Consider the following 57,500-nt stretch of genomic DNA (forward strand, 5'->3'; position numbering starts at 1 on the left):
ATGGTCTGCACGAGCTGGAGCAGCACGAGCAGCGTGATGGGTCGCTGGTACGGGCGCAGGTGGGTGCGCAGAATTCGGATCAGCACACGGAATCTCTCAGAGTCGGCTTGATCGGCGAGCGATCCTATCTTCCGACATCCTGGGTCCGCATTCGTTTAAACCTCGGCAAAGGCCCCGGGGTGGGTCTGCTCCCGAACAGCTGTGTACTGCTGGCGTATCGCCTGCCCCACCGGCAGGTCGTCGCCCGGCTCCAGCAGTCGGTGCCCGCCGGTCCGCCAGGCCGGCGGCTCCTGCGCCGTCGCCGAGCCGAGCACCACACCCAGGGACCACGCCGCCTGCCGGGCCGCGCCCAGCGCCGCGTGGTCCCCCGGCTGCGGGACCACCACCTGCGCCTCGAAGAGCGCCGGGGCGATCGCCCGCACGGCGGGCAGCTCGGCGGCCGCCCCCAGCAGGAAGATCCGCCGCACCGCGACCCCGCGCCCGCGCAGCACCTCCAGCGCGTCCGCGAGCCCGCACAGCATGCCCTCGAACGCGGCCCGCGCCAGGTGCTCGGGCTTCATGCTCTCGCGCCGCAGCCCGGCCAGCGTGCCGGCGGTGTGCGGCAGGTCCGGGGTGCGCTCGCCCTCCAGATACGGCAGCAGCACCAGGCCGTAGGCGCCCGGGGTGGAGCGCAGCGCCAGGTCCGACAGGCCCGCGAGGTCGGTGCCGAGCAGTTCGGCGGTCGCGCGCAGCACGCGCACCGCGTTACGGGTCTGGAGCAGTGGCAGATGACGCCCGGTGGCGTCCGCGAAGGAGGTGATCGTCCCGGAGGGGTCCGTCAGGGCTTCGTCGTGCACCGCGAAGACGGTGCTGGAGGCGCCCAGCGAGACCACCGCGTCACCGGGGCCGACGCCCAGGCCGAGCGCGGCCGCCATCGTGTCGCCGCTCCCCGCCGATATCAGCAGCCCCTCGGGGGTCTGCCCGGCCGGCTCGGCGGGACCGAGTACCTGCGGCAGCGCCACCTGGTGTCCGAGCGCCAGCTCCACCAGATCGGAGCGGTACTCCCCGGTGGCCGCCGACCAGTAACCCGTGCCGGACGCGTCGCCGCGGTCGGTCGTACGCCGCTGCGGCCGGCCCAGCAGCTGCCAGACCAGCCAGTCGTGCGGCAGCAGCACCTCGGCGGTGCGCTGCGCCGCCGCCGGCTCGTGCTCGGCCAGCCAGCGCAGCTTCGCCACCGGGTATCCGGCGTGCGGCACGGACTGGACGGCCTGCGCCCACTTCGCCGGGCCGCCGAGCGCCGCGGTCAGATCCAGCGCCTGCGGCTGGGCCCGCTTGTCACCGCGCAGCAGTGCCGGGCGGACCAGCACGCCACCGGCGTCGAGCGCCAGCAGGCCCTGCTGCTGCCCGGATATGCCGATCGCCAGGACGCCCTCGAGCAGGCCGTCCTTGGCCGCCTCGCCGAGCGACAGCAGCCACGACTGCGGATCGCTCTCGGTCGGCTTGCCCGCCGGGGCGGCCTCGCCCTCCACGGGATGGGGCGCGTACCCCTGCCGGAGCACCTCGCCGGTATCCGTGTCGCACACGACGACGGTGGTCCCTGCGGCCGAACTGTCGATGCCCGCGACTTTCCCCATAGGGGGAGATGATGCCGCACGGCACCGTCAGGTGTTCGAGGTACCCCAGTCGTCCTCGGTGCGGCCCCGGTCGCGCAGCGCCCTGACCTTCGCGGTGACCGATTCCGGCATCTTGTCGCCGACCTTGGACCCGACGGCGTCCGCGGCCTTCACCGCGACCCCGCGCCCGGTCTGCGCCGCGCTCTCGGCGGCGTTGCGCACCGCCGGGTTCTGCGCGATCCGCTGGGCGCTCTTGCGCAGCTGCTCGTACCGCTCCCGCCCGGCCCGCGCCCCGAGCACGTACCCGACGACGGCTCCGGTGATGAACGTCAGCCGGTAGCGCATGGGCTCCACCCTTCCTCGTACTCGTACCGGGTCCGGCCCTCGGGGCCGTCCTGTGGACTGTGCTTCGCGCCTACCCGCTGTAGCCGGACGACAACCCCGGCGATAGGGGTTGGCGGAGCACCCCCCCACTTGCGCTAATGTATGTCTCGCAGCGAGCGCGCGCCGTCCGGTTGGTCCGGACGTGGCGTTCCTCGATGCGCACAGCGCAATCCCCTGTAGCTCAATTGGCAGAGCAGCCGGCTGTTAACCGGCAGGTTACTGGTTCGAGTCCAGTCGGGGGAGCGCGGTCCCCTGTAGCTCAATTGGCAGAGCATTCGGCTGTTAACCGGAGGGTTACTGGTTCGAGTCCAGTCGGGGGAGCCAACGACAAGAGGACCCCGTTGGGGTCCTTTTTCGTTTCCCGGGAACCGCCCGCCCCCTGATCGAAGTCCACTCAGTGATGCGTCTGTGACCCGCGAGGGCGACAGATCGTATGAGCAGCTATGCTGCGGCAGACGGCGCGTGAGGCGTGTCGTACGGGGCGGTAGCTCAGCCGGTTAGAGCAGCGGACTCATAATCCGTCGGTCGTGGGTTCGAGTCCCACCCGCCCCACCCGTGCAAGCCTCTGACCTGCGGAAACGTCGCGTCTGGGACCTCAAAACATGAACTTGGGCCCAACGGACTCAATCCGCTGCTCAGTTGGATGGAGCATTGCGTAGCTTCCTTCCGCCTTGGATGGCGTCCAACGCGCTGACCTGCTGTTTTGTGGCTGATCAACTTGGTCACCAGCCGGAGTGTGGCTGTCCTTGAGGGTCGCAGCACAAGTTGTGGGGACGTGGTGGGGACGCGGGGATCGGGTCAGGGCGGGTAGCAGCGTTGCCTGAGTGCGCCGGGTCGGTTTCAGACAACGGCCCGTACTGGAAACGGCCCAGCTGGAACACCCGATGTGACCCTGACCATTCAGTCGGCCGGGCGGATGTGCGCGCCGAGGCCCTACAGCTTCCTGCCCATCCGATGCTCGGATGGGCAGTCCCTGGCGTCATCGGTGGACAGAAGCGGGGGGATGCTCGGACCCGGCTTGGGGCATGGCCGTGCAGCACATTCCGCGGGCAGTCGGGGTGAGAGCCAGCCAAGGCGGCGTCGGCGCCTCGACAGCCGTTGCGGACGGACCGTTGGCCGGCCAGGGAGCGGTCGGGCGAAAACCCGTGCCCCTTAATGACCTCGCTACCCCTGACTGACCCCGCCGCCGAACGTCCCATCGGCAGGTGGTCGCGCCATGAATCACTGGGACACCATCGCCATCGACGACGCGGGATGCGTTGCTTCTGCCGCCGTCAATGTTGGCGATGTATCGTAGATGCATACATCAACATCAGGGAGATGGTGGTTGTGTCGGTCACCCAGATTGATCTCGACGACGAGGCGCTGGCAGAGGCCATGCGGTTGATGGGCGTCACGACAAAGAAGGAGACGGTCAACGCGGCCCTGCGCGACTACGTGGACCGGGTCAAGCGGCTGGAGGCCGCCGAGAAGCTGGCTGCCCGCGGGGCCCAAGGTGAGTTCGATCAGGCCGCCGCCGCCCATGACGCTGTTAAGCAGGCCCGGCGGGCGGCCTTCGAGTGATTTCGTATCTCCTCGACACTTCGGCGCTGTGGCATCTGTTCCGCACCCCAGGGGCGCTCCGGCCCTGGGAGGGGCACATTGCCGCCGGGGTGTTCCGCGTCTGCGAACCCACCCGGACCGAGTTCCTGTACTCGGCCACCAGTCCGTCCCACCGGGACGAATTGGCTGAGGAACTGGACGCGTTGTGCCCGCTCTCGGCGGTGCCGAAGAACGCTTGGCGCTGGGTGGACACCGCCCAGTACAAACTCACCCAGCGCAGCCAGCACCGCTCCGCCGGCGCGATCGACCTACTCGTCTGCGCAACCGCAGTCCACCACGGCCACACCGTGCTCCACGTAGACAACGACTTCGCCACTGTGGCCAGCATCCTCAAGGACGTACAACAGCGCGACATCCGCACCTAATGCCGACCGAGTTCGTCGTCGCTGACCTGATGGCGGCCCGCATGCCGCCGTGCTGGGGGGTGCAGAATCGAAGTCACGGTCCCACCATCGTGAACCTGGACGGCTCTCTGAGCGCAGCCGCCGCACCCTCCAGATCCGCGAGCCGTGCGGCAAGGGTGGCCTCCGCGAGCCGGGTTGGCAGTGCTGCGCTGAACTTGAGGCCGTTCAGCGCACGCGCATCCACTGCGGGAAGACACAGCTGGTCGACGGCCTCTGCAGTGGCCTTCCTCCATTCCGCGGGCGTCACGTCCTCGCGAAGTCGGATGCAGGTGTCCGTTGGCCTCTGGAGAGGATCGGCGATCGTGGTGAGTGTGGCGGCCAGGGTGGCGTTGGCCCGGTAACCGGCCCAGGTCCACCAGCGCACGTTGGTGTCACGCCCGCCCCTGACGATGACGGTCCCGTCCGGGTGGACCAGTTCCGAACTGCCCTCGCGCGCCTGGGCCAGCGCAGCCGTGGCACGCACGGTGAGGGGCACCGGCGGGTCGGAGCCGAGCAGTACTTCTCTTGCCGCGCGGGTCAGTTCATACGATGTGGTCCGGCCGGAACCTACTCCTCCCCAGCGCGCTTTGCCGCCGCCATCGACCGGTTCGACGAAGCATCGCCGCCGGGACCAGTCGATATACGTCACCTGCCAGTTCCGTCCTGCAAGGAGCAGACGCCGAGGACCGAGCACCTCTTCTGTCAGTAGCGCGGGATTGGTCGTGCCGATCTCGGAGTGACCCGACAGCACCGCGAATTCCGGAGCCGCCGTGAACACTGCGGTGAGATCCATGAAGTGTCGGTATCCGAAGCGGCGTTCGGCTTCGGGACCCATGAAGAGCATCCCTCCGTCCCGGTCCAGGAATCCCTCGTCAATCAGGTGTCGCACGATAGGTTCGGCCGAATTTCCGAAGGGGCCAAGCTCTCCCCACCATTCCTGCCACAGTCGGTCACCGACGCGATGCTCCTGCAAGCAGAGGGCCAGCACTTGTTGCGCGACGATGTGCCGTGGGTCCGGCGGAGCGACCACCGGCTCCACCCAGCCGCGCGACTTCAGGCCACCACGCGCCGCAGCCAGCCTGCATGAGCTCGTTAGAGATCAACGCCAGGTCGCAACTCATCGAAAATTGCAAGCCAGGGCTCCAATCCGTGAAGGGCGCGGGCAGCCTTCTCTACAACGGCAGGAGAATATGACTTCTGCATCCTGAGGCGCTTCACTTCTTGCGGAGATGCGGGCCTGCCTACGGTTCCATAAATGTCCTGAATATGGAACTCTTCCCCAATCCCAACTGGAACTTTGAAGATTGGATTCAGCAGGCGTTCCGCAGGCGTGCGGCGGCCGACAATCCTCCACGACCCGTCACGCACGCGCAAATCCATCGTCTCAACCACAAGCCGTGGATCATCGACATTGAGCGACTCAAGATCCGGCGACTCCAGAGAGCTGACAGCTCCGAAGAATACCGCAATGAAGATATTTCTACGCATCTTCATCAAAATCTGAGCAAAAGCAACCGAAGTCTCTGCAATGGTAATTGCAACAATATCCCCTTGCTGATATTTCACTAGCATACCGTACCTCCAGCGGCCTTGTATTTCTTGTCAACCATCTGGACTCGCTTGTTGGTCAATACACTTCCAGGAACCGAAGATTTCCCGCCCCCTGCGCGTATCCAGCTCTCCTCGAGAACATCGAGATCTTTCCCGGCGTTTGCGCGCCCAAGCACCTCGAACGTGAACGCAGCACCTGGATAGTCCCTCGCATGGGGCCGCCCGGGGCGGCGTCGGCGTCCTTGCAGCTGCTGAGGACGGGCGGTTGGCCGGCCAGGGAGCGGTCGGGGGAAGACCTGTGTCTGATTGTCACTGAGCACGCGAGGATAGCTGATCACCGTTGCAATCGGCATGGGCCAGTCGTCTACCGCTACGACCCGGCAGTCTCCCCCGACGGGCTGAGGGGCTCCGAGGGAACCTCCAACCTGTACACCTTCCTCTATGTCCAGGCCCTCGCCAAGGCCGGCCGCATCCACCAAGCTCGGTACACGTTCGACAATATGCTCGCCTACGCCAACCATGTCGGTCTGTTCGCCGAGGAGATCGGACCGTCTGGCGAGTAGCTCGGCAGTTTCCCCCAGGCATTCACCCACCTGGCGCTCATCGACGCCGCCGTGACGCTCGGCGAGGAGCTCGACCGGGCCGCGGGACGGGCGGGCTGACAGCATCGGCCAGAGTTTCGGCAATCAGAGCATGGCTTCCGAAAATTTCAGTCTCGCTCAAGATCTCGAACCTGTGGGAGCTCATATACGAGGACAGGCGTCCGGTTCCGGAGCGGGGTTTGGAGTGCCGTGAGAAACGGCCGCACTGTCCTGCATGGATGTTCCTGCGCTTCCGCAACGGACTGCGTGGAGCCGTCCACTTCAATCCCTCACAACCAGCGCGCACCTGGCCAATGCGGAGAGCGATGAGCACACGGCCTTGAAGGAGGGCATCGCCACGACCGGTGGGCCGCGAAGGCTTCCAAGTCGTGGTGGGGGACCGCTCCGAGCCCGGCGATCGACGTGACCGTTGTCGGAACCGTTGCGATTGCCTGGGAGATTCAAGTGTCGGCCATTTCGAGACGCCTGGCGGGACGCAGAGCCCGGTCGCCCGACGGGACGGGCTTGTGCCGTCATGGACGACGACGGCGAGGAAACTATCCGAGGTGCTTCACGGCGCCTCGTGGTCGCTGATCGTGCCCCGGCCGGCCGTGGCAGGAGATCCACGACGGCCAGGAGATCCACGTCGCAGGTGGAGTACGGCCATTTGACATGATCCGCTGCTCCCGAATCCCCGGTCCGTGTCCGGTGAAGAAGACCGGCAGGCGCAGCGACTTCCACGGTGTCTGGGAGGTGTACAGCCCCACGCTGGACGATCTGGTCCGCGCCCCCGACGCAGCCCGTCGCAACCGTATTAAGCTTCAGCGAATAGTCAGCTGGCGCATTATGTCGTTCCGTTCGCAAGTTCTCATCACCGAGGAAAAGAGGCCGCCGTGGGTGACGCCATTGGGCAGATGCTGGTCCCCGCGGTCGGTATTGCCGTCAGTCCGATTCCGCTGATCGCCATTGTGCTGATGTTGGCCACACCGCGTGGGCGCGTCAACGGGACTGCGTTCGCCGCGGCGTGGATGGTCACCCTGGCTGTGGTCAGCGTCATCGTGGTGCTGGCCGGGAGTGGGGCCGACGCACGCGTCAGCAGCGACCCGGCGAGCTGGACCTCGTGGGTCAAGCTGGCGCTGGGGATCCTATTGCTCCTGCTCGCGGGGATGCAGTGGCGCGGCCGGCCGCAGGATGGCCAGGAGGCACAGTTGCCCAGGTGGATGGAGTCCATCGAAGCCTTCTCGCCGGCCAAGTCTGCTCTGCTGGCTGCCGCACTGGTCGGGGTGAGTCCGAAGAACTTGATTCTGGCGGTCGGCGGCGCATTGTCGATCGCGTCGAGTTCGGCCGGAAGTGGCGGTAAAACGGTGGCCATCGGGCTGTTCGTGCTGATCGGCTCACTGTGTGCCTTGGTACCGCTGGGTGTCTTCCTGCTCGGTGGCGATCGTGCGGTCACGATTTTGCAGTCCTGGAAGACATGGATGGCAGCCCACAACGCCGCGATCACGGCGGTGCTACTCATCGTATTGGGCACCAAGTTCGCCGGCGATGCCATCAGCGCGCTGACCTAGCCCAGCCGGCCGTCGCTGAAGGCCCGCATCTCGATGTCGGCGAGTTGCCTGTCTCCGGGCGCTGTACGACTGTGGCTGGAGGGGTGCCCCACGACGCCGCGGAGGCCGACGTGATCGTCCCAGCAGGAGCCCTGGCACGGATTCTGCGGCAGTACCTCATCTGGGGGTCGTGAACACGATGGAAAGACTGCCGGTCGGAGAGCACAACATGGCCGTGCGCGTCGTGCGTCCTCGGCGCCGGTTGCGCGCTGGGCTCACCCAGTTGATCTGCTCGGGCGCGGGGCTGCTCCTCGGTCTGCTCGTCCCGAGAGTGGACGGCGGACTGCGGGTCGACGCCACCCGCACGGTCGAGGTCCTGGTCACCGTGGCTCTTGCCGTCGTGGGCGTGGCCAGTCTGATCTTCTCGCTGCTCTTCTTGGTGGTGCAGTGGGCCGCAGGGAGCTTCACTCCGCGCCTGGCGCTCTTCCGTACCGATCCGACGGTGTGGCGGACCTTCGGCTTCGTCATGGGACTGCTCGTCTACAGCACCAGTGCGACCCTGGCCATCGGCGCGAAGCCCGACACCTCCGTTCTGGTTCCGGTCCTGGCACTGGTGCTGACCCTTGTCGCCCTCGGCCTCGTACGGAACCTTCAAGTGCGCGCCTTCGAGTCGATCCAGCTCGCCCACGTCCTGGCGATTACGACGCAGCGTGCGCACGAGATCGTGGACGCCTTCTACCCCGATGGCGGCATCGGGCGTTCCAAGGGCGAGAGCGATCAGCCGCGCTTGCCGCCATTGCTTTCCACGGTGAAATGGCCCGGCACCACCACCATCGTGGAGCAACTCGACATCCTTAACCTGATGACGGCCGCGACCAGAGCCGGATCCGTAGTGGTGATGCGGGTGGCGGTCGGCGCGACCATTCAGCACGGCACCACCCTGGCGGAAATCCGCGGGGGAGACCTGGTCGACGGCGAGGTGGTGCAAGCGGTCATCGCAGGGCGGGAGCGGACCTTCCGCCAGGACCCGACCTTCGCATTCCGTCTGCTGTCCGACATCGGTCTGCGAGCACTTTCGCCGGCTGTCAACGATCCCGCGACCGCGGTGCAGGTACTGGACGCCATGGAAGGCCTGCTCGGCCGCCTCGTCAGAACCGCCCCGGGCGCGTTCACGGACAGCGACGACAATGTCCTCGTGATTCTGAAACTGCCGGTTTGGAAGGACTTCGTCAGGGTCGGCTTGGACGACCTGCTCGCCGCGGGAACCACGTCACCCATGGTCCTGCTGCGTGCCCGCGCGTTGCTGCTGGCGCTGTTGGCGGCCCCGGCACCACCGCACCGTCTGGCGCCCCTGTCCTCTCGGCTCGCCTGGATCGAGAAGGAGCTCTCCGACCGCTACCCGCTCATCTGGCAGGAAGCGGCTGACGAGGCCGCCGAAGGCTGAGGCCGCTTCATACATGCGGCGTAGTGCTGAATTCCTCAACTTATGGGTATACACGGTGTGTTGAGGAGTGCGCTGGGGGTGGATGGTGCCGACATTGCTGCGGGCTCGGCCTGCTTCGGGTCCGGATGAGGCGTTGATGATCGACCGGCTGACGAGGGCTCGGAAGGCACCGGCTGACCTGGTGCTCAGAGCACAGATCATTGTTCTGAGCTGGGACGGTCTGCGGGTGGCGGCGATCGCCGTGGAGCTGGGGTGTCATGCGAAGACGGTGCGGTGGTGGCTGCACCGTTTCAATGAGCTGGGGGTGGAAGGGCTGGAGGACCGGCCGGTCGCGGGCCGGCCGCGCCGGATCACCGAGGCCGAGAGGTCCCGGATCATCGCGCTGGTCAGACAGGAGCCACCGGGACGTCTGACCAGGCACGAGGACGGCGAACTGGCGGCGCAGGACGAGTCAGGGGCACCGCAGTGGACACTCGACGCCCTGGCTGAGGCTGCCCGCCGCGGCGGCATCGAAGTGGGCCGGTCCCAAGTCCGCAGAATCCTGGTGGCCGAAGGCGTCCGATGGCGCCGCACCCGTTCCTGGATCCGCTCAAAGGACCGGGATTTCGAGGGAAAAGGACGCGGGTCGTCGGCCTCTACACCTGCCCGCCCGAAGACGCGACGGTCATCTGCGTCGACGAGCTCGGACCGGTAATCCCGCGCACCTTCCCGCCGGCGCCGGGCTGGTCGCCGGACGGACATCGCATCAAAGCAGAACTCGACTACGGCCGCGGCCCGGAGAAAACCTGGGTCTACGGCGGCCTCCGCATCCGCGACGGACAGCAGGTCACCATGACCGCTCCGTCTCGCAATAGTGCCTTCTACCAGCAGTTCCTCCAACGCATCGAGGAAGCCAACCCTGCAGGCGACATCTATGTGGTGACCGACAACCTGTCCTCGCACAACAGCCTCTCGACCCGAACCTGGCTCGAGGACCACCCCCGCATTCACCACGTCTTCATACCCGTCAGCGCTTGCTGGCTCAACCTCCAAGAAGGCTGGTGGCGCATCTTCCGCAAAGTCGCACTCGCCGGCCACAGCTTCGCCGGACCCGACGAAATCACCCACGCCACCGAACTCGCGACAACCCAACTCAACGCCCGCGCCAAACCCTGGATCTGGGGCAGACCCGCCCCACCCACCCGACACCTACGCCGACGCTACGTCTACTGCCTTTGAGGAATTCAGCAGTAGTGAGTCAACGACCCGAGAGCATCGCTTGCTGCAGGCTCCCACGGCGCCGCCTTGGCGTCGGAATTCCTCCGGAGTTACGCCGTCCGGGCCTTCGCGCGCCGGCTGATCAAGCGCGTGTCGCGGTGGGAGGTTATGTTGAGTCAGCGGACTGGTGGGAATGATTCATGCCTCGTAAGGAGACCTCATGGCCACGCCTGCATCAGGATCAGTGCGACCGGGAATCATGCTGGGTTCAACGAGTGAGTTCAGTCTGTTCTTCGCGATCAGGCCTGGGCATGTCGATGAGCTGCGGGAGGCACTCACGCGCCTTGCTGAAGCTCCCGGATATAGGCCTGGCGACCATAATCTGCCCATCGCGACGATCCACGAGGCCAGATTCGTCATTTTCGACGACGGCACGCGTCTGCTGTTCGCGACGAGTTTCGACGGCCCCTGGGATGCGTACATCGAGGACTTCGCGTCCAAACCGCTGGCTCTTTTCGACAGTATCTTCAAGCATCTGGAGGGCTATAGGGGGGCCTCGGATGCCGCGGCACTGAAGGAGTTCATCGAAGGGCATCAGGTCACGGCCGTCGCGTACGCACGCAATTACGGCGGGACGGTGAAGGAGATCCGAAGGGCTGGACGTGTCAACGCCGCGTTCCAGCGGGTGCTCGACGACCCCGCGGCGGAGCAGGCGTTGCAGGACCCCGCGCTCAATCCCCTGCTCGGCGAGGCCGCCCAGTAGGCCCCGCTGTCCGTGGCTGTGCAGGTATCAGCAACTCGACCGGCTCGTCTCGGGTGACGTGCTGGGACGCTCTGGAGGTCTAGATGTCGGATCACGTATCCGGTCCGCGCGCGCTGGAGCACCCCATCGCGGACATCACCGATTTCTACGCCTTTCCCAGTCCGGAGCGCGCCGGCCATCTCGTTCTGGTGATGAACACCCTGCCCTTCGCCCCTCCCGACGGCCGGTTCTCCGAGGGATTGGTCTACCGGTTCCGCCTGCGGTCGGCCGATCTGGGCGGACCCGCCAAGCCGGTGTCTCTGACCGCCGGAGTTCCGGAGTTCACTTTCGACTGTGTCTTCTCCGTCGCCGAGCAGGACGGCGAGGCACCGGCCCGGCAGGACGGCACGTGCACCACCCCGAACGGGGAGATCGTGCCATTTCGCGTGGACGAGGAGAACCCGGTCGCCGTTCACGGCGTGCGGATTTTCGCCGGGCCCCGATGGGATCCCTTCTTTCTGGACGCGCCGGCGGCCCTGAAGACGCTCGCCACCGGGAAATTGGCTTTCACCGAACCGGGATCGATCTTTCTCGACGGCAAGAACGTGCTCAGCCTGGTCCTGGAGATCGACTGTGCCCTGCTGCTCGGCGGCGTCGAGGTGCTCGCCGTGGTCGCTGAGACCCTGACCCGCGGACCGGTCGGCATCCGTGTGGAACGGGTCGGTCGGCCGGAGGTCAAGAACCTGATCCTGGCCCCCCAACAGTTCGATCAGGTCAACCGCAGCCTGGAGATCCGCGACCTCTACAACATGGAGGACGCCTTCAACCTGTCGGAGAACTACGAGGAGGCCTATCGCGCCCGGCTCGACGCGAACCTGGCCTACTGGGACACCTTCGATGACGACGTCAGCTGGGCCGCGCTCGAGACCGGGGCGCATCCGCTGACCGAGTTCGTCCTGGCCGACTACCTCGTGGTGGACATCGGACAGCCCTACGCGGAGCACGGGTCATTCCTGGAGATCGAGTCCGCCGTGCTGGCCGGGCGCATCCATCAGACGTGCGGCGGGCGGGCACTGAACGATGACGCGATGGACACCTTGTTCACCCTCCTGGTCAACGGCGGCAAGGGGGAACGGATCCGGGACGGCGTCGACCACGCCAGCCATCCCGCAACGACGACTTTTCCCTATCTCGCCGCTCCCAACCCACGACCCCCCGAACCGCCGGGCCACCACCACCTACCCCTGAAGGACCAATGAGCACGCCTTCAGCCGATGAGAGCGTCGAACTGGAGTGGGACGACATCCAGAGCGGGGCGTTGCACGAGCGCCCGTCCCCGTATGTCGGCCGCTACGTGCTCATCCGCATCGACGACCGCGAAGCCGGTCGTGAACTGGTCCGGCGGCTCCTTCCCGCGATCGAGGCAGGCCATCCGACCGCCGATCCCGCCCGCGACGCCTGGATCACGGTCGCCTTCACCTACCAGGGCTTGCGCGCCCTGGGTGTCCCGTCCGACTCGCTCGACAGCTTCGCGCCCGAGTTCCGGGCGGGTATGGCCGCGCGAGCAGCCGAGCTGGGGGACGTCGGCGACAGCGATCCCGGCAACTGGGAGCAGCCGCTCGGCACCCCGGCCGTGCACATCGCGCTGGCCGCGCTGTCGCCCGACAGCGTGAGACTGGCCAAGGTCATGGAACGGGCGCAGCAGGCCTACGGGCAGCTGCCGGGGGTCGAGGTGATCTGGCGGCAGGACTGCTACCAGCTGGAGACGGGGCGGACCTCGTTCGGTTTCCGTGACGGGATCGGCCAACCCGCCGTGGAGGGGACCGGGAGGAACACCAACCCGCACGAGGCGCCCATCAAGGCCGGCGAGTTCCTCCTCGGCTATCCCGACGAGACGGGTGCGCTGCCGCCGATGCCCTCCCCTGATGTCCTTGGCCGGAACGGCACCTACCTGGTCTTCCGGAAGTTGCACACGCGGGTCGCCGCCTACCGTCAGTACCTGTACGACCAGGCGTCCAGCCGTGCGGAAGAGCGCCTCCTGGCCGCGAAGACGGTCGGCCGCTGGCCCAGCGGCGCGCCGCTGAGCTTGAGCTCGGACCAGGACGATCCCGAGCTCGGCGCGGATCCGGACCGCAACAACCGCTTCAGTTACCACGACGACCTGGACGGTTTCAAATGCCCGGCAGGTGCCCACGCGCGGCGCGCCAACCCGAGGGGCGCGCTGGACCATGAGAACAGCGTCAACGTCCGGCTGCACCGCATGATCCGTCGCAGCACCAGCTACGGACCCTCGCTCCCGGAAGGAGTGCGCGAGGACGACGGCGCCGACCGGGGCATCGTCTTCGTCTGCGTCGGCGCCCATCTCAAAAGGCAGTTCGAGTTCGTGAAGACGCAGTGGTTGAACGACGGAGTCTTCATCGGCGCGCCGCAGGAGGCGGATCCGCTGGTCGGACGCTCCGACACCCCGGGCGTGTTCACCATCCCGCGGCGGCCGGTGCGAAGGAGGCTGCGGAACCTGCCGCCGTTCGTCGTCACGCGCGGTGGAGAGTACTTCTTCGTCCCCGGCCTGCGGGCCCTTCGCTGGCTCTCGGAACTCGACAGTTGACCTGCGGTCGAACCGCACGAAGGAGCGACAGTGACCACGCAACCGAACCGTTCCGACCGGTGGGCCGCCATGGGTTTCACCCCGGCAGGAGCAGACGTCGACGAACCGGACCAGCCCGTCCTGGTCGAGTACCTCTCGGACGGAAAGATCGCCCTGATCACCCTGAACCGGCCTGAGGCCGACAACGCGATCACGACCGCGATGGGTACCCGGCTGACCGAGATCCTGGAGACCGTCGCCGTCCGCGCTCAGGTCCGCGTCGCCGTCGTCACGGGCGCCGGCGACCGCGCGTTCTCCATCGGCAGCGACCTCAGTCAGCGCAAGCAGATGACCAAGGAGGACTGGCTGCGCCAACGTCAGGACTTCGACCGGGTCCTCTACACGCTGAGGCAACTGCGCAAACCGATCTTCGCCGCGGTCAACGGGCTGGCCTTCGGCGGCGGTTCCGAACTCGCGCAGAGCACGGACTTCATCATCGCCGCCGACAACGCCGTGTTCGGCCAGCCGGAAGCGATGATCGGATTGTCCGCCGGCGGCGGGTCGCCGGTGCTGCTGCCCCGCGTCCTGCCCCGCGGCAAGGCCCTGCAAATGCTCATGACGGGCGAATCGGTCTCCGCGCAGGAGGCCTACCGGCTGGGGATGGCCAACGAGGTGCACCCGCAAGCCGATCTCATGGAGGCCGCCCTCAAGATCGCCGAGAGGATCGCCAACAACTCACCCACCGCGGTGCAGGCGGTCAAACGGGCCGTCCGTATGAGTGACGGCGAACCGCTCGAGCAGGCGATCTCGATCATGATGGAGGCGCACTGGCGATCCGCGGTCCACCCCGACCGCGTCGAAGGGATCGCAGCGTTCATCGAAGACCGCGAGCCCCATTTCCAGGACCCGGACTACTGACATGCCCCCTCCCGCGCGGGTGTGTTCCGACAGGTACCCCGAAGGAAGTGACCAACATGGCCGCACCGCGAAGCCGTGAGCAAGCACGCTCGGACCTCGTCATGATCCAGCCCGAGCCGTTCAACGCCGAGGCCCCACGGCAGGGGCTGTCCTCGGACATCACCCCGGTCGGCCAGCACTACGTGCGCAGCAACTTCGCACTGCCCGCCCACGACGGCGTGCTGAGGATCGATGGCGCGGTCCGACACACGAGCGAACTCACGCTCGACGACCTGCGCGCGATGCCCAGCATCCAACGAACCGTCACCCTGGAATGCGCCGGAAACGGACGCCTGGCGCAAAGTCCGCTACCGGTGGGCGAGCCCTGGGGCGGCTGGGCGGTGTCGACCGCCCGATGGACCGGCACCCTGCTCCACGAGGTACTGCGCCAGGCAGGTCCGGCCGACGACGCGGTCGAGGTCATCTTCCACGGCGCGGACCACGGTCCGTACTACCAGTTCGAGGACCTCAAGTACGCCCGTTCGCTTCCCTTCGCGCACACCATGGACCCGGACGCCGAGATCCTCATCGCCTACGACATGAACGACGAACCGCTCAACGCCGACCACGGCGCACCGTTCCGGCTGATCGTCCCCAACTGGTACGGAGTCGCGTCGGTGAAGTGGCTCGACCGGATCGAGGTCGTGACCCGGCCTTACGAAGGCGAGTTCCAGACCGGCCACTACATGTACGAGTGGGCGGACCAACCGCACGAACCAGTCACCTTGATGCGCGTACGGGCCCGCATCACCGACCCGGAACCAGGGCAGAACCTCCCTCTTGGCCCGTGCCGCGTCAAAGGCAAGGCATGGAGCGGCACCGGGCCGATCACCCGCGTCGAGGTCAGCCTGACCGGCGAGGGAGAGTGGTATCCCGCCCACGTCGAACCCGCAGACTCCCCCTACCAGTGGCAGGACTGGCACTTCGACTGGGTCCCCACCACAGTCGGGCGGCACACGCTGCGCGCCCGCGCGACCGACGCCGCCGGCAACGTCCAACCCGAAGTCCCGCCATGGAACCGCCTGGGCTACGGCAACAACGGCGTCGAGGTTCAGTTCGTCCAGGTCGTGTGAGACACGCCCCGTGACCCCGGTTTCATCGTTGGTGTGTGACGGGTGCAGCGCGTCGCGGGTCCTTTGCGGGTGGTCGGCCGGGGCGGCGACGTTGTGCGGGAGTCATGCGGCCTGGGCGAAGGTGTCGGGGGCAGGTTGACGGTGCTGGAGGTGTGGGAGGAGCCGTTTTCCATGACCCGGTGGATCCGCAGGGCCGGGTCGGTGCACTGGTCCAGTTGCCGGAGGAACGCGGTGAACGTTGGCGAGTTGTTGCGCTCGATGCGCTGGGTGAGCCCTGTCCGGTGGCCACGTCCATGGCCGCGACCATGGAGACCGTGCCGTGGCGGCGGCACTCGACCTCGCGGCGCTCCTGGCGTCCAGGGCGGGCGCGCACGGTCGGGGGCGGCGGGACTTGGCCTCCCGACCGTGCGAACCCTGCGTGCGCCACACCGCGCGATGGTCGAGCACGACGGACAGGACGAGCACATCCCGCTGTGCCGCATCGAGGCCCTCGGCGACGATCAGGAGGTGGGGCTTCGGCCTCTACTCGGCCGCCGCCGACTCCAGCACCGATGTCCTCTTGCACACCGGCACCGTTACCCGCCACCCCAACGAGGCCTTCGACACCGCGGCCGTCGTTTCAGCTCGCCAATTACGAGTCGTGACCGCAATGGTCCCACTCAACCAGCAAAGAATTTGCGACGCACATCGCACTGGGAGCGTGGGCCAGTATCCGGCAGCCTACCTCCGGTTCGTAATCATTCGTGCGGAACAATGACGGTATGTAGGTGAAGACAAGCCGTTCGAAAGCCTGCGGACAAGAGGTAGTGGCAGGGCCGTGCGGCGCTGGTCGTAGGCGGCGTCCTTGTCCACTTGGGCCCGGCCCGCCGCGCGGTGGGCAGAACGGCGGATTACGTTGACGGCACTGGGCACCCCCGGCGCGCGGCAGGCTCACGAGGTGAACTGATATGCACAGACTCTTTCCATGGCAGCGTGCATCGCATGAGGATCGTCGTGCCCTGCGTACGGATTACGCCGGGGCCGTCTACGGATCGCTCCTGGCCGCCTCCGTGATCGCCGCAGCAAGTAGCGTCGGCGAGTTTCCCCGCCTCGAGACTGTTGTGCTTCTGCTCGTCACCGGGCTGGTGTTCTGGGCTGTCCACGTCTACGCGCGCCTCACCGGTGAGCGGACGGTCGGCCGGAGCATCACCTGGTCCGAGACCTGGCGGATCGGACGCAGTGAGTGGTCCATGGTGGAGGCAGCCGTCCTGCCGAGCGCCGTCGTAGCTCTGAGCCCTGTGCTTGGACTGAGCCTGACGGCCACAGGGTGGACCGCACTCCTCGTCGCTGTGGCGCAGCAGGTGACGTGGAGCTATTTCGGCGCCCTGCACGCCAGTGGGTCTCGTCGCCGAGGGGCAACGGAGGCCGCTGTGAACTTGGTGTTCGGTTTGATCATCGTCGCTGCGAAATCCCTTCTTGGTCACTGACCTCGATCGAGCTCTTCGGCGCTGGCCGACATCCGACCGCCCAGCGGTGGGCCAGCCGCTACCGCGAGCTAGGGTCCGTTGCGAAAGTGGATCTTGATCGGTGATGATCATGGTGTGGCACGTGGAGATCTGACGGATGCACGATGGGCAAGGCTGGAGCCGTTGCTGCCGGTAGGTGGCAAACCGGGGCGCGGTGCGGTGGAGTCCCGGCCGATCAGATCAGCGGCGGACAGCGCCCGCCTGGCCTGACGGGTCAGGCCGCATCGCCGCCGTCGGGTGATCGCGGTGATCGCGGTGATCCGAAGGACACGCATCAGCCGCTCGACCCGATTCCCGTTGACGATCCGGCCGGCCCGCCGCAGGGCCGCGTGAATCCGCGGAGCCCCGTATGCGCCGCGCGAACCCGCATGCAGCACCCGGATCTCACCCACCAGCAGCTCCTCGACCCCCTCCGGCACTGCCCGAGCTGACCGCGACGCCAGGTGCGCGTAGCAGGTGGAGCGGAGCACCCCCCAGCACTCGGCACAGAAACGCACCACTGCGACCTGCAAAATTGCCCTCACACGCCTTCTCCGCGTCAATGAAACGACACCGCGCGGCGATGTCTACCTCATCTTGTCCCGCGCGAAGAAGGGGGTCGCTTTTCCCAGGACCTCGATCGTGGCCCCCTGCTCGCGGACCTTCCGCCAAAGCCGGACCAGCTCCTCACGCCCTGCACTGGTCAGAGCCCCCGTCGGTCCTGCACCGCGGTCGGCCTTCGCCTGCTTCACCCACCCGCGCAACCCCTCCGGACTCACGCCCAGATCCCTGGCGACCTCGGTGACCGTCTTGTCCGACGACAACGCCAGAGCCACCGCGTCCCGCTTGAACTCGGCCGTATACCGCTTACTCATATTGCTCTTCGTTGTCACTACCTGTGACTGCATCCTCCGGGACCATCCGTCCCAGTATCAAGCTGTCCAGCTCACAGGGAGAACTCCAAACGCAACCCCTTCCTGTCGCCCATCAAGATCGGCACCGGCTGGGCCAGTTACACGATCGTCCACTGACCCGCCCTCACGCCTCCAGTGGCATCAGCGACGACTTGAGATGACTGCCATGAGGCTCCGCCCCGGTTTCGGGGCGGAGCCTCTACGCGTTGGAAGGGATATCCGCTGCGGGGAGGTTCAACCACCCGCTCCGAGCTGTCGCGACCCTCCCCGGGCTGCCCCGCTTCGTCCCCGTGGGGACTCGTTGGGGACACATTGGGGACGCAAGGACAGGAACAGACTGACAAAGGGACCAGAGCACGAGCACACGACACACAATCTGAGCTGGGAAAACATCCAGAATCTGCGCAGAAGAGCAAGGGCCGCCAAGATCCCTAAAGGACTCATAATCCGTCGGTCGTGGGTTCGAGTCCCACCCGCCCCACCCTGAGGTCTTGCCGGAGAACTGGCCAGCCGTACTCACGATGGAAACCAAGGCCCAGGGGACGCTCAGGGGACATGCGGGGCCCGTTCCGGGTCGTCGTCAGCTGCTCGCCGACGCCGACCGGGACGATGAGCCGCGGGAGCCGGCCGTCTGCCGTGAGGCTCTGACGCACCACGTGGTCGTTCCGGGGCGGCGCGGGCCCGGTCGGGCGCCCGGCTGCCGTCCGGCGTGGGTTCCGCGCCGGACGGTGACGCTGCCAGGGATGAGCGGGCTCGGGCCTGGCGGTGTCCGCATCCGCGGATCAGGCGGTGTGCGTCACCCAGATTGCGGCGTGGAACGGGCCGTTGGCGGTGAATGGGCCGGGGGGCGGCAGGGCCGCTTTTCCGACAACGATCCCCGAACAGCTGGACTGCGACGCCGTGGAGTTGAGTCCGCCCAGGGCGGGCAGATTCGTGAATGCGCCGGTCTTCATGTCGAAGGAGAAAGCGAAGGAGTTGGAGGCGAATACGTTGCCGACAATGAGGTCGCCTTTGATCGCGCTGACCTCGGTGACGCCGTTTCCGGGGCCGATGCTGATGACTGCGTGGGTGGCCAGGTTGAAAGTGGACGACAGGAGGCTGTCTCCGCCCACAGCGGTGTTCCCGCTGACCAGTTGGGAGATCATCAGGCTGCGCCCGAGGTCGGTGCGGGCGTGGGTGAGCAGGTTGTAGGCGTACCCGTGGAGGGCGGCGTTGCCGGCTGTTCGGGATTGGCCCACGACGGTGTGCCCGCTGACCGCACTGGCTGTGCTGAAGGTGCCGCCGAGGGTACCGAGGTCGGTCATGGTGCGGGCGTGCCGGTTGTAGGCGAACGCGTGGGTAGCGGCGTTGCCGGTGGTCTGGGACGTCCCGACGACCGTGTCGTCGTCGGCCGCGGCCGCGGAGCTGTTGGTGCCGCCCAGTGTGCCGAGGTCAGCGACGGTGTACTGGACAGCCGGCGTTCCTGGGTCCGCCGGCGCGGGGCCGGCCGCGAGGGCCTGTCCGGCACCGGCGGTGATCAGTGCGAATGTGCTCACCGACGCGAGCAGGCACGCACGTAATCGAGTCACTTTCATGTTGCCCCCCTGTAAGAAGGATTGAGAACGCGAAAATGCACGGAATTCGCTATTCCAGCCCCCAAGCGGTATCCAAAACATCGTGCATTGCGGCTCCGGCGCTAATTCTGCGCTGACTGAGCCCGTTTCCCCATCACTTTATACAGCTTTCTCTGCGGGCCACCGGACGGCCGTCGCCGTGGCTCGTACTTCCCTTGAGGTGGGCCGGCACCGGTGGCGCTCAGGTCATTGCGACGAGGCCGTCGGTGAGAGCCGGGAGGCCGATCCCGGCAAGCAGGCAATCAACTGCGACCCGGAAGGGACAAACCCTCCAGGGTGCAACCGCGCGGCCGCCCGCGAGGCTACGGAGCAGGTTCAGTCCAGGTAGCCGCGGAGCTGGTCCGCGAAGGCGTGGTCGCGGAGTTTGTTGAGGGTCTTGGACTCGATCTGGCGGATGCGTTCGCGGGTGACGCCGAAGATGCGGCCGATCTCCTCCAGCGTGCGGGGGCGGCCGTCGGCGAGGCCGTAGCGGAGCTGGACGACCTTGCGTTCGCGTTCGCCGAGGGTGGAGAGCACCGCTTCGAGGTGTTCGCGCAGCAGCAGGAAGGCGGCGGATTCGACGGGGGACGTGGCGTCGCCGTCCTCGATGAGGTCGCCGAGGGCGACGTCGTCCTCCTCGCCGACCGGGGCGTGCAGGGAGACCGGTTCCTGGGCCAGCCGCAGGACTTCGGTGACGCGCTCCTCGGAGAGTTCGAGGTGGGCGGCGACCTCCTCGGTGCTCGGCTCGTAGCCGTGTTCCTGCAGCAGGCGGCGCTGGACGCGCACGACGCGGTTGATGAGCTCGACGACGTGCACCGGGACCCGGATGGTGCGGGCCTGGTCGGCCAGGGCCCGGCTCATGGCCTGCCGGATCCACCAGGTCGCGTACGTCGAGAACTTGTAGCCCCGGGCGTAGTCGAACTTCTCGACGGCGCGGATCAGGCCGAGATTGCCCTCCTGGACGAGGTCGAGCATGGTCAGACCGCGTCCGACGTAGCGCTTGGCGACGGAGACGACGAGCCGTAGGTTGGCCTCGATCAGCCGCCGTTTCGCCATCCTGCCGTTGACCACCAGCCGGTCGAGGTCGACGGCGAGCTGGGAGTCCAGGTCAGGGAAGTTGTTCAGCTTCTCCTCGGCGAACAGGCCGGCCTCGACCCGGCGGGCCAGTTCGACCTCCTCGACGGCGGTGAGCAGCGGTATGCGGCCTATCTCGCGCAGGTACTGCCGGAAGAGGTCCGCGGACGGGCCCGCCGCCTCCTCGCGGGACCGGCGCTCCCGGTCGTCGGCCTCGTCGTCGGGGTCCCGGGCCTCGGGTTCCCTGGCTATGGAGCCGCGGGATTCCCGGGGCTCGCGGGGCTCCGGGGGCTCGGGGGGCGCGGCGGGCTCGGACGCGAGGACCTTCAGGAGCTCCGGCGGCTCGGGTGGCTCCGGGTCCGGGTCCGAGTCCGGGCCGTCCTGCACTTCCCGGCCGTCCTCGGTTTCCAGGACGTCCTCCGTTTCCAGGACGTCCTCCGCTTCCGGGTGGGTGGCGGCGTGGTTCTGCTCCGGTACCCGCTCCCGTTCCCTCGGCTCGGCCTCGGGTTCCGACAAGACCACCTCGGCCACGGTCGTCAGGGGGTGGGTCTGCACGGGAGCGACCTCCATGGTGAGCACAGTCACGGGCTCGGAGACGCGCGGCATTGGGACGGTCGCGGCCTGGCCGCTGTCCGTCCGGGAGTTCGCCGTATGCGGATCACCGGTCGCATCTCTGTTTGCAGAATCCGGTATTCCGCGCTCCGAGGACTCAGGCACCGCCCCCCAGTGTGGCGTACGGCACACCCCCGCCACGAGGGGCGTGCGTCGGGTTTTTCGGGCCAATGTCACGGGGTGCGTTCGATCGGTCACCGCACCGGACAGCGACCTGGGGCACCTCCCAGCAATAGCTGGAGGACGGCCCTACAGAGCCGCGGTGCCCTGTTCGCGCAGCCGCTGGCCGTACTGCTGCAGCGCCCACAACTCGCTCTGGACGGCGCTGAGATCATCCGCACCGGCGCGCGGGCCGAGCCGGGTCAGATTGGCGCGGACCTCGCTGATGCGGCGCTCGACGGCCTGCAGCCGGACGGCGACGAGCTGCATGCCCGCGTAGACCTCGTCGGGGGCCCGCCGGGTGTGGGTGGCCTCGACGGCCAGCTCGGTGACGAGGATCCGGACGGTGTCGTCCGGGGCGACGTCCCGGACCCGGGCGAGGTAGCCGTCGTCCGCGTGCTCGGTGCCGCCGGCTTCGGAGATGGCGTGCCGGACGGCGGCGTACGGCGGGGCGGTGAACTCGTCCTCGCCGTAGGCGTCGAAGGCCGGGGAGACCAGGTGCGGATGCTGGAGGGCGAGCTTGAGCAGCTCGCGCTCCACCCGGTGGGAGGGGCTGCGCAGATCCAGCCGCGGGCCGCGCGGCGGCTGGGGGCGGGTGACGCCCTGGCCCGAACCACTGGAGCTCTGGCCCTGGCCCTGCTGACGGTCGCGGCGCGGCTCCGGGCCGCGCTGGCCGCGGTCGCGGGCCCAGCGGGCGAGCTGGGAGACCCGGCGGACGACGAACTGCTCGTCCAGGATGCCGAGCTTGGAGGCGAGCGACACCGCGTACTCGTGCTGGATGGAGCTGTCCTTGATCCCGGCGACGATCGGTGCGGCTTCCTCCAGGGCGGCGGCGCGGCCCTCGGCGGTGTCGGTGTTGTGCCGGGCGACGGCGCTGTGGATGGCGAACTCGAAGAGCGGGGAGGAGTGCTCGACAAGGTTGCGCACGGCCGCGTCACCGTCGGCGAGCCGCAGCTCGCAGGGGTCCATACCGCCGGGGCTGATCGCGATGGAGGTGCGGGCGGCGAACTTCTGGTCGTCCTCGAAGGCGCGCAGCGCGGCCCGCTGGCCGGCCGCGTCCCCGTCGAAGGTGAAGACGACGTGCGAGCTGGAGTTGTCCATCAGCAGCCGGCGGAGGATCTTGATGTGGTCCTCGGCGAAGGCGGTGCCACACGTGGCGATGGCGGTGGTGACGCCGGCGAGATGGCAGGCCATGACGTCGGTGTACCCCTCGACGACGACGGCCTTGCCGGTCTTGGCGATCTCCTTCTTGGCGAGGTCGATGCCGTACAGCACATGCGACTTCTTGTAGAGCGGCGTCTCGGGGGTGTTCAGGTACTTGGGCCCGTTGTCGTCCTCGCGGAGCTTGCGGGCGCCGAAGCCGATCACGTCACCGGTGATGTCGCGGATCGGCCAGATCAGCCGGCCGCGGAAGCGGTCGATCGCCCCGCGGCGGCCCTCGCTGGCCAGCCCGGACGTGAGCAGTTCCTTGTCGGTGAAGCCCTTGCCGCGCAGGAAGCGGATGAGGTGGTCCCAGCCGGCGGGCGCGTATCCGACGCCGAAGTGCTCCGCGGCGGCCTGGTCGAAGCCGCGCTCGGTGAGGAACTTGCGGCCGATCTCGGCCTCGGCGCTGCCGAGCTGCTCGACGAAGAACTGCGCGGCGATCTTGTGCGCCTCGATGAGCCGGATCTTCTCGCCCTGCTGGCGGCCGGGGTTGTACCCGCCCTCGTCGTACCGCAGCACGATGCCGGTCTTGGCGGCCAGCCGCTCGACGGCCTCGGAGAAGGAGAGGTGGTCGAGCTTCATGACGAAGTCGAGCGTGTCGCCGCCTTCTTGGCAGCCGAAGCAGTAGAAGAGCCCCTTCGAGGGACTTACCTGGAACGACGGGGACTTTTCATCATGAAAGGGGCAGAGCCCTTTCAGGTTCCCACCACCCGCGTTCTTGAGCTGCAGGTACTCCGAGATGACGGCGTCGATCGGGACCGCGTCCCGGACCGCCTTGACGTCCTCATCCTTGATCCTGCCTGCCACCCGTGAAGTCTAAGGCCCAGGTGTGACAGACCCTTGACCTCCGCCGCGGCCACCCACTAGCTTCCCCAATTGTTAAGAATGTTTACTAATGGCGCGCGGTACCGACGGAGAGGCGGGCGCATGCCCCACAAGCACAGTCGACGACGCGGACTCGGCCTGGCGGCAGGTGCGGCCACGGCCACTGCCGCTGTCGTCGCGGCCCTGCTGAGCGGCGGCGCGGGTTCCGCCGAGGCCGCCACCACCGGACAGGTCCGGGTCAACCAGGTCGGATACGACGGCAGCGGCGCCAAGGAGGCGTTCCTGCTGGCGAAGGGCGCCGTCTCGGGCGCCACCTGGAAGCTGCTCGACAGCACCGGCGCGACCGCCGCCACCGGCACGACCGGCACGAGCCAGGGCAGCTGGAACACCGCCTACCCGGCCGTCTACCTGATCGACTTCAGCTCGGTGCAGGCTGCCGGCACCTACCACCTGGAGGTCAGCGGCGCGGCCACCGGCGCCTCGCCCACCTTCACCATCGGCAGCGCGAAGGCCGTCTACGGCAAGCCCGCCGCCGATGCCACCACCTTCTTCCAGGCCCAGCGCGACGGCCGCGACGTCATACCCGGGTCGCTGAAGCGCCAGCCGTCCCATCTCAACGACGCGCACGCCGCCGTCTACGACTGGCCCAAGTTCACCAGCGGCGACGGCGACACGATCTCCAAGGCGCCGGCCAAGCTCGGCGGCACCGTCGACGCCGAGGGCGGCTGGTTCGACGCGGGCGACTACCTGAAGTTCACCGAGACCACGACGTACGCCGCCGCCACGCTGCAGATCGCCGCCCGCGAGACCGGCGCCTCCCCCACCTCCGCGCTCGGCGCCGAGGCGCAGCACGGCCTGGACTGGCTCGACAAGATGTGGGACGGCGACACCAAGACCCTCTACATCCAGGTCGGCCTCGGCTCCGGAACCGACAGCGGCAGCGTCGTCGGCGACCACGACGTCTGGCGGCTGCCGCAGAAGGACGACTCCGACACCGCCAACGCGTTCCTGCGCAACCGCCCGGTGTTCCGGGCCGGCGCCCCCGGCTCGAAGCTCAGCCCCAACCAGGCCGGCCGGCTCGCCGCCGACTTCGCGCTCGGCGCGCAGCGCTACGCCGCCTCGGACCCCGCGAAGGCCAAGAGCTATCTGGCGGCCGCCGCGCAGGTCTACGCGCTGGCGGACACCAAGCCCGGCAAGCTCGTCACGACCGTCCCGTACGCGTACTACCCGGAGACCAGCTGGCAGGACGACCTGGCCTTCGGCGGCGCCGAGCTGGCGCTGGCCGCGCAGCAGCTGGGCGACTCCCGCGCCGCCGGCTGGCTCCAGCAGTCGGCCACCTGGGCGAAGGCGTACGGCACGACCGGCGACACGCTCAACATGTACGACACCAGCGCGCTCGCCTACACGGACCTGGCGCGCGCCATCAAGGCCGCCGGGAACCCGGCCGGGCTGCCGGTCTCGTACGACACCCTGGTCGCGAACCTCAAGGCGCAGATCGCCTCGGGGCAGGCCCGCGCCGCCAAGGACCCGTTCCACGCCGGCGCGGTCTACAACGACTTCGACGCCGACTCGCACACCCTGGGCCTCGCGGCCACCACCCGGCTCTACCGGGGGCTGACCGGCGACACCTCCGTCAACCGGTTCGCCGTCCAGCAGCTCGACTGGCTGCTCGGCGCCAACGCCTGGGGCACGTCCTTCATGGTCGGCTCGGGCACCACCTACCCCAAGTGCACCGCTGGGCAGCTCGGCAATCTCGCCGGGAGCCTGGACGGCAAGGCGCCGGTGGACACCGGTGCGATCGTCAACGGGCCCAACGGGACCGCGCAGTTCGCCGACGGGCTGGGCGACTACCTGGACGACATGCGCAAGTGCCAGCCCGGCGGCGCGGACCCGTTCGGGACCTTCACCGGGCGCGGAAGTCGCTATGTCGACGACGTCCGGTCCTGGCAGAGCTCCGAGCCCGCGCTCGACATGGACGCCTCCGGACTGCTGGCGTTCTACCTGTCGAGCTGATCCGGCCGGGCCGGCCGGCTGATCACGAGGACGTCCTCGTGATCAGCCGGCCCTCGTGATCAGCCGGCCGTCTTGATCATGAATATGAAGTGCGGTCCGCTCGGTTCGACGATGAACTCCTCGCCGGTCGCGGTGAACCCGAGGTGCTCGTAGAAGCCCTGGGCGGACGTACGGCCGTTGCACCACACCAGCTCGGCGCCGCGCACCGTGGCCTCGGCGAGGCCGGCCTGCAGCACGGCCGCGCCGTAGCCCTGGCCGCGCACCTCGGGGGCGCTGCCCATACCCCGGAAGCGGTAGGCGGCGGCGCCCTCGCCGGGCAGCGTGTCGGGGAAGAACGTGACGCACGCCTGGACCGCGCCCTCGTCGTCGTAGGCCGCGACGTGGAAGGTGGACTCGCGGGAGTCCTCCGGGTAGATCGCGGTCTCCCGGGGCAGGCCGGTGCGGAGCACCGCCCAGCGCAGCTCGAAGATCTCCTCGACGGGTACGACGGCCGTGCGCATGACGTGGTCCTCCGCTGGTCAGTCCGGTCCTTCGGTCATTCCAGGAAGGAGGCTAGCGGCACGGTGGGGTCGGACAGCCGGTCGGGGTCGACGGTGCGGCCCGAGCGGATCAGCTGCTGGATCGGGTCGGTGACGTCCCAGACGTTGACGTTCATCCCGGCCAGCACGCGTCCCCCGCTGAGCCAGAAGGCGATGAACTCCCGCTTGCCGACGTCTCCCCGGCACACCACCTGGTCGTAGCTGCCCGGCGCGGCATGGCCGGAGAACTCCATGCCCAGGTCGTACTGGTCGGAGAAGAAGTACGGCACCCGGTCGTAGCTGACGTCCCGGCCGAGCATGGCGCGGGCGGCGGCCGGGCCGCTGTTGAGGGCGTTGGCCCAGTGCTCGACACGCAGCCGGCCGCCGGAGAGCGGGTGCTCGATGTTGGCGACGTCGCCGGCCGCGTAGATGTCCGGGTCCGAGGTGCGCAGGGACGCGTCCACGGCGATACCGCCGCCCGCCGAGCGTTCGGCGAGGGTCAGCCCGGCGGCCTCGGCGAGCGCGGTGCGGGGGGCGGCACCGATCGCGGCCAGCACGTCGTGGGCGGGGTGCTCCTCGCCGTCGTCGGTGACGGCGGCCAGCACCATGCCGTCCTGGCCGGAGATCTCGGCGAGCTTCGCGCCGAAGTGGAAACGGACGCCGTGCTCGCGGTGCAGATCGGCGAAGACCCCGCCGAGCTCGGGGCCGAGCACCGAGTACAGCGGCGTGGGCTCGGGCTCCACGATGGTGACCTCGGCGCCGTAGCCACGCGCGGCGGCGGCGACCTCCAGGCCGATCCAGCCCGCGCCGGCGATGACGATATGGCCGTTCTCGCGGCCGAGCGAGGTCAGTACGTGCTTGAGGCGCTCCGCGTGCGAGAGCCGCCGCAGGTGGTGGACGCCGGCCAGTTCGGTACCGGGGATGTCCAGCCGGCGCGGCTCGGCGCCGGTGGCGAGCAGCAGCTTGTCGTACGGGAGGACGGTGCCGTCCCCGAGCCGTACGGTTTTGGCCGCGGGGTCGAGGTGCACGACCGGCTGGCCGAGGTGCAGCTCGATGTCGTGCTCCGCGTACCAGGCCGTCTGCTGGACGAAGACCGAGTCGCGTTCCGCGCTGCCGATCAGAAACCCCTTGGACAGGGGTGGCCGCTCGTACGGGTGCTCGCGCTCGTCGCCGATCAGGATCACCCGCCCGGTGAAGCCCTCCGACCGGAGGGTTTCCGCCGCCTTGGCGCCGGCGAGTCCCGCTCCGACGATGACGATGGTCTGGTCTGCGTCCACCACTGTGCGCCTCCCCAACAGATGCCGTACCTGCGAGCGTCCCTTACGTCACGCCTGGCGGGAAGAGCGCCGCGCCGAGTCGACAAAGCGCCCCTCGTATGCCTCGCGCGCCCGCACTACTTCGGACAGATGCGCGCGGGCCCGGTCGCGGGTGGCCGCGACGGGACCGGAAAGAGTACGTCCGCGGCTGGTCGGCCCGGCCCGGCGGCACGTCGCACCGCCCGGCCCCCACCGCCGCGTCACCGCCTCACAGCAGCCTGGCGGACCGGCCCGTCGTGAGCCGTGCGTGCAGGGCCGTGGCCGTCGCGTCGGTGAGCGACGCGATCTGGTCGACGACGGCGCGCAGCCGCGCACTGTCGTCCGCCGCCTCGTCGAAGATGCCGCGGAACTGCGGGTCCAGGCCCTCGGGGGCGCGCGCCAGCAGCGCTTCTGACAGCTCCGAGATGAGGATCCGCTGCTCGGCGCGGCGGCGCTCCTGCGAGGCGCGCTGCATGACGTACCGGTCGGCGACCGCCTTGAGGACTGCGCACTCCAGGCGCTGTTCGCGCGGCACGACCAGCTCGGCGCGGTACCGGGTGAGCCGCCCGGTGCCGTACGCCTCGCGGGTGGCGCGCTCGGCGGCCAGGCAGAACCGGCCGATGAGCTGCGAGGTGGCGTCCTTCAGCCGGGCCTGGGAGATGGCCGAGCCGTCGTAGCCGTGCGGCCACCACGCCTGCTCCAGGAGCCGGTCGAGGGCCTCGGCCAGCTCGTCGGGGGTGGCGTCGGCCGCGTACCGCTCCCCCGCGCAGTCGAAGATGTCGGCGCGCTCGGCGTCGGCGAGCAGCAGGTTCGGGTCGAGGTGGCCGGCGTGCAGGCCGTCCTCCACGTCGTGCACCGAGTACGCGACGTCGTCGGCCCAGTCCATGACCTGGGCCTCGAAGCACTGCCGGTCCGCCGGCGCACCGGCCCGCAGCCAGTCGAAGACCGGCAGATCGTCCTCGTAGGCCCCGAACTTGGGGCTGCCGGGGTTCGTGGGGTGGCCGCCGCGCGGCCACGGGTACTTCGTGGCGGCGTCCAGGGCGGCACGGGTGAGGTTCAGGCCGACGCTGACCATCGTGCCGTCGGCGTCCCGCATGAAGCGCTTCGGCTCGATCCGGGTCAGCAGCCGCAGCGACTGCGCGTTGCCCTCGAAGCCGCCGCACGCCTCGGCGACCTCGGCCAGCACCTGCTCGCCGTTGTGCCCGAAGGGCGGGTGGCCGAGGTCGTGCGCCAGGCACGCCGTCTCGATGAGGTCCGGGTCGCTGCCGAGCGCGGCGCCCAGCTCCCGCCCCACCTGCGCGCACTCCAACGAGTGCGTGAGGCGGGTGCGCGGGCTGGTGTTCATCAGGGCCGAGCCCGGGTCCACCACCTGGGTCTTGCCCGCCAGCCGGCGCAGCGCGGCCGAGTGCAGCACCCGCGCCCGGTCGCGCTGGAACGCCGTGCGGCCCGGCCGCTTGTCGGGCTCGGTCACATAGCGGTCGGTATCGGCGTCCCCGTACGGCCCGTACCGCTCGTACGGCCCGAGGTGCGCGGCCGCCGCGTCGGTCCGGTAGTTCGCTTCCATGCCTGTGACCGTAACGCTCCGGAGTGACAGACGCGCCGCCGCCACCGGTCCCGCGGTCCCGTACCGGGTTACGCGCTGGCGAGATGGCGCGGCGCGGCCCGGCCGGCGGCGGCCAGCGCCTGGTCGTAACGGTGCAGCACCAGGCGGGCCATGGCGCTGTGCGCGCCCAGCGGCGCCGCCGCGATCCAGGGCGCCCCTGCCGACGTCCGGGTGGCGAACCGACCGGGGGCGGTGAAGTACGAGGCGACCGCGACCCGGTGGCCGCGCGCGGTCAGCGCACCGACCGCCTCGTCGACGGACGGTCCCGCGCCGGAGGCGTAGGCGGGCAGGACGGGGGCGCCGCCGAGCCGGTGGCTGAGGAGTTCGGCGGTGCGGGCGGTGTCGGCGGGCCAGTCGGGGTCGTGGGAGCCGGCGGCCGCCAGCACCACACCCGCGCGCCGCAGGCCCTTGCGCCAGCCGGCCTCCGCGAGGCGCACGTGCAGCGTCTCGGCGAGCAGCGGATGCGGGCCGAGCGGCGCGGCGGTCAGCCCGCGCAGGTGCGGGGCGCGGGCCAGCGCCTGCGGTATGTCCTGCTTGACGTGGTAGCCGTCGCCGAGCAGCAGCGGCACGAGCACCACATCACCGCGCAGCGCGGCGAGTGTGTCGTCGAGCAGCGGCTCGTTCAGCTCGATGTGCCCGAGGTGGACGGGCAGGCCGGGGCGCAGCGCCCGGACCCGGTCGAGGAGCGCGCGCACGGTGCGCCGCGCCGCGGGGTCACGGCTGCCGTGCGCCACGGCGACCAGGGCCGGGCCGCGCGGGACCGCGGTGAGGGTGACGTGGGAGAGCTGGCTGCTGAGCTGTGCGGTGATCCGGTTCAGGAGCTGCGCCGTACTGTCGAAGCTGCCGGACAGGCCGGAGTTGTCGGGGCTGTCAGAGCTGCCGGGGCTGCCGGAGCCGTCGGCCGGGGCCAGGCCGAACTCCGGGTGCGGGTGCGGATGCGCTGTCGACGCCGTCATGGACCGAGCCTGAAGTGCGGAGGTTGCGCCCGCATTGCACAGTGATGACAAGTGTTTTCCTCGGTCTCACGAGCGTCGGTACGGCCTGTGAGACCGCTGGGTGCGGACCCAGTCGCCGCCCGGAATGATCCGCCCCGACGCCCGCAGGGTCCTGGCCGGCCCCTCCCCCGCGAGATACACCCAGGCGTCGCACCGCAGACCGTCGCAGATCACGCGCAGCGCCAGCCGCTCGTACAGATTCCCGCGCGCGCCCGGGACGTGGTCCTCCAGCCGGTCGAGGTCGGCGAGGACGGTGTCGTACTGGTCGGGCAGCACGTCCAGCAGCTCACCGTGCACGGTGTCGGTGACGGGTTCGGCGGCCGGGGCAGCGACCGCGTAGGGGTAGCCGGGCCCGGCGTACAGCAGCGCCCCGGGCAGTACGGCGGGTCTCGGCGGTGCGGTACGGCCCTCCACCAGCGGGTGGTTGGCCTGGCCGGGACGCAGCGTCCCGTAGACGAAGAAGGGCAGGCGGGACGGGGGCGGCGGGGTCAAGGCGGCGGTCCTCTCTTCGCTGGCGGCGCGGCTGCGTCCATCGTGCCCGGAACCGTACCGGCGCCGTACGCGTCGATCCGGACGACGGAGTTGACCGCACGACAGAGTCGCTCAGCGAGGGGACGCCGAATGAAGCCGGGCCGGATACGTGCCGCCGTGCCCGCCGTGCTGCGCAGGCTGCGCCCGCCGCGGACCCGGCGCGGCCGCCGGCTCCTCCTGCAGGCCGTGATGGCCTGCTGCGTCCTGGCGCTGCTGCCCACGACCTGGCTGCAGATCACGGCGGACGGACGGGTGCGGGCGGTCGCGGACGTACCGTCGGAGCCGGTGGCGGTGGTGTTCGGCGCGGGCCTGGCGGACGGGAAACCGACGCCGTATCTCGCACACCGGCTGGACGCGGGCGCCGAGCTGTACCGGACGCACAAGGTCCGGGCGATCCTGGTGACCGGCGACAACAGCCGCACCGACTACAACGAGCCGGGCGCGATGCTCGGCTATCTGCAGAAGCAGGGTGTGCCCGCGTCGAAGGTCGTGCTGGACTACGCGGGCTTCGACACCTGGGACTCGTGCAGCCGCGCCAAGCGGATCTTCGGTGTGGACCGGGCGATCCTCGTCAGCCAGGGCTTCCACATCCGGCGGGCGCTGGCGCTGTGCGACGCGGCGGGCGTCGAGGGGTACGGCGTCGGGGTCGACGAACCGCACGACGTGACGTGGTTCTACGGCGGCGGGCGCGAGCTCGTCGCGGCGACCAAGGCGGCGCTGGACATCGTGGTCGAGCCCGACCCGGTCTTCCTCGGACCCCGGGAGCCGGGCGTGACACGGGCCCTGGCCCCGGACCCGGCGGCACGCTGACGGACGTCCGCCCCGCCCTCACAGGGCGCCCGGCGGCGCGCTGAGGTGCGCGTACCGGCCGCGTAACCGCGTCGCGTACGGGGGCGAAACACGTACGGCGCAGGCTGGGCGGATGAGCCCGAGCACCATTGACACGCACTGTCCCTACTGCGCCCTGCAATGCGGCATGGGGCTCGCGGCGCTGCCGGCGGGCGGCGTCGAGGTCGTGGAACGGCCCGCGTTCCCGGTGAACCGGGGCGCGCTGTGCGGCAAGGGGCGCACCGCGCCCCAGGTGCTGGCGCGCGGCGCGCGGCTGACCGGGCCGCTGGTGCGCGGTGCCGGCGGCGCGCTGGAGCCGGCCGGCTGGGACGAGGCGCTCGACCGGGTCGCCGAGGGACTGCTGCGGACGCGGGCCGAGCACGGCCGCGACGCCGTCGGGGTCTTCGGCGGCGGCGGGCTGACCAACGAGAAGGCGTACGCGCTCGGCAAGTTCGCGCGGGTGGTGCTGCGCACCTCGCAGATCGACTACAACGGCCGGTTCTGCATGTCCTCGGCGGCCGCCGCCCACCAGCGGGCCTTCGGCCTGGACCGGGGGCTGCCGTTCCCGCTGGAGGACATCGCCCGCACCGGCTGCGTGATCCTCGTCGGCTCCAACCTCGCCGAGACGATGCCACCCGCGCTGCGGTACCTCACGGAGCTGCGCGAGCGGGGTGGCAAGCTGATCGTCGTCGATCCGCGCCGCACCCGTACCGCCGAGCACGCGGATCTGCATCTGCAGCCGCGGCCCGGCACCGATCTGGCGCTCGCGCTCGGGCTGCTGCACCTCGCCGTCGCCGAGGGACATCTGGACGAGCGGTTCATCGCGGAGCGCACGACCGGCTGGGCCGAGGCGCGGCCAGGCGTCATGGCGCACTGGCCGGAACTGGTGGAACGCATCACCGGGGTGCCGGTGCCGCAACTCCGGGAGGCCGTGCGGATGTTCTGCGCGACACCGGAGAGCATGGTGCTCACCGCGCGCGGCCCCGAGCAGCAGTCCAAGGGCACCGACACCGTCAGCGCCTGGATCAACCTGTGCCTCGCGACCGGCCGCGCGGGCCGGCCGCTCTCCGGCTACGGCTGCCTCACCGGGCAGGGCAACGGGCAGGGCGGGCGCGAGCACGGCCAGAAGGCCGACCAGCTCCCCGGCTACCGCAAGCTGGACGACCCGGGCGCACGGGCGCACGTGGCGGCGGTGTGGGGTGTCGACCCGGACGACCTGCCGGCGCCGGGGCGCAGCGCGTACGAACTGCTGGACACGCTCGGCGTGGAGGTGCACGCGCTGCTGCTGATGGGCTCCAACCCGGTCGTCTCCGCGCCGAACGCCGCGCACATCACCGAACGGATCGCCTCGCTCGGCTTCCTCGCGGTCTGCGACGTCGTCCTGTCGGAGACGGCCGAGCTGGCGGACGTCGTGCTGCCGGTCACCCAGTGGGCGGAGGAGACCGGCACGACCACCAACCTGGAAGGCAGGGTCATCCTGCGCCGCAAGGCGATCGACCCGCCGCCGGAGGTCCGTACCGACCTGGAGGTGCTGAACGGGCTCGCCGCCCGGCTCGGGTGGGAGAAGGGCTTCCCCACCGACCCCGAGGAGGTCTTCGACGAGCTGCGCCGCGCGTCGGCGGGCGGTCCGGCGGACTACTCGGGCATCACCTACCGGCGGATCGCGGAGGAGGACGGCGTCTTCTGGCCGTGCCCGCAAACGTCTTCGGACGCCGCGCACCCCGGAACGCCCCGCCTCTTCCTGGACCGTTTCGCGACGCCGGACGGCAGGGCCCGCTTCGTCCCGGTCCTGCACCGGCCCTCCGCGGAGGAGCCGTCGGCCGACTACCCGCTCCATCTGACGACCGGCCGCGTCCTGGCGCAGTACCAGTCCGGTGCCCAGACCCGCCGTGTCCCCGAACTCAACGCCGCCTCCCCCGGCCCCTTCGTGCAGCTCCATCCACAGCTCGCCGCGCGCCTGGGGGTCGCCGAGGGCGACGTCCTCGCGGTCACCAGCCGCCGGGGCCGCGCCGTCGCCCCCGCGCTCATCAGCTCCGCCATCCGCCCCGACACCGTCTTCATGCCGTTCCACTGGCCGGGCGAGGGCCGCGCCAACACCCTGACCAACCCGGCTCTCGACCCGACGTCCCGCATGCCGGAGTTCAAGGTGTGCGCGGTGCGGGTGGAGGCGGTGGGTCCCGCGACCGGCTGAACGTACTCTGGGCCCTGTCCGGCAGATCAACAGAAGGAGCCGCCGTGCCCACGCCCCACACCTATGACACGCAGGTCACCTGGACCGGCAACCTCGGTACCGGGACGAGCACTTACCGCGCCTACGACCGTTCCCACGAGGTCTCGGCCGCCGGCGTACCCACCATCCTCGGCAGCTCCGACCCGACCTTCCGCGGCGACGCCTCCCGCTGGAACCCCGAGCAGCTGCTCCTCGCCGCGCTGTCGCAGTGCCACATGCTCGCCTACCTGCACGTCTGCGCCGTCGGCGGCGTCACCGTCACCGCCTACACGGACAACGCGCACGGCACGATGGAAACCACCCCCGAGGGCGGCCACTTCACGGAAGCGGTCCTGCGCCCACAGGTCGAGGTCGCCTCCCAGGAGATGGCCGACAAGGCCGCCACCCTCCACGCCGACGCCCACCGCACCTGCTTCATCGCCGCCTCGGTCAACTTCCCGGTCCGCCACGAGCCGGTGATCACCGTCTCATCGCTCGCACCACGGGGCAACCGGTCCGCATGATCGATCCTCGATAGCGGCCGATGCGCCGCACGAACCACGTCGGACCACCTCACTCAACCGGGACCCGGCGCCGTCAGGCCCGGGCGCGCAGGCGGCGGAGCATGCGGGCGTCCTCGAAGCCGACGGCTCGGGCGGCGGATTCGATGGTGGAGCCGTGGGAGATGAGGTGTACGGCGCGCTCGACGCGGAGGACCTGCTGGTAGCGGAGCGGGGTGAGGCCGGTGGCTTCGCCGAAGCGGCGGGTGAGGGTGCGTTCGCTGACGCCGGAGGTGGCGGCGAGGTCGGCGAGGCCGAGGTGTTCGGTGAAACGGGCGTCGATGAGGTCCTGGACGCGGTGGACGGCGTCGCTGAGGTGGGCGCGGTGCCGGAGCATCGCGCTGGTCTGCTGTTCGTCGCCGTTGCGGCGGGCGTAGACGACCATGTTGCGGGCGATGCGGGCGGCGGCGCCCGGCCCGTGCCGGCCGGCGACGAGGTGCAGCGCGAGGTCGATGCCGCTGGCGATCCCGGCGGACGTGACGATCCGGTCGTCGACCACGTAGAGCACATCGCGCACGACGGTGGCCCGCGGGTGGCGGACGGCGAGTTCGTCCTGCACGTCGTGGTGGGTGGTGCAGCGGCGGCCGTCGAGGAGGCCGGCCCGGCCGAGGGCGTCGGCGCCCGCGCAGATGCTGGCGACGACGCCGCCCGCGGCGTGGTGGTCGCGCAGCCGCTGGAGCGTGGACTCCGCCACGTGCCCGTTCTGCCTCAGCGTGCGGGACCGCCAGCCCGGGACGATCGCCAGGTCGTCGGGGGTGAGGTCGGGCCAGCGGGTGGCCGCCCTGAGCGGTACGCCCTGGGCGGTCGGGATGTCTTCCTGCTCGCCGACGTAGGCGGTCTCGTAGTCGTAGCCGAAGTCGGCCGCGGTCGAGAACACCTGCGCCGGGCCCGCGAGATCCAGCAGGTGCAGGTGCGGGACGAGCAGGAAGACGACCCGGGTCACGATCCGGTCAGCTCCTTGACGGTGGTCACCCGGGCGAACCGGCCGGCGAGCGCGTACTCGGTGCGCGCGATGATGTCGTCGGTCTGCAGGGTGCGGGGGTCGGCGAGGATCTCCTCGACCGAGCGGCCGGCCGGCGCGTCCCAGTGCTCGCACGGGGTGGTGGCGGTCGCGTCGGTGACGAAGGTGACCTCGTAGCCGAGGTCGGAGGCGAGCCGGGTCGTCGTCTCGACGCACTGCTCGGTGCGGATGCCGCTGGTGATGACCTCGGTGACGCCGCGCGAGGTGAGGAGCTGCTGGAGGTTGGTGGTGGTGAAGGCGTTGTGCGCGGTCTTGGTGAGCACCGGCTCGCCGTCGAGCGGCTCCAGTCCCTCCATCAGGCGCACGTGACCGCTGGCCGGGTCGAAGACCCCGCCGGTGCCGGGCTCGCTGTGCAGCACCCAGACGACGAGGTCGCCCTCGTCGCGGGCGTGCGCCACGAGGCGGTTCACCTGGCCGACGATGCCGGGGTTGGACGAGGCCTGCCACAGCGGGCGCTGGAGGAAGGACTGCTGGACGTCGATGACGATCAGTGCTCGGTTCATGCCTCGATCCTGGCCCTCGGCGGAGTCCGCGGTACAGACACCATTGTGCCTGGATGCGGAACGATCCGGTCACCGATCACGCGTCGGCGGGCGGTCCGGCGGGCGGCAGGGCGAGGGTGCGCAGCGCGGCGAGCAGCGCTTCCTGGTCGGGCGCCGCGCCGAAGAACGCCGCGTCGGTCGCCTCGACCGTGGCGACCGCCTCGGTGGCCAGCTCGGCGCCCGCGGGCGTGATGCCGAGCCGCTTGGCCCGGGTGTCGCTCGGATCGGTCACGCGGGTGAGCAGGCCCTTGTCCTCCAGCCGGCGCAGCACCTGGGACGTCATCTTCACGTCCGTGCCGCTGTGCCGGGCCAGTTGGAGCTGGTTGGGCTGCTCGCCCTGGCTGTCGAGCCACCACAGCCCGGCCAGCAGGACGAACTGGGCGTGGGTGAGATCGAGCGGCGCCAGGGCCGCCGCGATGGCGCGCTGCCAGTGGAGGGAGGTGCGCCAGAACAGGAAACCGGGGCTGTCGTCGGGTGCGGCCATCATCCGACCGTACCCGTCCCCACCGGCCGTAAGCGGATTCGGGGGCATCAATCTTCGCAGAGATCATCTACGCGCAGTCTTTATTCCGGTTCGGGTGCGGCCCGGGTTCGGCTCTCGTGCGGCTCAGAGCCGCGCCGCCATCCGTCTCACACCCGCCGCCGTCCCGCGCTGAGGGCACCGTTCCCTCAGGGAAACGGACGCGATGCGGCCGGGTAACAGCCGCGCCGCAGGCTGACCGGCATGGACATCGAAGCGGGCACGGAGATCGTGGTGGTGGGCGGCGGGATGGCGGGTGCGCGCCTGGCGCAGCAGCTCGCGCCCGCCGCCCCCGGCGTCCGCGTGACGCTGTTCGGGGAGGAGGCGCACGCCCCGTACAACCGGGTGCTGCTCGCCGAGGTACTCGCCGGACGGTACGAGCCGGACGTCATCACGCTGCCGGACGCCGCCTGCACCGTACGGCGCGTGGTGCGGGTGGACCGCGCCGAGCGCCTCGTGATCTGCGACGACGGCTCCGCCACTCGCTACGACCGGCTGGTGCTGGCCACCGGCTCCAACCCGGTGCTCCCGCCGCTGCGCGGCCTGTTCGAGGCCGGGCGCGGTGAACTGCCGCTGGGCGTGCACGCCTTCCGCACCATGGACGACTGCCTGGCGCTGTCCGGGGCGCTGCACCCCGGCGTGCGGGCGGTCGTCGTCGGGGGCGGGCTGCTCGGGGTGTCCGCGGCGCGGGCGCTGGCGGCGCGCGGCGCCCATGTCGTCCTGCTCCAGCAGGGCGAGTACCTGATGGAGCGGCAGCTGGACGAGCAGTCCGGCAGGCTGCTGCGCACGCATCTGGAGTCGATGGGCATCGAGGTCCACACGGAGTGCCGGGTGCGGGGACTGCGGACCGCCCCGGACGGTACGCCGCAGGCCGTCCGCGCCGTCCGGTCCGTCGAACTCGCCGACGGCTACTGCCTCGGCACCGACCTGGTCGTTCTCGCCTGCGGTGTGCGGCCCCGCACCGGGCTGGCGCAGGCGGCGGGGCTCGAGGTCGACCGGGGCATCGTCGTGGACGACGAGCTGCGGACGTCCGACCCGTTCATCCACGCGATCGGCGACTGCTCGCAGCACGGCGGTGTCGTGTACGGCCTGGCGAACGCGGCCCGTGAACAGGCGGACGCGCTGGCGCTGCTGCTCACCGAGGCGGCGCGGGGGCCCGCCCCCGGCCGCCCCGCGGACCCACCGCGCTACACCGGCACCCGCGCCCTGACCCGGCTGACCCTCGGCGGCTCCCCCGCGCCCGCAGCCAACGCCTCAGAGCCCGCCCGTACCGGTGCCACCGGGATCGCCCCCTTCGACCTCGCCGCGTTCGGCGACCCGCTGCCGGTCCCCGGCGACGACGTACTGCGCCTCACGGACGCGACCCGCGGCGCCTACCGGAAGGTCGTCATCCGTGACGACCGGCTGGTCGGCGGGATCCTGCTCGGCGATCTCGCCGCGGTGGGCACGCTCGCCCGCACCTGGGAGGCCGACGAGCCGCTCCCGGCCTCATCCGCTCCGCTGCTCCACCTGCTCACCAACGACGGAGGTTCCTGACCATGGCTGTTGACACGATGGCTGGCGGCACGACGGACGTTCCCACGGTTCCGACGATCGTGCTGGTCGGACACGGCATGGTCGGTCAGCGGTTCCTGGAGGCGCTCGCCGACCGGGGCGTCACCGAGCGGGCGCGGGTGGTCGTGCTGTGCGAGGAGCCCCGCGCGGCGTACGACCGGGTCCATCTGACCTCGTACTTCTCCGGGACGACGCCGGACGGACTCGCCCTCGCCGAGGACGGCTTCATGGAGAAGCACGGCATCGAGCTGCGGCTGGGGGATCCCGCGCTCACCGTCGACCGCGCGGCCCGCACCGTGACCGCCCGCTCCGGGCTGACCTTCGGGTACGACACGCTGGTGCTGGCCACCGGCTCCTTCCCGTTCGTGCCGCCGGTCCCGGGCAAGGACACCGAGGGCTGCTTCGTGTACCGCACCATCGAGGACCTGCTGGCGATCGAGGAGTACGCCGCGACCGGCGGCACCGGCACGGTCGTCGGCGGCGGACTGCTGGGCCTGGAGGCGGCGGGCGCCCTGAAGGGGCTCGGACTGGACACGCACGTAGTGGAGTTCGCGCCGCGCCTGATGCCGGTGCAGATCGACGAGGGCGGCGGCGAGGCGCTGCGGCGCACCATCGAGGAGATGGGCGTCACCGTCCACACGGGTGTCGGCACCCAGGCGATCGTGGCGGGCGAGGACGGCAGGGTCGCCGCGATGTCGCTGTCGGACGGCTCGACGCTCACGACCGGCCTGGTGGTCTTCTCGGCCGGCGTCCGCCCCCGCGACCAGCTGGCCCGGGAGTGCGGGCTGCCGGTCGGCGAGCGCGGCGGGATCGTCGTGGACGAGCAGTGCAGGACCGAGGACGAGGCGGTGTACGCGATCGGCGAGTGCGCGCTGGCCTCCGACGGCCGGGTGTACGGGCTGGTCGCGCCCGGCTACGAGATGGCGGAGACGGCGGCGAAGGCGATCGCGGGCGACGCGGGTTCCTTCAAGGGCGCGGATCTGTCGACGAAGCTCAAGCTGCTCGGCGTGGACGTGGCGAGCTTCGGCGACGCCCACGGCGCCACCCCCGGCTGCCTGGACGTGCTGTACTCCGACTCCCGTTCCGGCGTGTACAAGAAGCTGGTGGTCTCGCGCGAGGGTGTGCTGCTGGGCGGCATCCTGGTCGGCGACGCCGACTCGTACGGCATGCTGCGCCCGATGACCGGCTCGGTGCCGCCGGTGCCGCCCGAGCGGCTGGTGCTGCCTGCGGGCGCCGGAGGGCCGGTCGAACTCGGGCCGTCGTCGCTGCCCGACACGGCGGTGATCTGCAGCTGCCACAACGTCACCAAGGGCGCGATCCTCGGCGCCGTCACCGAGCACTCCTGCACCACCGTGCCGCAGCTCAAGAAGTGCACCAAGGCCGGCACGGGCTGCGGCAGTTGCCTGAAGGTGCTGGGGCAGCTGCTGCCGCCCGCCGAGGACAAGGGGCTGTGCGGCTGCTTCGCGCACACCCGCCAGGAGCTGTACGAGATCGTGCGCGCGCTGCGGGTCACCTCGTTCGCGGCACTGCTCGACAGCCACGGGCGCGAGGCGGCCAGGGGCGGCGAGGGCTGCGAGGTCTGCAAGCCGGCGGTGGCCTCGGTCATCGCCTCGCTGGCGCCGTCGATCGGCGCTCCGGTGCATGTGCTGGACGGCGGACAGGCCGCGCTCCAGGACACCAACGACCACTTCCTGGCGAACCTGCAGCGCAACGGCTCGTACTCGATCGTGCCGCGTATCCCCGGCGGTGAGATCACCCCGGAGAAGCTCATCGTGATCGGCGAGGTGGCCCGGGACTTCGGCCTCTACACGAAGATCACCGGCGGGCAGCGGATCGACCTCTTCGGCGCCCGTGTCGACCAGCTGCCGCTGATCTGGACACGGCTGGTGGACGCCGGGTTCGAGTCGGGGCACGCGTACGGCAAGGCGCTGCGCACCGTGAAGTCGTGCGTGGGCAGCACCTGGTGCCGGTACGGCGTCCAGGACAGCGTGAAGATGGCCATCGGCCTGGAGTTGCGCTACCGGGGGCTGCGCTCGCCGCACAAGCTCAAGTCCGCCGTCTCGGGGTGCGCCCGCGAGTGCGCGGAGGCCCGTGGCAAGGACTTCGGGATCATCGCCACCGCGTCGGGCTGGAACCTGTACGTCGGCGGCAACGGCGGCGCCGACCCGCGCCACGCGGACCTGCTGGCACAGGACCTCAGCGACGCGGAACTGGTCCGGCTCATCGACCGCTTCCTGATGTTCTACATCCGCACCGCCGACCGGCTGGAGCGTACCTCCGCCTGGCTGGAGCGGATCGAGGGCGGCCTGGAGCACGTCCGCGACGTCGTCGTGCACGACTCGCTGGGCATCTGCGACGAGCTGGAGTCACTGATGTCCGCGCATGTCGCGGGGTACCGCGACGAGTGGGCCGACACCATCAACGACCCCGAGCGGCTGAGCCGCTTCGTCTCCTTCGTCAACGCGCCGGACGTGCCCGACCCCAGCGTCCGGTTCGTCGAGGAGCGCGACCAGGTCAAGCCCGATCTGGATCTGCTGGCCGGCCCGGTGCTGCTGGCCGGCCCCACCCTCGCCATCCGCACCCTCGAAGGGACGGTCACCGCATGACCATCGAACTCCTCCTCGACGACGCCTGGTTCCCGGTCTGCGACGACGCCCTGCTGACCCCGGGCCGGGGCGTCGCCGCCCTGCTGCCCGACGGCTCGCAGGCCGCCCTCTTCCAGGACCGCCACGGCGCCCTCTACGCGATCGGCAACCGGGACCCGTTCACCGGCGCCTACGTGCTGTCCCGCGGCCTGCTCGGCTCGGCGGCGGGCCGGGCGTACGTCGCCTCACCGCTGCTCAAGCAGCGCTTCGACCTGGCGACCGGCACCTGCCTGGACGACGAATCGGTCAGTACCGCCTCGTATGCCGTCAGGTCCCAGTAATCCCCCATACAGCGCGACCGCGTCACGTAATGTGGCGAATGCACAGCGAATTGACAAGGTTAGGTTTACCTAACCTAAGATCGACCGGTGCTCAAGACCCAGCGGACGGCCGTCGCCGGCCAGCTCCCCTCCCCGGTCCGGCGGATACCGCTGTTCCTGCTCGGCGCCGTCGCGTTGACGGCGTGCGCCGCCGCGAGCCTCGCACTCGGCTCGCGGCCGGTCCCCCTCGGCACCGTGCTCGACGCCCTGTTCCACCACGCCCACAGCCGTGACGCCGTGGTGGTCACCGGGCTGCGCGTACCGCGCACCCTGATCGGGCTCGCGGTCGGCGCGGCGCTCGGGGTGGCGGGCGCCGTCGCCCAGGGCGTCACCCGCAACCCGCTGGCCTCGCCGACCACACTGGGGATCAACGCGGGCGCCGGCTTCGCCGTCGTCACCGCGATCTACGCACTGCATCTGACGCACCCTTCCCAGTACTTGTGGTTCGCGTTCGCCGGAGCCGCGGCCGCCGCGCTCTTCGCCCAGACGCTCGCCCGGCGGGCGGGCGACCTGGACCCGGTACGGCTCGCACTGGGCGGCACGGTGCTGACGGCCGTCCTGGTGTCCTGGACGTCCGCCGTGATGCTGGCGAGCAACCGCACCCTGGACGAAGCCCGGTTCTGGCTCGCCGGCTCGCTCTCGGGGCGGACACTCGACGTCCTCTACCCCGTACTCCCGCTGATCGCCGTCGGGTTGGTCATCGCGCTGGCCATCACCCCGGCGCTCAACGCCCTGGCCCTCGGTGACGAGACCGCGCAGGCCCTGGGCGTGCCGGTGGCCAGGATCCGGGTCGCCGGCGGCCTCTCCGTGGTGCTGCTCGCGGGCTCCGCCGTCGCGGTGGCGGGACCGGTCGCCTTCATCGGGCTGGCCGCCCCGCACCTGGTGCGGCTGGTGTTCGGCAACGACCACCGGCTGCTGGTCCCCGGCTGTCTGATCGCCGGCCCGCTGCTGCTGCTCGGCGCCGACGTCCTGGGCCGCGTCATGATCGCGCCCTCCGAACTGGAGGTCGGCATCGTCACCGCCTTCCTCGGCGCGCCGCTGCTCGCGGTGCTGGCCCGGAAGGTGGCCCGATGACGCCGCCCGCCCCCACGACCCCGCCCACGCCCGTGACCCCGCCCGCCCCCACGACGACGCAGTCCCTCGTCCCCGCACCCCGGAAGGATGCCAAGGATGCCTCCGCCGCCCCGAAGCGGCGGCCCTCCCGCGGGCGCCGGACCGCGCTGTTGAGCGTCTGCGCCGTGGCGGCGATCCTCGTACTGGCCACCACCGCGCTCACCACCGGGCAGATCCTGATGCCCCCGCTCACCGCGCTGCGCGCCCTGATCGGCCTCGGCGACTCCGGCGACGTGCTGGTGGTCCAGGAGTTCCGGGCGCCCCGGATGGCGGCGGCGATCGTCGCCGGCGCGGGCCTCGCCGTCGCCGGCGGGCTGCTGCAGCGGCTGTTCCGCAACCCGCTCGCCTCCCCCGACGTCATGGGCGTGACCGGCGGCGCCTCCCTCGGCGCCGTCTCGCTGCTCGCCACCGGCGCCTCGCAGACCCTCATCCCGCTGGCCGCCCTCGGCGGCGGGCTGCTCGCCGCCGTCCTGCTCGGCGCGTTCGCCTGGCGCTCGGGGCTCGGCGTCACCCGTCTCGTCCTGGTGGGGCTGGCCGTTCAGGCGGGCCTGGCCGCCGCCGTCAACCTGATGGTGGTGCGCTTCCCCGCCGAACTCGCCAACTCCGCGCTGCAGTGGACGACGGGGTCGCTCTACGGGCGGACCTGGACCGAGGTGTCCGCCGCCGGCGGCGCCGTGGCCGCCGCGATGGCCGCCGCGTTCGTCCTCCACCGGCGCCTCGCCGTCCTCGACCTGGGCGACGACTCCGCGGGCGGGCTCGGCCTGGCGCCGTCCGCCGCACGCCTCCAACTGCTGCTCACCGCCATCGTGCTGGCCTCGCTGGCCGCGGCGCTCACCGGCCCGGTCGCGTTCGTCGCACTCGCCGTACCGCACGTGGTCCGTTTCCTCGCCGGGCCGCCGACCGCCGGAACGCTCGCGCTGTCGGCCCTCACCGGCGCCGTCCTGCTGCTCGGCTCCGACCTGGTCGTCCAGCATCTGCTGCCGGTGCACGGACTGCCCGTCGGCGTGGTCACCGCGACCCTCGGCGCCCCCTGGCTACTCGTCCTGATGATTCGTCAGAGCAGGCCCACACACCGGAGTTTCGGATGACCGCCCGCGCCGACCGGCCGAACCGCACCAACCAGCTCTCCACCCACGGCCTGGACCTGCGCTACGGCGACCGTCTGGTGATCGGCGGCCTGGACCTCGTCCTGCCCGGCGGCGCCGTCACCGCCATCGTCGGCCCCAACGCCTGCGGGAAGTCGACGCTGCTGCGCGGGCTGTCCCGGCTGCTCTCCCCCGCCGCCGGCACTGTGGCCCTGGACGGCGCGGACATCCACCGGATGCCCGCCCGTTCGCTGGCCCGCCGGATGGGGCTGCTGCCGCAGCAGCCGGTCACCCCCGAGGCGATCACCGTCGAGGCGCTGGTCCGGCTCGGCCGCTACCCGCACCAGCGGCTGCTCAGCCCCTGGTCGGCCACCGACCAGGCCGCCGTCGACGAGGCACTGGAGCGCACCGGCACCACGGAACTGCGCGACCAGCACGTGGACCAGCTCTCCGGCGGTCAGCGGCAGCGCGCCTGGATCGCGCTGGCCCTCGCCCAGGACACCGAGCTGCTGCTCCTCGACGAGCCCACCACCTTCCTCGACCTGCGGCACCAACTCGACGTCCTCGACCTGGTGTCGGACCTGCACACCGAGTCCGGGCGCACCGTCGTCATGGTGCTGCACGACCTCGGCCAGGCCGCCCGGTACGCCGACCATCTCGTCGTCCTCCAGGAGGGCCGGCCGGCCGCGGCCGGGCCGCCCTCCGAGGTGCTCGACGCGGCGCTGGTGAAGGCCGTGTTCGACGTGGACTGCCAGGTCATCCCCGACCCCGAGACCGGCACCCCGCTCGTCGTGCCCCGCGGCCGCGCCAGACGGCACGCCACCGCCGTCGCCGGCTGAGCCCCGACCTTTCCCTTCCCCCGTCCCCCTCTCCTGTCCAGTCGCAAGGAACCCCCACCCTCATGAACACCAGAGCCCCGCTCCACCGCCGTCTCGTCCGGCTGATCGCCGCGCCCGTCGCCCTCGTCATCGGCGTGGGAGCGCTCGCCGCCTGCGGCAGCGGGACCGCGGCCAAGGACGACAAGGCGAACGCCGCGGCCACCGCCGACGGTTTCCCGCGCACCATCACGCACGCCATGGGCAGCACCACGATTCCCGCGAAGCCGCAGCGCGTGGTCGTGCTCGACACCGGCGAGCTGGACGACGTGACGATGCTCGGCATCACCCCGGTCGGCGCGGTCGCACCGCACCTCAAGTCCGAGGGCGGCTTCCCGGCGTACCTGCAGGGCAGGACCGAGGGCACCAAGGATGTCGGCCCGTCCGCGGAGCCCGACCTCGAGCTGATCGCGTCCCTCAAGCCGGACCTGATCCTGTCCTCGAAGGTCCGCCACGAGAAGGTCTACGACAAGCTCAAGGCCATCGCGCCGACCGTCTTCACCGCGACCACCGGCTTCCCCTGGAAGGAGAACCTGGCCGTCCACGCCAAGGCTCTCGGCCTGGAGAAGGAAGCCGCTACCGCGCTGAAGTCCTACGAGGACCGCGCCAAGAAGCTCGGTGCGGCCATCAAGTCCAGGAACGGCGGCAAGGAGCCGACCGCCTCGGTCGTCCGCTTCGTCGCCGGCCCGACCCGGCTCTACCAGCTGGACTCGTTCAGCGGCGTCGTGCTGAGCGACATCGGCCTGGGCCGCCCGGCCTCGCAGAACGTCCACAGCGCGATGCTGGAGGTCGGCCCCGAGCAGATCGACAAGGCCGACGCGGACCTGGTCTTCGTCACCGTCTCCGACGACCCGGCCAAGACGCGGCAGAGCGTCGTCGAGTCCAACCCGGTCTGGAAGGACCTGGGCGCGGTCAGGAACCACAAGGTCGTCAACGTGACCGACGAGACGTGGATGTCCGGCATCGGCGTCCAGGCCGCGCTCAGCATGCTCGGCGACGTGGCCAAGGCCGCGGGCGTCGACCTGCCGGAGTAACGCTTCCCGTGTGAGAGGGGCGGGCCTCCCCCGGCCCGCCCCCTCCCCACCACACGTTCCCAGAACAGGACTCTCAGCCATGCGGCTGTATCTGCTCGCGCTCAACCCCACGGACTCCGTCACCGAGGGTTTCCTGCCGGCCGCCTCCCGGCTCGGCCTGGACGTCACCGTCCTCACCGACTCCCCCGCCGCCCACCAGGAGCTGTACGGCACCCAGGTGGACGTCGAGGAGTGCGACGTACGCGACTTCCGTGCCGTCATCACCCGGATCGCCACCGGCCGCACCCCCCACGCCGTCTTCACCAACAGCGACCACCTGCAGACCCAGACCGCGCTCGCCGCCGAGTACTTCGGTCTGCCCGCCAAGCCCTGGCAGGCCGCCCTGCGCACCAAGGACAAGGCGCAGATGCGCCGCCACCTGGCCGCCACCGGCGCCGACACCGTGTGGTCCGCCGAACTCGCGGCCGGCGCGGACCCCGCCTCGCTGCTCGGCCTGCCGGTCCCCTACCCGTGCGTGGTGAAACCGCGCGAGGGCGTGGCCAGCGAGGACGTGGTCCTCGTCGGCGGCCCCGAGGAACTGGTGCTGCGCTGCAAGGAGATCCAGGCCCGCCGCCCGCAGGCGGCGCTCGTGGCCGAGGAGTACCTCACCGGCGAGCTGTACACGCTGGAGACACTCGGTGACGGCCGGACCCGGCACGTGCTGGGCGGATTCCACACCGGGCTCTCGCCGCTCCCCTACTTCATCGAGGAACGGCTCACCTTCGTTCCCGAGCACCCCGCCGCGGTCGTCGAGCAGATCCTCGCGCAACTGGACGCCCTCGGCGTCGGGTTCGGCGCCTGTCACACCGAGTTCGTGGTCCAGGACGGCCGGGCGCGCATCATCGAGGTGAACTACCGGGCCATCGGCGACCAGTGCGATCTGCTGCTCGCCGGGCTGCTCGACATCCCCCTCTTCGAGCACATCCTCCGCGTCCACCTGGGCGAACCGCTCCCCGCCGACCTCGGCGCCCGCGGCGGCGGCCGCGCCCGGCTGGAGTACCCGTGCGCGGACCGGGCGGGCACCCTGACCGCCGCGCCCGAGGCCACCGAGCGCACGGTGGACGGTGTCCGGCTGGTCTACCGCCCGCTGCGCGCGACCGGTGAACGGCACGAACTGCACCACACCAACCGGGACCTCCTCGGCATCGTGCGCGCCACCGGAACCGACCAGGAGGCGGTGGACCGCGTCGTGACGGACTTCCTCCGGGCGCAGCGCTGGGAGATCACCCCATGACGGGCACCCGTACGACCGATGCCGGTGTGGACGCGGAACTGATGCTGCGCGTGCTCAGCGCGCTGCTGCGCGAGGACGTCGTCGGGCTGCGCACCCGCTCCACCCTCGTCGAGGAGTCCGACGGCCGCTGGCTGCGGCTGCCGTACACCTACGGCGGTGACGGGGCCGGCGGGTTCGGGAAAGCGCTGCTGCTCCCGGTGACCGACGACGGCTTCCAGAGCGAGTACGCCGCCCGGCTGCCGCTGCTGCGGCGCGCCTCGGACGGCCGCGAACTCACCGGCGCCGACGCCGTGCTGCGGGCACTGCGCGCCCTGGCGGACCCCGTCGACCAGGCCGGCTTCGACGCGTTCGCCGAGGAGTGCCGGCAGACCGCGGCGACCCTGCGGCTGCACGACCGGGTGCGCGCGGAGGTGACCGGCCGGCTCGCCGAGCGCTACGGCTCCGACACCGCGTACTGGACGTACGCCCGCAGCCTGGGCTTCGACGCGCTGGCCGCCTTCCACGACCACCCGGTGTATCCGACATCGCGCGGCCGCAGCGGCCTCGGCGAGTCCGACCTGCGCGCCTATGCGCCGGAGTTCCACGAGGACGTCGCACCGCGCTGGCTCGTCCTGCCCCGTGATGCCGTGACGGAGTCCGGCGGCGGCCCCGCCGAGACGTACGCCTATCTGTGGCCGACACCCGCCTCCCTCGGCATGCCGGAGCTGCGCGACACCCACACCGTGCTCCCGGTGCACCCGCTGACCGTCGGGACGCCGCTGGACGAGGCGCTGCGCGCCACCGGTCTGGAAGGGCGCGCGTTCCTCGCCGAACAGGCGCCGCTGTCCCTCGTCCCCACCCTGTCCATGCGCACGCTCGCGGACCGTACGTATCCGCTGCTGCATCTGAAGCTGCCGCTGGCCACCGCGACCCTGGGGCTGCGCAACCGGCGGACCATCAAGCCGGGCACGCTCGCCGACGGGGCCGCCTGCCAGCTGCTGCTGAGCGAGGTGATCGCCCGCGAACCCCGGTTCCAGGACACCGTGCTGCTCGCCGACGAGCGCCGCTACGCGCACGCCGGGCACGAGCTCCTCGCCGTCCTGCTGCGCCGCTATCCGGAGCACCTGCAGAACTCCGTCCTGGTCCCGATAGCCGCGCTGCTCGCCGGCGCCCCGGACGGCCGGCTGGTGATCGACCAGCTCGCCGACCGCTTCTACGACGGCGACCCCATCGCTCTCCTGGACGCCTGCCTGACACTGCTGTTCGACTGGCAGACCACGCTCTTCGGCTACGGGATCGCCCTGGAGTCGCACCAGCAGAACATCTCCCTCGCCCTGGACCAGGACCGCACGACGGGCACCACCCGGCTGCGGCTGGTCCTCAAGGACAACGACGGGCCACGCATCAACACCGCGCGACTGAGCCGGGCACTGGGCGAACTTACGGCCAGGATCGACGAGTTCGACGACGAACGGATCTTCTGCGTCTCCGACGAACCGCTCATCGACCTGTTCACCACCATCACCGTCCACCTGTGCGCGGGCTCGTACGCCTTCGGGCTGGCCGACCACGGCCGGGCGCCGCTGGACGACCTGCTGCGGCTGGTCCGCGACCGGCTCTCCGAGGCGTTCGACCGTCTGGGCGGCGAGCCGGCCGAGCTGCTGCGCGAACGCGTGCTGAACGCCGAGCGGCTCCCGGTCAAGGCGATGGTCAGCGCCGGGACCCTGCTCAGCAAGGAGCGCTCCGGCGCGGCCGACATCAACAAGCACTACACGACCGGCCCCAACTACCTGCTGGTCGGGACTGGTTCGCGGTGAGCGCCGAGGCGGCGACGATTTCCGCCGCTCCGGCTCCCGCCCTGGGGCGCCGCCAGGTGCACGCCGTCGCGGCCTGCTACTTCGTCGCCTCGTTCGCCGCGCTCGGCCTGCCCCCGTACCTGACGTCCATCCTGCCGGAGCTGGGTGACCCGACCGCGCACTGGGCCGGGCTGCTCTACATCGTCCCGACGGTCTTCGGCGGCCTCGCCGCCCCGCTGTGGGGGCGGCTGGCCGACCGCTACGGCCGCAAACGGCTTCTGCTGCGGGCCCAGTTCGGGCTGGCGCTGTCGTTCCTGCTGGCCGGGGCCGCCGACTCGCTGCCCACCTTCACCGCCGCCCTCGTGCTGCAGGGCATCCTCGGCGGCACCTTCGCCGCCACCAACGGCTATCTCGCGGCGGGGCTGGACGGCACCCGGCTGTCCTGGGCCCTGACCCTGATGCAGGGCAGCGCCCGCGCCGCCCTCGTCGCCGCGCCCATCGTGGTCGGCACGCTGTCCCCCTGGCTCTCCCCGCACCGCCAGTACGCGCTGCTCGCGCTGCTCCCGCTGGGCGCCGCGGCGATGCTGCTGGCACTGCCGGAACCGCGCGAGACCGTCGTGGTCATGGAGAAGCCGCGGGCGGAGCAGCAGATGCTCGGAGCTGAGCCGGTCGAGATCGCGGTGGTAGCGCCGCCGGTCACCGCGCAGCGCGGGCTCCTGCGGGAGCTGTACCTCTTCGAGTTCGCGTTCGTCTTCTCGACCGTGATCTCGTTCCCCTACCTCATCGCCCTGCTCGGGGACCGAATATCGGGGATCTCCCCGGTCGTCTCCGGGTCGCTCTTCGCCCTGCCGCACCTGTGTTACCTGCTCTTCGCGGCGCCCGTGCACTCCGCCTTCCGCAACCGCCCCCGGCTCGGTATCGCCCTCGGTTTCACGGCGGTGACCGCGGGTCTCGCGGGGCATGCCGTGGCCGGTTCGCTGATCACGTTCACGGCCGTCCGGCTGCTGCTCGGCGCCGGGCTCACGCTCGGCCTGGTCGGTCTGTCCCTGCTCGCCGCCGACGCGGTGCAAGGCCGCTCGCCGGGAAGGATGTTCGGCTCCCTGGAGTTCGTCTCCAAGGGCGGGGCCGTCGCCGCCGGAGTGGTCGCCGCACTCGGCAACAGCGCCTTCGGACCGACCGCGCCCGTGCTCGCGGGCACCGCCGTCGCTCTGATCACCGTCGCAGCCGCCGTACACGCTCTCTTCTCGCACCCTTGATGGAGCCGTTGATGACGCTTCCCCTGCACCTCGCGCAGCCTTCCGCCGGCCTTTCCGCCAGCGCCCTTTCCGCCAGCGGTCTTCACGCCAGCGGTCTTCCCGACGCCGATGACGTCGTGGCCCACACCCTCCTCAACTGCCTGCTCCGCGAGGTATCGGGACCCGAGCACCAGACCGCGGTCGCGGACGGCCACCTCCTGCTGCGGCTGCCCCGCGCGGACGCGCTGCTGCGTGTCGCGCTGCGTCGCACCTCGCTCATCGGCGCCCACCGGTTCACCGGCCCCGTCGCGGAGCAACACGCGGACGGGTGGAAGGAGTTGGACTGGTACCGACTCGCCGAGTACGTGCACGACGAGCTGTCACTGCGCACCGGGGTGCGCAACGACGAGTTCCTCGACCAGATCGTCTCCAGCCACCGGGGCGTCGCCGCCGCGCTGTCGCTCCCCCGTCCGGTGCCCGGCAGCGACGACGGTCCCGGCGCCCCCGACTACCTGGAGTCCGAGCGGTCCCTGCTGTTCGGTCACCGCTTCCACCCCACCCCCAAGGCGCGCACCGGCGACCCGGCGTCGTGGGCCGCGTACGCCCCGGAGGCGGGCGCGACGTTCCCGCTGCGGCACTTCGCCGTCCGCGAGCACCTGATCGCGGAGGAGCGCAGCGAACCCGGCGCCGCCGACCCGCTGGACCGGCTGCGGCCGGTGCCCGCCGGCTACCGGCTGCTGCCCGCGCACCCGTGGCAGTACGGGCTGCTGCACGACCACCCGGCGCTGCGCGCCGCCCTGGCCTGCGGCGACATCCTCGACCTGGGCACCGGCGACGCGGCCGCGGCACCGACCGCGTCGGTCCGCACGCTGTACGACGGCGACACGTTCCTCAAGTTCAGCCTCAACATCCGGATCACCAACTGCCTGCGGAAGAACGCCGCTTACGAACTGTCCGGCGCGGTCGCGCTCACCCGCCTGCTGGCGCCGGTCCTCGCCGACCTGGCCGGGCGCTTCCCGGACAGCGCCATGCTGCGGGAGCCCGCGTACCGCAGCCTCGCGCTGCCCGGCGCCGACGGGCGCCCGGACATCGGCCTGCTGGAAGGCTTCGGCGTCATCGTCCGCGACGGCCTGGCCGCGCATCTGCGCCCCGGTGTCACCCCGCTGCTGGCGGCCGCCGTCGCCGACGAGTACCCCACCGGCTCCGCGCACATCTCGCGGCTCCTCGACGGGGCGGGCCCACAGGCCGCCCTCGACTGGTGGACGGCGTATCTGCGACTGCTGCTCCCGCCGGTGCTCGCCGCCTATTTCGACCACGGCGTCGTGCTGGAACCGCATCTGCAGAACGTGCTGATCGGGGTGGACGGCGACGGCTTCCCGGTCCAGGTGCTCTTCCGCGATCTGGAGGGCACCAAGCTCCTCCCCGAGCACCATGCCGCCACCCTCGCCGCGCTGCCCGCCGATGTCGCGGCCCCCATGACGTACGACGCGGAACGCGGCTGGGACCGCGTCATCTACTGCCTGCTCGTCAACCACGTCGCCGAACTGCTCGCGGCCCTCGCCGATCTGCACCCGCAGTCCGAGACGGCGCTGTGGGCGCGGGTGCACGGCGTGCTGCGCGAGTACGCGGACGACCACGGCTGCCCGCCCCGGCTCAGCGCCCTGCTCGCCGGGGTCCCGCTGCCCGCCAAGGCCAACCTCCTGACGCGCTGGGAGCGCAAGGCGGACCGCGAGGCCGGCTACGTACGGCTGCCGTCTCCGCTGGCCGAGGACGTGCTGTCGGGGGCGTCGGCGCCGGGCGCGGCGGGCTGCGGAACCGGCGGCGACGACAGCGACCGGACCGAGCCCTGGAGCACCCGATGACCCCGAACTCCTCCGCCGGCCCGGCGCTGCTGACCGACGCGGTCCGCGACCGGGCCACGTACCTCGCCGCCGACGACCTGCCCGCCTACCTCTACGACCTGGCGGAGCTGCGCGCCCACGCCGCCGCCGTACGGGCCGCGCTCCCCGAGCGCGTCGAGCTCTACTACGCCGCCAAGGCCAACCCCGAGCCGGAGATCCTGACCGCGCTCGCCCCGTACGTCGACGGTTTCGAGGTCTCCTCCGGCGGCGAACTGACCCATGTCCGCAAGGCCGTCCCGGACCGCCCGCTGGCCTTCGGCGGGCCCGGCAAGACCCCGGCCGAGATCGCGGCGGCGCTGGAGCTGGGCGTGGAACGCTTCCACGTGGAGAGCGAGTACGAGCTGCGCATGCTCGGCCACCTCGCCGCGCGGCCGGCCCCCGGCCGGACCGTTCCCGTCCTGCTGCGCTTCAACCTGCCGGTGCCGGGCGCGGCGCTGGAAGGCAGTTCACTGGCGATGGGCGGCTGCCCGACCCCGTTCGGCCTCGACCCCGCACAGGCCGACAGCGCCGTCCGGCTGCTCACCGACGGCAGCCACCCCCAACTGGAGCTGCGCGGCATCCACGCCCACCTCGCCAGCGGCCTCGACGCGACGGCGCAGCTCGCCGTGGCCGCCGAGGTGGTGGCGTTCGCGGTGGGCCTGGCCGCCCGGCACGGCATCGCGCTGCCCGAGGTGAACGTCGGCGGTGGCATGACCGTGGACTACGCCGATCCCGGCGCCCGCTTCGACTGGACCGCCTACGGCGAAGGCCTCGCGCGCCTCATCGCCGCCCACCCCGGCCTGCTGCTGCGTATCGAGCCGGGCCGCGCCCTCAGCGCCTACTGCGGCTGGTACGCCACCGAGGCGCTGGACGTGAAGCCCAGCCACGGTGAGGAGTTCGCCGTGCTGCGCGGCGGCACCCACCATCTGCGCACCCCGGCGACGAAGGGCCACGACCAGCCCTGCGAGGTCCTGCCCGTCGGCCACTGGCCGCACCCCTGGCCGCGCCCCGCCGCCGGACAGGACCACGTCACCCTCACCGGCCAGCTCTGCACCCCGAAGGACGTCCTCGCCCGCCGGGTTCCGGCGCCCGGCCTGCGGGCCGGGGACCGCGTAGTGTTCGCGCTGGCCGGGGCGTACGCGTGGAACATCTCCCACCACGACTTCCTGATGCATCCCCGGCCGGGCTTCCACTTCCTGGGCAGTGCTTGAATCGGCCCATGACCGATCATGAAGTGCTCCGGGTGTTCATCGGCCCCGACGGCCGGGGCGGCAACCTCCTGGGCGTGGTGTCGGCCGACTCCTCCGACCCGGCCGCCCGCCAGGCGATCGCCGCCGAACTCGGCTACAGCGAGACGGTGTTCATCGACGACGCGGAGCGCGGCGACGTTCGGATCTTCACCCCCAGCGTGGAACTCCCCTTCGCCGGCCACCCCCTCACCGGCACCGCCTGGCTCCTGAAGTCGTCCCTCCTGCGCCCGCCGGCCGGCGACGTCCCCGCCTGGACGGAGGGCGACTTCACCTGGATCCGCGGCCGCGCCGCCTGGGCCCCCGGCCGCCGCACCGAGCAGTACCCGACGGTCGCCGAGGTCGACGCCCTGCCCTCCCCGCCACCGGGCGAGGGCTGGCTCTACGCCTGGGCCTGGGCCGACGAAGCGGCGGGCCGCGTCCGCGCCCGCGGCTTCCCCCGCCGCGGCGACGCGATCACCGAGGACGAGGCGACCGGCGCCTCCGCGATCGTCCTCGCCGCCCAACTCGCCCGCCCCCTCGACATCCGCCAGGGCACCGCCTCCCAGATCCTGACCCGCCCGGGCCCGGACGGCACGATCGACGTGGGCGGCCGGGTGGCAGCCGTGCGCTGAAGGCGCGCGAGGGGCCGGTGATCCAGGGGTGGGCCGGACCGCGGCTGAGTAGGGTCTGCCGGATGACTCTTTCTCATGACGTGGCCGGAGACGGCCCGGCCGTGGTGCTGTTGCATTCCGGGGTGTGCGACCGGCGGATGTGGGACGCGCAGTGGACGGACCTGGTCGACGCCGGGTACCGGCCGGTGCGGTGCGACTTCCGGGGGTTCGGCCGCAGTCCCGTGCCGGACCGGCCGTACAGCAACGCCGACGACGTGCTGGACCTCCTCGACACCCTCGGCATCGAGCGGGCCGCGCTGGTGGCGTCCTCCTCCGGCGGCCGGGTCGCTCTGGAGATCGCGGCGCGCCGGCCGGAGCGGGTGAGCGCCCTGGCGCTGCTCTGTTCCGCGCTTCCCGGACATGAGGTCAGCGCCGGGCTGCGCGCGATCGGCGCGCGGGAGGACGAACTGCTGGAGGCGGGGGACGTCGCCGGGGCGGTGGAGCTGATGGTCGACACCTGGGTGGGTCCTGCGGGCGGGCCGGACGTCCGGGAGGCGGTGCGCGGGATGCAGCGGCGCGCCTTCGACGTACAGCTGGCCGCCCTCGAGGAGTTCGAGCCGATCAGGGCCGAGTTCGACCTGGCGGCGGTCACGGCGCCGTGCCTCGCCGTGTCGGGCGCCCATGACGTGACGGACTTCCGGGAGATCGCCGCCGCCCTGCCCGGCCTGCTCGCCGACGCCCGCCACGTCGAACTGCCCTGGGCGGGCCATCTGCCCAGCCTGGAACGGCCTGCCGCCGTCACCGAACTTCTCGTCGGCTTCCTGCGCGGAACGGTACCCGCTGCGGGGCGCTGACCGGCCGCGAGGCCGCACGCGTACGTGCCGTTCTTGTCCTGTCACGCACATGCCTCGTGCATCGGCGGCCCGCTCTCTAAGCTGACCGCCGGGGGATCCGGATTTCGGCCAGCGACACGAGGAGAACCGGTCACATGGGCTGGACTGCGAACGACATCCCCGACCAGACCGGACGCACCGCCGTGGTGACCGGGGCCAACAGCGGCATCGGGTACTGCGCCGCGAAGGAACTGGCGCGGCGCGGGGCGCTGGTCGTCCTGGCGTGCCGCAGCGAGGAGCGCGGGCAGGCGGCGGCGGACCGGTTGGTGGCCGAGGTCCCGGAGGCGCGGGCCGTGTTCCAACGGCTGGACCTGGGGGACCTGGGGTCGGTGCGGGCCTTCGCGGAGGAGTTCGCGGGCGACCGGCTGGATCTGCTGGTGAACAACGCGGGGGTGATGGCCCTGCCGTACACGCAGACCGCCGACGGGTTCGAGACGCAGTTCGGCGTCAACCACCTCGGTCACTTCGCCCTGACCGGCCTGCTGCTGCCGAAGCTGCTCGCGACACCCGGGGCCCGGGTCGTCAGCGTCTCCAGCGGGATGCACGCGATCGCCAACGTGGATCTCGGCGACCTGAACAGCGAGCGCCGCTACCGCCGCTGGATCGCGTACGGCCGCTCCAAGAGCGCCAATCTGCTGTTCATCCACGAGTTGGCGCGGCAGTTGGGGACGACGGGCGCGGACATCGTGGCCGCCGCCGCGCACCCCGGCTACGCCGAAACGAATCTCCAGACGGCGGGCGCCAAACTGGAGGGCCGCAGGCGCGCCGAGCGCGTCATCGGGATCGGCAACCGGATCATCGGCCAGTCGGCCGCGGCGGGCGCGCTGCCGACGCTCTACGCGGCCACCGCACCGGACGTGGCCCCCGATTCGTTCACCGGCCCCCGCCTGCAGGGCTGGCGCGGCGCGCCCAGCCGCTCCTGGCGCGCCTCCTGGACGAAGGACGACCGCGCGGGCGAGATGCTGTGGACGGCGTCCGAGCAGCTGACGGGTGTGACGTACAAGTTCTGAGGCCCGGGATCGGACGCGCCGGGGGAACGCGTACCGCTGCGCGCGGGTGCTACCCGCCGTAGAGCTCCTCCAGCACCCGCGCCACCCCGTCCTCATCGTTCGTGGCGGCCCGCAGCGGCGCCGCGGCCAGGACGTCCGGGTGCGCGTTGCTCATCGCGTAGCCGGCTCCTGCCCAGGTCAGGGTGGACAGGTCGTTCGGCATGTCGCCGAAGGAGACCACCTCGGAGGCGCCGATCCCGCGGGCCGCGCACCACAGGGCGAGCGTGCCGGCCTTGGTGACACCGGGCGAGCTGATCTCCAGCATGCCGGAGCCGCCGGAGTGCGTGACCTCGACGCCGGTGAGCGCCGCGTCGTGCGCCGCGGTCATCATCCGGTCCGCGTGGTGCCGCGACGAGTGCACGAGGAGCTTGACGATGTCCTCGTCCGACTCCCACAGCTCGGCGGCGGTCTCCACGATCACCTCCTGGAAGTCCTTCTTCCCGAAGTCCCGCTCGCTGATGAGGCGGTGGCCGGTCTCCAGGGCGAGCGTCGAGCCGGGCAGCACCGCGACGAGCGCCTCCGCCGCCTTGCGCGCGACGGGGTTCGGCATCAGCCGTGCGTCGAGGAACTGCCGGCCGGGGACGTCGTAGACGATCGCGCCGTTGCAGCAGATCGCGGTCCCCTCGTGCCCGGCGCCCTCGGCGATGCCGTCCACGTAACGCGGCGGCCGCGCCGTCACGAAGACGACCTCGGCGCCCGCGGCCGCCACCGACCGCAGCGCCCGCCGGGTCCGCTCCGAGACCGTTCCGTCGCTGCGCAGCAGCGTGCCGTCGAGGTCGGTGGCCACCAGCCGGGGAGGGGTTCGGGAGGGAGAAGCAGTCATGTTCGGATCATGGCAGATACGCCGGAAAAGGGTGGAGACGAAAGGTGGAGGCAGGGCGGCGTGGGGTGAAACGACGGGGGGCGACGAGGGAGAACGGGCTCCTGGGACCACGGGAAGGGTGCGCCCCGTACAACTTCCCATGGCCATCAGGTGTCTTGCAGTGAACACATGGCCATTTCGGCTCTGTGGCTCACGGGGCGAAGGGGACACCGATGGGACGGCACACAAGGGCGATTCTGGCCGGATTGGGACTCGCGGGGCTGCTGCTGGCGGCCGGTCCGGCGGCCGAGGCGCAGGCGGATGCCGGCCCGGTGGACGCCGACGTCCAGATGCAGTTCCTCCACCCGCAGGTGGCTCCCGGCCGGCAGTTCCACTTCTATCTCCTCACGCACCTGAAGTCGGGCACACTGAGCACGTTCCGCGGCTTGGTGCACCTGCCGGAGGGCATGACGTACGTTCCCGTGGTGGAACGTACGTGCGAGCCCACGTCGGCGAACAAGCGGGAGATCGCCTGTCGCCCTGATAGCCAGAGTCTGACCGTCCAGGTCGCGGACGATGTACCGGTCGGCACCAGGCTGACGATCACGGCGACGGCCGACATCGGCGACGCGGTCGACACGCATCCGGAGGACAACACCGCTCGACAGGAGGTGCTGGTCAAGCCGGGCGCGGACTGGAGCGTCAAGTGGACCGGCCCCACCACCCCGGTGCAGCCCGGCAGCACACCGGTGACCACACGGCTGGTCGTCACCAATCACGGCCAGGAGGCCGACCTCCCGTTCATCCTCACCAGCGGCCCGGGCGACTACCCGAGGCAGATGGAGTACTACGGGAAGTGGGACAAGACCTGCGGCATCGCCACCGAGGGAAACGGCCTGTTGTGCCGACCCACCACACCGGTGCCGCCCGGCGGAACGATCACCTACACCTTCCGCTTCAAGGTCTACCCCGCGGCACTCGGTAAGGAGCAGCGCCGGGAGGCCCGCGTCAGCTCCGAATTCCCGGCGACGGAGCCGGACATCAACGACAACACGACCACACTGGTGGTCAAGGTCGCCGACAAGGCGGCGCAGCCGACCGGCAAGCCCACGTCCCCGGCCACCGGCGGCGCCAAGCCCACCTCGGCACCCACCACGGCGCCCGGCGACCATCTCGCGGACACCGGAGGGGCCGGCACCGGGTCCGCGCTCACCGCGGCCGGAGCAGCCGCCGCGGTCGGCGGCGGCCTCCTGCTGACCTCTCGCCGTCGGCGCCGCAGCCACTGACCCCAGGGGAAAAAGGTGGGGGCGGCGTCTCCGCACGAGACGCCGCCCCCGGTGAGGGTGGAGATGGTTCTACGGGGTCACCGGCTGTCGTTGCCGGACGGGTCCGCCGCCGCGCGGCCCGCTTCGAGGCGGGCCACCGGGATGCGGAACGGGGAGCAGGAGACGTAGTCGAGTCCGACCTCGTGGAAGAAGTGGACGGACTCGGGGTCGCCGCCGTGCTCGCCGCAGACGCCGAGCTTGAGGCCGGGGCGCGCCGCGCGGCCGGCTTCGCAGGCGGAGCGGATGAGGGCGCCGACACCGTCCCGGTCGATGGTCTCGAACGGGGAGACGCCGAAGATGCCCTTCTCCAGGTACGCGGTGAAGAACGAGGCCTCCACGTCGTCGCGGGAGAAGCCCCACACCGTCTGGGTCAGGTCGTTCGTGCCGAAGGAGAAGAACTCCGCGGCCTCGGCGATCTGGCCCGCGGTCAGCGCGGCACGCGGCAGTTCGATCATCGTGCCGAGCGTCAGCTTGAGGTTTATGCCGGTGGCGGCCTCCACCTCGGCGATGACCTTCTCGGCCTCCTCGCGGACGATCTCCAGCTCCTGGACGGTGCCCACGAGCGGAATCATGATCTCCGGACGCGGATCGCCCTTCATGTTCTTGCGGTGCGCGGCCGCTTCGGCGATCGCCCGTACCTGCATCGAGAACAGACCGGGGATGACGA

General features: G+C 70.8%; 51 protein-coding genes, 3 tRNA genes and 2 pseudogenes (2 of these 56 only partly in view). 36 read left to right on the top strand and 20 right to left on the bottom strand.

Annotated features, from left to right (window positions below; translation table 11 throughout):
- From C8250_RS16310 to C8250_RS16320, 3 genes are all read right to left on the bottom strand, one after another.
- Positions 1-86 carry the start of an ABC transporter ATP-binding protein gene (locus tag C8250_RS16310; protein WP_138356747.1) on the bottom strand. Its footprint begins 1,648 nt before the window's first position, so 86 of the gene's 1,734 nt are visible here — the first part of the coding sequence; it begins with the start codon at positions 84-86; its stop codon lies off the left edge, out of view.
- Between the two features lie 69 nt (positions 87-155).
- Positions 156-1,613, bottom strand: a complete 1,458-nt coding sequence (locus C8250_RS16315) for an FGGY family carbohydrate kinase (protein ID WP_138356746.1) — start codon at positions 1,611-1,613, stop codon at positions 156-158.
- Positions 1,614-1,640: 27 nt separating this feature from the next.
- Positions 1,641-1,937, bottom strand: a complete 297-nt coding sequence (locus C8250_RS16320; RefSeq protein WP_138356745.1) for a YtxH domain-containing protein — start codon at positions 1,935-1,937, stop codon at positions 1,641-1,643.
- A gap of 209 nt (positions 1,938-2,146) precedes the next feature.
- Here C8250_RS16320 and C8250_RS16325 point away from each other — a divergent pair.
- The 5 genes from C8250_RS16325 (at position 2,147) to C8250_RS16345 (ending at position 3,943) form a co-directional block, all read left to right on the top strand.
- Positions 2,147-2,219: transfer RNA gene (locus C8250_RS16325), tRNA-Asn, on the top strand.
- Positions 2,220-2,224: 5 nt separating this feature from the next.
- Positions 2,225-2,300: transfer RNA gene (locus C8250_RS16330), tRNA-Asn, on the top strand.
- Between the two features lie 154 nt (positions 2,301-2,454).
- Positions 2,455-2,528, top strand: a tRNA-Ile gene (locus C8250_RS16335).
- 777 nt (positions 2,529-3,305) lie between these two features.
- Entirely contained in the window at positions 3,306-3,539 is a 234-nt protein-coding gene (locus tag C8250_RS16340; RefSeq protein WP_138356793.1) for a type II toxin-antitoxin system VapB family antitoxin, read from the top strand.
- The gene (locus C8250_RS16345) at positions 3,536-3,943 is read left to right on the top strand and encodes a PIN domain nuclease (protein WP_138356744.1); all 408 of its coding nucleotides are present in this window, start codon (positions 3,536-3,538) and stop codon (positions 3,941-3,943) included. The genes C8250_RS16340 and C8250_RS16345 overlap by 4 nt, the downstream gene beginning before the upstream one ends.
- 73 nt (positions 3,944-4,016) lie before the next feature.
- On the opposite strand, the pseudogene C8250_RS16350 reads toward C8250_RS16345, so the two are convergent.
- Positions 4,017-5,018, bottom strand: a pseudogene (locus C8250_RS16350) (ATP-dependent helicase); the annotation flags it as partial.
- A gap of 35 nt (positions 5,019-5,053) precedes the next feature.
- Positions 5,054-5,527 carry an Imm26 family immunity protein gene (locus C8250_RS16355; RefSeq protein ID WP_187144866.1) on the bottom strand — a complete coding sequence of 158 codons (474 nt, stop codon included), beginning with the start codon at positions 5,525-5,527 and terminating at the stop codon, positions 5,054-5,056.
- A 344-nt stretch (positions 5,528-5,871) separates the two neighbouring features.
- Between C8250_RS16355 and C8250_RS43535 the strand changes: the two are divergent.
- The 11 genes and pseudogenes from C8250_RS43535 to C8250_RS16405 form a co-directional block, all read left to right on the top strand.
- A pseudogene (locus C8250_RS43535) lies at positions 5,872-6,174 on the top strand (glycoside hydrolase family 15 protein); the annotation flags it as partial.
- Positions 6,175-6,986: 812 nt separating this feature from the next.
- Positions 6,987-7,661 (top strand): GAP family protein, encoded by a 675-nt coding sequence (locus C8250_RS16360; protein ID WP_138356742.1) that lies wholly within the window; start codon positions 6,987-6,989, stop codon positions 7,659-7,661.
- A gap of 178 nt (positions 7,662-7,839) precedes the next feature.
- Complete coding sequence (locus C8250_RS16365; protein ID WP_232486053.1) at positions 7,840-9,084, top strand: DUF2254 family protein; 1,245 nt, start codon at positions 7,840-7,842, stop codon at positions 9,082-9,084.
- Between the two features lie 136 nt (positions 9,085-9,220).
- Positions 9,221-9,778: a helix-turn-helix domain-containing protein gene (locus C8250_RS16370; RefSeq protein WP_232486345.1), complete on the top strand. Its 558-nt coding sequence runs from the start codon at positions 9,221-9,223 to the stop codon at positions 9,776-9,778.
- Complete coding sequence (locus tag C8250_RS16375; protein ID WP_203218468.1) at positions 9,664-10,302, top strand: IS630 family transposase; 639 nt, start codon at positions 9,664-9,666, stop codon at positions 10,300-10,302. The genes C8250_RS16370 and C8250_RS16375 overlap by 115 nt, the downstream gene beginning before the upstream one ends.
- Before the next feature lie 199 nt (positions 10,303-10,501).
- Positions 10,502-11,044, top strand: coding sequence for a hypothetical protein (locus C8250_RS16380; RefSeq protein WP_138353251.1), 543 nt, complete (start codon positions 10,502-10,504; stop codon positions 11,042-11,044).
- A gap of 83 nt (positions 11,045-11,127) precedes the next feature.
- The gene (locus tag C8250_RS16385) at positions 11,128-12,282 is read left to right on the top strand and encodes a DUF4331 family protein (RefSeq protein ID WP_138353250.1); all 1,155 of its coding nucleotides are present in this window, start codon (positions 11,128-11,130) and stop codon (positions 12,280-12,282) included.
- Complete coding sequence (locus C8250_RS16390) at positions 12,279-13,628, top strand: Dyp-type peroxidase (RefSeq protein WP_138353249.1); 1,350 nt, start codon at positions 12,279-12,281, stop codon at positions 13,626-13,628. Before C8250_RS16385 ends, C8250_RS16390 begins: the two co-directional genes overlap by 4 nt.
- Positions 13,629-13,658: 30 nt before the next feature.
- Entirely contained in the window at positions 13,659-14,525 is an 867-nt protein-coding gene (locus tag C8250_RS16395) for an enoyl-CoA hydratase-related protein (RefSeq protein WP_138353248.1), read from the top strand.
- 56 nt (positions 14,526-14,581) lie between these two features.
- Positions 14,582-15,637, top strand: a complete 1,056-nt coding sequence (locus C8250_RS16400; RefSeq protein ID WP_138353247.1) for a sulfite oxidase — start codon at positions 14,582-14,584, stop codon at positions 15,635-15,637.
- Between the two features lie 947 nt (positions 15,638-16,584).
- Entirely contained in the window at positions 16,585-17,103 is a 519-nt protein-coding gene (locus C8250_RS16405; protein ID WP_187144867.1) for a hypothetical protein, read from the top strand.
- Positions 17,104-17,210: 107 nt separating this feature from the next.
- On the opposite strand, the gene C8250_RS16410 is transcribed toward C8250_RS16405, so the two are convergent.
- From C8250_RS16410 to dnaG, 5 genes are all read right to left on the bottom strand, one after another.
- A complete protein-coding gene (locus tag C8250_RS16410; protein ID WP_187144868.1) occupies positions 17,211-17,534 on the bottom strand; it encodes an IS3 family transposase in 324 nt (107 codons plus the stop codon).
- A 174-nt stretch (positions 17,535-17,708) separates the two neighbouring features.
- The gene (locus tag C8250_RS16415) at positions 17,709-17,996 is read right to left on the bottom strand and encodes a transposase (protein ID WP_187144869.1); all 288 of its coding nucleotides are present in this window, start codon (positions 17,994-17,996) and stop codon (positions 17,709-17,711) included.
- 821 nt (positions 17,997-18,817) lie between these two features.
- Positions 18,818-19,570 carry a hypothetical protein gene (locus C8250_RS16420; RefSeq protein WP_187144870.1) on the bottom strand — a complete coding sequence of 251 codons (753 nt, stop codon included), beginning with the start codon at positions 19,568-19,570 and terminating at the stop codon, positions 18,818-18,820.
- A 393-nt stretch (positions 19,571-19,963) separates the two neighbouring features.
- Positions 19,964-21,271, bottom strand: coding sequence for an RNA polymerase sigma factor (locus C8250_RS16425; protein WP_232484977.1), 1,308 nt, complete (start codon positions 21,269-21,271; stop codon positions 19,964-19,966).
- 291 nt (positions 21,272-21,562) lie between these two features.
- The gene (dnaG, locus tag C8250_RS16430) at positions 21,563-23,482 is read right to left on the bottom strand and encodes a DNA primase (protein ID WP_138353244.1); all 1,920 of its coding nucleotides are present in this window, start codon (positions 23,480-23,482) and stop codon (positions 21,563-21,565) included.
- 120 nt (positions 23,483-23,602) lie between these two features.
- On the opposite strand from dnaG, the gene C8250_RS16435 reads away from it, so the two are divergent.
- Positions 23,603-25,513, top strand: a complete 1,911-nt coding sequence (locus C8250_RS16435; RefSeq protein WP_138353243.1) for a glycoside hydrolase family 9 protein — start codon at positions 23,603-23,605, stop codon at positions 25,511-25,513.
- A gap of 59 nt (positions 25,514-25,572) precedes the next feature.
- Here C8250_RS16435 and C8250_RS16440 read toward each other — a convergent pair whose 3' ends face one another.
- The 5 genes from C8250_RS16440 to C8250_RS16460 form a co-directional block, all read right to left on the bottom strand.
- On the bottom strand, positions 25,573-26,013 hold the full coding sequence (locus C8250_RS16440) for a GNAT family N-acetyltransferase (RefSeq protein WP_138353242.1): 441 nt from the start codon (positions 26,011-26,013) through the stop codon (positions 25,573-25,575).
- A 35-nt stretch (positions 26,014-26,048) separates the two neighbouring features.
- Positions 26,049-27,311: an FAD-dependent oxidoreductase gene (locus tag C8250_RS16445; protein ID WP_138353241.1), complete on the bottom strand. Its 1,263-nt coding sequence runs from the start codon at positions 27,309-27,311 to the stop codon at positions 26,049-26,051.
- Positions 27,312-27,555: 244 nt separating this feature from the next.
- Positions 27,556-28,890 (bottom strand): deoxyguanosinetriphosphate triphosphohydrolase, encoded by a 1,335-nt coding sequence (locus C8250_RS16450; RefSeq protein WP_138353240.1) that lies wholly within the window; start codon positions 28,888-28,890, stop codon positions 27,556-27,558.
- A gap of 68 nt (positions 28,891-28,958) precedes the next feature.
- Entirely contained in the window at positions 28,959-29,885 is a 927-nt protein-coding gene (locus tag C8250_RS16455; protein WP_138353239.1) for a sirohydrochlorin chelatase, read from the bottom strand.
- A 66-nt stretch (positions 29,886-29,951) separates the two neighbouring features.
- Positions 29,952-30,416 (bottom strand): gamma-glutamylcyclotransferase family protein, encoded by a 465-nt coding sequence (locus C8250_RS16460; RefSeq protein WP_138353238.1) that lies wholly within the window; start codon positions 30,414-30,416, stop codon positions 29,952-29,954.
- A 129-nt stretch (positions 30,417-30,545) separates the two neighbouring features.
- Between C8250_RS16460 and C8250_RS16465 the strand changes: the two genes are divergently transcribed.
- The 3 genes from C8250_RS16465 to C8250_RS16475 all read left to right on the top strand — a co-directional run bounded on the left by C8250_RS16465 (position 30,546) and on the right by C8250_RS16475 (position 34,016).
- Positions 30,546-31,265 (top strand): ElyC/SanA/YdcF family protein, encoded by a 720-nt coding sequence (locus C8250_RS16465; protein WP_138353237.1) that lies wholly within the window; start codon positions 30,546-30,548, stop codon positions 31,263-31,265.
- Positions 31,266-31,377: 112 nt separating this feature from the next.
- The gene (locus C8250_RS16470) at positions 31,378-33,474 is read left to right on the top strand and encodes a molybdopterin oxidoreductase family protein (protein ID WP_138353236.1); all 2,097 of its coding nucleotides are present in this window, start codon (positions 31,378-31,380) and stop codon (positions 33,472-33,474) included.
- Positions 33,475-33,518: 44 nt separating this feature from the next.
- On the top strand, positions 33,519-34,016 hold the full coding sequence (locus C8250_RS16475; RefSeq protein ID WP_138353235.1) for an OsmC family protein: 498 nt from the start codon (positions 33,519-33,521) through the stop codon (positions 34,014-34,016).
- A gap of 73 nt (positions 34,017-34,089) precedes the next feature.
- Here C8250_RS16475 and C8250_RS16480 read toward each other — a convergent pair whose 3' ends face one another.
- The 3 genes from C8250_RS16480 to C8250_RS16490 form a co-directional block, all read right to left on the bottom strand.
- Positions 34,090-34,995: a DJ-1/PfpI family protein gene (locus tag C8250_RS16480; RefSeq protein WP_138353234.1), complete on the bottom strand. Its 906-nt coding sequence runs from the start codon at positions 34,993-34,995 to the stop codon at positions 34,090-34,092.
- Positions 34,992-35,576, bottom strand: a complete 585-nt coding sequence (locus C8250_RS16485; RefSeq protein ID WP_138353233.1) for an isochorismatase family protein — start codon at positions 35,574-35,576, stop codon at positions 34,992-34,994. The genes C8250_RS16480 and C8250_RS16485 overlap by 4 nt, the downstream gene beginning before the upstream one ends.
- A 76-nt stretch (positions 35,577-35,652) precedes the next feature.
- Complete coding sequence (locus C8250_RS16490; RefSeq protein ID WP_232484976.1) at positions 35,653-36,099, bottom strand: MarR family transcriptional regulator; 447 nt, start codon at positions 36,097-36,099, stop codon at positions 35,653-35,655.
- Between the two features lie 240 nt (positions 36,100-36,339).
- Here C8250_RS16490 and C8250_RS16495 point away from each other — a divergent pair, with 240 nt between their 5' ends.
- The 15 genes from C8250_RS16495 to C8250_RS16565 all read left to right on the top strand — a co-directional run bounded on the left by C8250_RS16495 (position 36,340) and on the right by C8250_RS16565 (position 54,667).
- On the top strand, positions 36,340-37,671 hold the full coding sequence (locus tag C8250_RS16495) for an FAD-dependent oxidoreductase (protein WP_187144871.1): 1,332 nt from the start codon (positions 36,340-36,342) through the stop codon (positions 37,669-37,671).
- A 2-nt stretch (positions 37,672-37,673) separates the two neighbouring features.
- A complete protein-coding gene (gene nirB / locus C8250_RS16500) occupies positions 37,674-40,295 on the top strand; it encodes a nitrite reductase large subunit NirB (RefSeq protein ID WP_232484975.1) in 2,622 nt (873 codons plus the stop codon).
- On the top strand, positions 40,292-40,615 hold the full coding sequence (nirD, locus tag C8250_RS16505; RefSeq protein ID WP_138353231.1) for a nitrite reductase small subunit NirD: 324 nt from the start codon (positions 40,292-40,294) through the stop codon (positions 40,613-40,615). The genes nirB and nirD overlap by 4 nt, the downstream gene beginning before the upstream one ends.
- A gap of 144 nt (positions 40,616-40,759) precedes the next feature.
- The gene (locus tag C8250_RS16510; RefSeq protein ID WP_187145288.1) at positions 40,760-41,728 is read left to right on the top strand and encodes an iron ABC transporter permease; all 969 of its coding nucleotides are present in this window, start codon (positions 40,760-40,762) and stop codon (positions 41,726-41,728) included.
- On the top strand, positions 41,725-42,855 hold the full coding sequence (locus C8250_RS16515) for an iron ABC transporter permease (protein ID WP_138353229.1): 1,131 nt from the start codon (positions 41,725-41,727) through the stop codon (positions 42,853-42,855). Before C8250_RS16510 ends, C8250_RS16515 begins: the two co-directional genes overlap by 4 nt.
- Entirely contained in the window at positions 42,852-43,691 is an 840-nt protein-coding gene (locus tag C8250_RS16520; protein ID WP_138353228.1) for an ABC transporter ATP-binding protein, read from the top strand. The genes C8250_RS16515 and C8250_RS16520 overlap by 4 nt, the downstream gene beginning before the upstream one ends.
- Before the next feature lie 62 nt (positions 43,692-43,753).
- A complete protein-coding gene (locus tag C8250_RS16525) occupies positions 43,754-44,761 on the top strand; it encodes an iron-siderophore ABC transporter substrate-binding protein (protein WP_138353227.1) in 1,008 nt (335 codons plus the stop codon).
- Positions 44,762-44,840: 79 nt separating this feature from the next.
- Positions 44,841-46,034 carry an ATP-grasp domain-containing protein gene (locus C8250_RS16530; RefSeq protein ID WP_138353226.1) on the top strand — a complete coding sequence of 398 codons (1,194 nt, stop codon included), beginning with the start codon at positions 44,841-44,843 and terminating at the stop codon, positions 46,032-46,034.
- Positions 46,031-47,830 (top strand): IucA/IucC family protein, encoded by a 1,800-nt coding sequence (locus C8250_RS16535; protein ID WP_138353225.1) that lies wholly within the window; start codon positions 46,031-46,033, stop codon positions 47,828-47,830. Before C8250_RS16530 ends, C8250_RS16535 begins: the two co-directional genes overlap by 4 nt.
- Positions 47,827-49,065: an MFS transporter gene (locus tag C8250_RS16540; RefSeq protein WP_138353224.1), complete on the top strand. Its 1,239-nt coding sequence runs from the start codon at positions 47,827-47,829 to the stop codon at positions 49,063-49,065. Before C8250_RS16535 ends, C8250_RS16540 begins: the two co-directional genes overlap by 4 nt.
- A gap of 11 nt (positions 49,066-49,076) precedes the next feature.
- Positions 49,077-50,906 carry an IucA/IucC family protein gene (locus C8250_RS16545; RefSeq protein ID WP_138353223.1) on the top strand — a complete coding sequence of 610 codons (1,830 nt, stop codon included), beginning with the start codon at positions 49,077-49,079 and terminating at the stop codon, positions 50,904-50,906.
- Positions 50,903-52,135, top strand: coding sequence for a type III PLP-dependent enzyme (locus C8250_RS16550; RefSeq protein ID WP_138353222.1), 1,233 nt, complete (start codon positions 50,903-50,905; stop codon positions 52,133-52,135). The genes C8250_RS16545 and C8250_RS16550 overlap by 4 nt, the downstream gene beginning before the upstream one ends.
- An 8-nt stretch (positions 52,136-52,143) precedes the next feature.
- On the top strand, positions 52,144-52,785 hold the full coding sequence (locus C8250_RS16555; RefSeq protein ID WP_138353221.1) for a PhzF family phenazine biosynthesis protein: 642 nt from the start codon (positions 52,144-52,146) through the stop codon (positions 52,783-52,785).
- A 62-nt stretch (positions 52,786-52,847) separates the two neighbouring features.
- Positions 52,848-53,618 (top strand): alpha/beta hydrolase, encoded by a 771-nt coding sequence (locus tag C8250_RS16560; protein WP_138353220.1) that lies wholly within the window; start codon positions 52,848-52,850, stop codon positions 53,616-53,618.
- 134 nt (positions 53,619-53,752) lie between these two features.
- Positions 53,753-54,667, top strand: coding sequence for an oxidoreductase (locus C8250_RS16565; RefSeq protein WP_138353219.1), 915 nt, complete (start codon positions 53,753-53,755; stop codon positions 54,665-54,667).
- Positions 54,668-54,716: 49 nt separating this feature from the next.
- Here C8250_RS16565 and C8250_RS16570 read toward each other — a convergent pair whose 3' ends face one another.
- Positions 54,717-55,529, bottom strand: coding sequence for an HAD family hydrolase (locus C8250_RS16570; protein ID WP_187144872.1), 813 nt, complete (start codon positions 55,527-55,529; stop codon positions 54,717-54,719).
- A gap of 212 nt (positions 55,530-55,741) precedes the next feature.
- Between C8250_RS16570 and C8250_RS16575 the strand changes: the two genes are divergently transcribed.
- A complete protein-coding gene (locus C8250_RS16575; RefSeq protein ID WP_138353218.1) occupies positions 55,742-56,794 on the top strand; it encodes an LPXTG cell wall anchor domain-containing protein in 1,053 nt (350 codons plus the stop codon).
- Between the two features lie 77 nt (positions 56,795-56,871).
- Here C8250_RS16575 and ppdK read toward each other — a convergent pair whose 3' ends face one another.
- On the bottom strand, positions 56,872-57,500 hold the final stretch of the coding sequence (ppdK, locus tag C8250_RS16580; RefSeq protein WP_138353217.1) for a pyruvate, phosphate dikinase. 2,083 nt of this gene lie beyond the right edge of the window; 629 of the gene's 2,712 nt are visible here — the last part of the coding sequence; its start codon lies off the right edge, out of view — the gene reads right to left on this strand; the stop codon is at positions 56,872-56,874.

Source organism: Streptomyces sp. So13.3, from assembly GCF_005860785.2.
In the GTDB taxonomy this organism is placed as follows: Bacteria; Actinomycetota; Actinomycetes; order Streptomycetales; family Streptomycetaceae; genus Actinacidiphila; species Actinacidiphila fildesensis.

Bases quoted from the DNA above. Each gene is read 5' to 3' on its own strand.
- C8250_RS16525 (WP_138353227.1), top strand. From the start codon at position 43,754: ATGAACACCAGAGCCCCGCTCCACCGCCGTCTCGTCCGGCTGATCGCC.
- C8250_RS16555 (WP_138353221.1), top strand. From the start codon at position 52,144: ATGACCGATCATGAAGTGCTCCGGGTGTTCATCGGCCCCGACGGCCGG.
- C8250_RS16365 (WP_232486053.1), top strand. From the start codon at position 7,840: ATGGAAAGACTGCCGGTCGGAGAGCACAACATGGCCGTGCGCGTCGTG.
- C8250_RS16550 (WP_138353222.1), top strand. From the start codon at position 50,903: ATGACCCCGAACTCCTCCGCCGGCCCGGCGCTGCTGACCGACGCGGTC.
- nirD (WP_138353231.1), top strand. From the start codon at position 40,292: ATGACCATCGAACTCCTCCTCGACGACGCCTGGTTCCCGGTCTGCGAC.
- C8250_RS16385 (WP_138353250.1), top strand. From the start codon at position 11,128: ATGTCGGATCACGTATCCGGTCCGCGCGCGCTGGAGCACCCCATCGCG.
- C8250_RS16380 (WP_138353251.1), top strand. From the start codon at position 10,502: ATGGCCACGCCTGCATCAGGATCAGTGCGACCGGGAATCATGCTGGGT.
- C8250_RS16455 (WP_138353239.1), bottom strand. From the start codon at position 29,885: ATGACGGCGTCGACAGCGCATCCGCACCCGCACCCGGAGTTCGGCCTG.
- C8250_RS16440 (WP_138353242.1), bottom strand. From the start codon at position 26,013: ATGCGCACGGCCGTCGTACCCGTCGAGGAGATCTTCGAGCTGCGCTGG.
- C8250_RS16490 (WP_232484976.1), bottom strand. From the start codon at position 36,099: ATGGCCGCACCCGACGACAGCCCCGGTTTCCTGTTCTGGCGCACCTCC.
- C8250_RS16545 (WP_138353223.1), top strand. From the start codon at position 49,077: ATGACGCTTCCCCTGCACCTCGCGCAGCCTTCCGCCGGCCTTTCCGCC.
- C8250_RS16520 (WP_138353228.1), top strand. From the start codon at position 42,852: ATGACCGCCCGCGCCGACCGGCCGAACCGCACCAACCAGCTCTCCACC.
- C8250_RS16535 (WP_138353225.1), top strand. From the start codon at position 46,031: ATGACGGGCACCCGTACGACCGATGCCGGTGTGGACGCGGAACTGATG.
- C8250_RS16565 (WP_138353219.1), top strand. From the start codon at position 53,753: ATGGGCTGGACTGCGAACGACATCCCCGACCAGACCGGACGCACCGCC.
- C8250_RS16435 (WP_138353243.1), top strand. From the start codon at position 23,603: ATGCCCCACAAGCACAGTCGACGACGCGGACTCGGCCTGGCGGCAGGT.
- C8250_RS16465 (WP_138353237.1), top strand. From the start codon at position 30,546: ATGAAGCCGGGCCGGATACGTGCCGCCGTGCCCGCCGTGCTGCGCAGG.
- C8250_RS16570 (WP_187144872.1), bottom strand. From the start codon at position 55,529: ATGACTGCTTCTCCCTCCCGAACCCCTCCCCGGCTGGTGGCCACCGAC.
- C8250_RS16370 (WP_232486345.1), top strand. From the start codon at position 9,221: ATGATCGACCGGCTGACGAGGGCTCGGAAGGCACCGGCTGACCTGGTG.
- C8250_RS16315 (WP_138356746.1), bottom strand. From the start codon at position 1,613: ATGGGGAAAGTCGCGGGCATCGACAGTTCGGCCGCAGGGACCACCGTC.
- C8250_RS16495 (WP_187144871.1), top strand. From the start codon at position 36,340: ATGGACATCGAAGCGGGCACGGAGATCGTGGTGGTGGGCGGCGGGATG.
- C8250_RS16530 (WP_138353226.1), top strand. From the start codon at position 44,841: ATGCGGCTGTATCTGCTCGCGCTCAACCCCACGGACTCCGTCACCGAG.
- C8250_RS16400 (WP_138353247.1), top strand. From the start codon at position 14,582: ATGGCCGCACCGCGAAGCCGTGAGCAAGCACGCTCGGACCTCGTCATG.
- C8250_RS16515 (WP_138353229.1), top strand. From the start codon at position 41,725: ATGACGCCGCCCGCCCCCACGACCCCGCCCACGCCCGTGACCCCGCCC.
- C8250_RS16485 (WP_138353233.1), bottom strand. From the start codon at position 35,576: ATGAACCGAGCACTGATCGTCATCGACGTCCAGCAGTCCTTCCTCCAG.
- C8250_RS16575 (WP_138353218.1), top strand. From the start codon at position 55,742: ATGGGACGGCACACAAGGGCGATTCTGGCCGGATTGGGACTCGCGGGG.
- C8250_RS16320 (WP_138356745.1), bottom strand. From the start codon at position 1,937: ATGCGCTACCGGCTGACGTTCATCACCGGAGCCGTCGTCGGGTACGTG.
- nirB (WP_232484975.1), top strand. From the start codon at position 37,674: ATGGCTGTTGACACGATGGCTGGCGGCACGACGGACGTTCCCACGGTT.
- C8250_RS16450 (WP_138353240.1), bottom strand. From the start codon at position 28,890: ATGGAAGCGAACTACCGGACCGACGCGGCGGCCGCGCACCTCGGGCCG.
- C8250_RS16390 (WP_138353249.1), top strand. From the start codon at position 12,279: ATGAGCACGCCTTCAGCCGATGAGAGCGTCGAACTGGAGTGGGACGAC.
- C8250_RS16470 (WP_138353236.1), top strand. From the start codon at position 31,378: ATGAGCCCGAGCACCATTGACACGCACTGTCCCTACTGCGCCCTGCAA.
- C8250_RS16560 (WP_138353220.1), top strand. From the start codon at position 52,848: ATGACTCTTTCTCATGACGTGGCCGGAGACGGCCCGGCCGTGGTGCTG.
- C8250_RS16425 (WP_232484977.1), bottom strand. From the start codon at position 21,271: ATGGAGGTCGCTCCCGTGCAGACCCACCCCCTGACGACCGTGGCCGAG.
- C8250_RS16415 (WP_187144869.1), bottom strand. From the start codon at position 17,996: ATGAGTAAGCGGTATACGGCCGAGTTCAAGCGGGACGCGGTGGCTCTG.
- C8250_RS16405 (WP_187144867.1), top strand. From the start codon at position 16,585: ATGCACAGACTCTTTCCATGGCAGCGTGCATCGCATGAGGATCGTCGT.